The organism is Nostoc sp., assembly GCF_036917195.1.
Lineage (GTDB): Bacteria > Cyanobacteriota > Cyanobacteriia > Cyanobacteriales > Nostocaceae > Nostoc.
Genome location: NZ_JBALDG010000094.1, coordinates 1 through 57,671, shown reverse-complemented (window position 1 = coordinate 57,671; position 57,671 = coordinate 1). Strand labels below are relative to the sequence as shown.

At 38.7% G+C, this 57,671-nt stretch carries 34 protein-coding genes and 3 pseudogenes (1 of these 37 running past the window's edge); 24 read left to right on the top strand and 13 right to left on the bottom strand.

The window, feature by feature from the left end; translation table 11 throughout:
* Both V7K40_RS31990 and V7K40_RS31985 read left to right on the top strand, forming a co-directional pair.
* On the top strand, positions 1–687 hold the 3' portion of the coding sequence (locus V7K40_RS31990; protein WP_334966903.1) for a 2-isopropylmalate synthase. Its footprint begins 492 nt before the window's first position; only the last 687 of its 1,179 coding nucleotides appear in the window; the start codon falls outside the window, past its left edge; it ends in the stop codon at positions 685–687.
* 161 nt (positions 688–848) lie between these two features.
* Entirely contained in the window at positions 849–2,861 is a 2,013-nt protein-coding gene (locus V7K40_RS31985) for an ATP-binding cassette domain-containing protein (protein ID WP_334966902.1), read from the top strand.
* Positions 2,862–3,211: 350 nt separating this feature from the next.
* Here V7K40_RS31985 and V7K40_RS31980 read toward each other — a convergent pair whose 3' ends face one another.
* From V7K40_RS31980 to V7K40_RS31940, 9 genes are all read right to left on the bottom strand, one after another.
* Entirely contained in the window at positions 3,212–3,625 is a 414-nt protein-coding gene (locus V7K40_RS31980) for a hypothetical protein (protein WP_334966901.1), read from the bottom strand.
* 284 nt (positions 3,626–3,909) lie between these two features.
* Entirely contained in the window at positions 3,910–5,619 is a 1,710-nt protein-coding gene (locus V7K40_RS31975; RefSeq protein WP_334966900.1) for a GUN4 domain-containing protein, read from the bottom strand.
* Positions 5,604–7,619, bottom strand: a complete 2,016-nt coding sequence (locus V7K40_RS31970) for an ATP-binding cassette domain-containing protein (protein WP_334966899.1) — start codon at positions 7,617–7,619, stop codon at positions 5,604–5,606. Before V7K40_RS31970 ends, V7K40_RS31975 begins: the two co-directional genes overlap by 16 nt.
* Before the next feature lie 46 nt (positions 7,620–7,665).
* The gene (locus V7K40_RS31965; RefSeq protein ID WP_334966898.1) at positions 7,666–8,748 is read right to left on the bottom strand and encodes an IS701 family transposase; all 1,083 of its coding nucleotides are present in this window, start codon (positions 8,746–8,748) and stop codon (positions 7,666–7,668) included.
* 209 nt (positions 8,749–8,957) lie between these two features.
* Positions 8,958–9,362, bottom strand: coding sequence for a hypothetical protein (locus tag V7K40_RS31960; protein ID WP_334966897.1), 405 nt, complete (start codon positions 9,360–9,362; stop codon positions 8,958–8,960).
* 132 nt (positions 9,363–9,494) lie between these two features.
* Positions 9,495–11,585 carry a patatin-like phospholipase family protein gene (locus tag V7K40_RS31955; protein WP_334966896.1) on the bottom strand — a complete coding sequence of 697 codons (2,091 nt, stop codon included), beginning with the start codon at positions 11,583–11,585 and terminating at the stop codon, positions 9,495–9,497.
* 212 nt (positions 11,586–11,797) lie between these two features.
* Entirely contained in the window at positions 11,798–12,775 is a 978-nt protein-coding gene (locus tag V7K40_RS31950; RefSeq protein ID WP_334966895.1) for an MvdD family ATP-grasp ribosomal peptide maturase, read from the bottom strand.
* An 80-nt stretch (positions 12,776–12,855) separates the two neighbouring features.
* Entirely contained in the window at positions 12,856–13,857 is a 1,002-nt protein-coding gene (locus tag V7K40_RS31945) for an MvdC family ATP-grasp ribosomal peptide maturase (protein ID WP_334966894.1), read from the bottom strand.
* A 664-nt stretch (positions 13,858–14,521) separates the two neighbouring features.
* The gene (locus tag V7K40_RS31940) at positions 14,522–14,680 is read right to left on the bottom strand and encodes a microviridin/marinostatin family tricyclic proteinase inhibitor (RefSeq protein ID WP_334966893.1); all 159 of its coding nucleotides are present in this window, start codon (positions 14,678–14,680) and stop codon (positions 14,522–14,524) included.
* Positions 14,681–15,327: 647 nt separating this feature from the next.
* Between V7K40_RS31940 and V7K40_RS31935 the strand changes: the two genes are divergently transcribed.
* The 18 genes from V7K40_RS31935 (at position 15,328) to V7K40_RS31850 (ending at position 52,581) form a co-directional block, all read left to right on the top strand.
* Complete coding sequence (locus V7K40_RS31935; RefSeq protein WP_334966892.1) at positions 15,328–20,922, top strand: SDR family NAD(P)-dependent oxidoreductase; 5,595 nt, start codon at positions 15,328–15,330, stop codon at positions 20,920–20,922.
* On the top strand, positions 20,923–25,773 hold the full coding sequence (locus V7K40_RS31930; RefSeq protein WP_334966891.1) for an amino acid adenylation domain-containing protein: 4,851 nt from the start codon (positions 20,923–20,925) through the stop codon (positions 25,771–25,773).
* Between the two features lie 142 nt (positions 25,774–25,915).
* Complete coding sequence (locus V7K40_RS31925) at positions 25,916–26,524, top strand: LysR family transcriptional regulator (RefSeq protein WP_334966890.1); 609 nt, start codon at positions 25,916–25,918, stop codon at positions 26,522–26,524.
* Positions 26,517–27,203, top strand: a complete 687-nt coding sequence (locus V7K40_RS31920; protein WP_334966889.1) for a cupin domain-containing protein — start codon at positions 26,517–26,519, stop codon at positions 27,201–27,203. The genes V7K40_RS31925 and V7K40_RS31920 overlap by 8 nt, the downstream gene beginning before the upstream one ends.
* Positions 27,204–27,216: 13 nt before the next feature.
* Positions 27,217–28,011, top strand: a complete 795-nt coding sequence (locus V7K40_RS31915) for an SDR family oxidoreductase (RefSeq protein ID WP_334966888.1) — start codon at positions 27,217–27,219, stop codon at positions 28,009–28,011.
* Between the two features lie 152 nt (positions 28,012–28,163).
* Complete coding sequence (locus V7K40_RS31910) at positions 28,164–33,017, top strand: amino acid adenylation domain-containing protein (RefSeq protein ID WP_334966887.1); 4,854 nt, start codon at positions 28,164–28,166, stop codon at positions 33,015–33,017.
* A 52-nt stretch (positions 33,018–33,069) separates the two neighbouring features.
* Complete coding sequence (locus V7K40_RS31905) at positions 33,070–34,086, top strand: fatty acid desaturase (RefSeq protein WP_334966886.1); 1,017 nt, start codon at positions 33,070–33,072, stop codon at positions 34,084–34,086.
* Between the two features lie 29 nt (positions 34,087–34,115).
* On the top strand, positions 34,116–35,285 hold the full coding sequence (locus V7K40_RS31900; protein ID WP_334966911.1) for an aldo/keto reductase: 1,170 nt from the start codon (positions 34,116–34,118) through the stop codon (positions 35,283–35,285).
* Between the two features lie 19 nt (positions 35,286–35,304).
* Positions 35,305–37,107, top strand: coding sequence for an ABC transporter substrate-binding protein (locus V7K40_RS31895; RefSeq protein ID WP_334966885.1), 1,803 nt, complete (start codon positions 35,305–35,307; stop codon positions 37,105–37,107).
* 16 nt (positions 37,108–37,123) lie between these two features.
* Complete coding sequence (locus V7K40_RS31890) at positions 37,124–38,059, top strand: 2-oxoglutarate and iron-dependent oxygenase domain-containing protein (protein WP_334966884.1); 936 nt, start codon at positions 37,124–37,126, stop codon at positions 38,057–38,059.
* A 20-nt stretch (positions 38,060–38,079) separates the two neighbouring features.
* Positions 38,080–39,717, top strand: a complete 1,638-nt coding sequence (locus tag V7K40_RS31885) for a glycosyltransferase family 39 protein (protein ID WP_334966883.1) — start codon at positions 38,080–38,082, stop codon at positions 39,715–39,717.
* Between the two features lie 15 nt (positions 39,718–39,732).
* Positions 39,733–40,227: a GtrA family protein gene (locus V7K40_RS31880; protein ID WP_334966882.1), complete on the top strand. Its 495-nt coding sequence runs from the start codon at positions 39,733–39,735 to the stop codon at positions 40,225–40,227.
* A gap of 9 nt (positions 40,228–40,236) precedes the next feature.
* Positions 40,237–41,370 carry a hypothetical protein gene (locus V7K40_RS31875; protein WP_334966881.1) on the top strand — a complete coding sequence of 378 codons (1,134 nt, stop codon included), beginning with the start codon at positions 40,237–40,239 and terminating at the stop codon, positions 41,368–41,370.
* 205 nt (positions 41,371–41,575) lie between these two features.
* Positions 41,576–42,943 (top strand): MBOAT family O-acyltransferase, encoded by a 1,368-nt coding sequence (locus V7K40_RS31870; RefSeq protein WP_334966880.1) that lies wholly within the window; start codon positions 41,576–41,578, stop codon positions 42,941–42,943.
* Positions 42,944–43,006: 63 nt separating this feature from the next.
* Positions 43,007–43,978: a hypothetical protein gene (locus V7K40_RS31865; protein WP_334966879.1), complete on the top strand. Its 972-nt coding sequence runs from the start codon at positions 43,007–43,009 to the stop codon at positions 43,976–43,978.
* Between the two features lie 231 nt (positions 43,979–44,209).
* Complete coding sequence (locus V7K40_RS31860) at positions 44,210–48,880, top strand: amino acid adenylation domain-containing protein (RefSeq protein WP_334966878.1); 4,671 nt, start codon at positions 44,210–44,212, stop codon at positions 48,878–48,880.
* Between the two features lie 69 nt (positions 48,881–48,949).
* On the top strand, positions 48,950–50,341 hold the full coding sequence (locus tag V7K40_RS31855; RefSeq protein WP_334966877.1) for an MFS transporter: 1,392 nt from the start codon (positions 48,950–48,952) through the stop codon (positions 50,339–50,341).
* A 215-nt stretch (positions 50,342–50,556) separates the two neighbouring features.
* Positions 50,557–52,581 carry an ATP-binding cassette domain-containing protein gene (locus V7K40_RS31850; protein WP_334966876.1) on the top strand — a complete coding sequence of 675 codons (2,025 nt, stop codon included), beginning with the start codon at positions 50,557–50,559 and terminating at the stop codon, positions 52,579–52,581.
* 834 nt (positions 52,582–53,415) lie between these two features.
* Here the strand turns inward: V7K40_RS31850 and V7K40_RS31845 are convergent.
* A complete protein-coding gene (locus V7K40_RS31845; RefSeq protein WP_334966875.1) occupies positions 53,416–53,742 on the bottom strand; it encodes an NAD-dependent epimerase/dehydratase family protein in 327 nt (108 codons plus the stop codon).
* Between the two features lie 174 nt (positions 53,743–53,916).
* On the opposite strand from V7K40_RS31845, the gene V7K40_RS31840 reads away from it, so the two are divergent.
* From V7K40_RS31840 to V7K40_RS31830, 3 genes are all read left to right on the top strand, one after another.
* Complete coding sequence (locus V7K40_RS31840; RefSeq protein ID WP_334966874.1) at positions 53,917–54,126, top strand: hypothetical protein; 210 nt, start codon at positions 53,917–53,919, stop codon at positions 54,124–54,126.
* Positions 54,127–54,155: 29 nt separating this feature from the next.
* Positions 54,156–54,884, top strand: coding sequence for an AraC family transcriptional regulator (locus tag V7K40_RS31835; protein WP_334966873.1), 729 nt, complete (start codon positions 54,156–54,158; stop codon positions 54,882–54,884).
* A 552-nt stretch (positions 54,885–55,436) separates the two neighbouring features.
* Positions 55,437–55,751, top strand: a complete 315-nt coding sequence (locus tag V7K40_RS31830; RefSeq protein WP_334966872.1) for a MarR family transcriptional regulator — start codon at positions 55,437–55,439, stop codon at positions 55,749–55,751.
* A gap of 412 nt (positions 55,752–56,163) precedes the next feature.
* Here V7K40_RS31830 and V7K40_RS31825 read toward each other — a convergent pair.
* A pseudogene (locus tag V7K40_RS31825) lies at positions 56,164–56,909 on the bottom strand (IS1 family transposase).
* Between the two features lie 36 nt (positions 56,910–56,945).
* Positions 56,946–57,179 (bottom strand): annotated as a pseudogene (locus V7K40_RS31820) (IS1634 family transposase); the annotation flags it as partial.
* 64 nt (positions 57,180–57,243) lie between these two features.
* Here V7K40_RS31820 and V7K40_RS31815 point away from each other — a divergent pair.
* The gene (locus tag V7K40_RS31815) at positions 57,244–57,561 is read left to right on the top strand and encodes a hypothetical protein (protein ID WP_334966871.1); all 318 of its coding nucleotides are present in this window, start codon (positions 57,244–57,246) and stop codon (positions 57,559–57,561) included.
* Here V7K40_RS31815 and V7K40_RS31810 read toward each other — a convergent pair.
* A pseudogene (locus tag V7K40_RS31810) lies at positions 57,517–57,671 on the bottom strand (DDE-type integrase/transposase/recombinase); the annotation flags it as partial. The gene V7K40_RS31815 and the pseudogene V7K40_RS31810 sit on opposite strands and share 45 nt — an antisense overlap.

The window sequence follows — 57,671 nt, the reverse complement described above, 5'->3', positions numbered from 1 at the left end:
AGAGCCGATTTTGACTATTTAGTGCAATGTATTCGCTCATGCAGTCCTTATATAGAACACTTCCTACTATGTGATACTGTAGGGGTTTTCAGTCCAGAAAAGAGTTATATCTGGGTTAACGACTTGCTCCAATCTACCGCAAATGTAGCATTGGGAGTACATTATCACAACGATATGGGCTTGGCTTTAGAAAATACTCTCCAGTCTCTTATGGCGGGAGCAACTTTAGTATCGGGGACATTTTGTGGTTTAGGGGAGCGAGCCGGAAATGTGGCGATCGAGCAAGTTTTAAATGGGTTGCGAGTCCGTTTCGGTATTGAAGTTGAGGGGATTAACTATGATGCGATTGTGGCAGTGACTAATTACATCGAGCAAATGGGAATTCGCCCCGCAGCCCCTTACTCTCAAACTGCACAACGTCACGAATCAGGTATCCATGTCAATTCTTTGTTGCATGACCCCAAAAGCTATGCGATATTTCCTTATAACAAGATAGATGTTGTATTTGGCAAATGGAGTGGAGTTAGTAATTTTCAATATCTATTTGAAAAGCAACTACACAATCCTCAATCCAGAAAGCAGTATGAAAGGATGCGTTCTGTTATCAAATCACTTGCCACTGAAAAAGAACGTTATTTTACTGCTCAAGAAGTCTTAGAATTATGGGAAGATGGTATCTTTGAATAAGAAATTGTAAATTTTCACAATTTCCTATTCAAGCAAGTTAAAGACTCAAAAGAACATTTTCTCAATTCATAAGGGATAACAATCAATTATGACTTGTTTCTCCTAGTCTTGAATTATGACTACCCATCGGGTTCAAGAGATTACAATAATTTTTTTTACAGATGCAAACTACAACTTTTATTGGTAAATCCTCAAAGAATGATTCTTCACCTGCTAAGAATTTTTGGGGCAATGTCAGAGCGATCGTCGGGCCTTTTTTGTATCCTACCGAGGCAAACGCCAGAGCATTTTCAGATGTAATTCGTACATGGGGGATGCTCGCTATCCTAGTATTATTAATAATAATGCTCGTTGGTGTAACTGCGTTTAATAGCTTTGTTAACCGCTTTTTGCTAGATATCATTACTGAAGAGCAAGATTTAAATAAATTTACTAATACATTATGGCTTTATGGTACTGCTCTTGTCTGCGTAACGCTCCTAGTAGGATTTACTAGATTTGTTAGAAAACAAATCGCTCTTGATTGGTATCAATGGTTAAACGACCGAATTTTAGATAGATATTTGAGTAATCGTGCCTATTATAAAATCAACTTTAAATCCGATATTGATAATCCAGATCAACGAATAACCCAAGAAATAGAACCTTTAACAAGAGATGCTCTTTCTTTTTCAGCTACTTTATTAGAAAAAGTACTAGAAATGATAAGTTTTTTAGTAATTCTCTGGTTTCTTTCCCCTTTTGTGGCAGTTCTATTAGTAGCTTATACAGTTATAGGTAATTTTATTGCTGTTTATTTAGGTCAAGAATTAAATAAAATTAAACAAGAAGAATTAGAACATCAAGGGAACTATAATTATAGCGTCAATCATGTTCGTAATCACGCTGAATCAATAGCTTTCTTTCGAGGAGAAAAACAAGAATTAAATATAATAATACGCAGATTAAATAATATTATTAAAAGTGCTAAACGCAAGATGAATTGGGAAGTAACTCAAGATATTTTTAATAGAGGATATCAAGCGATTATTCAAATATTTCCATTTATAGTATTTGGGCCTTTACAGATTAAAGGCGAAATTGAATTTGGAGAAATTGCCCAAGCCAGTTTAGCTTGTAATCTGTTTGCTACAGCTATGGCTGAAGTAATTAGAGAATTTGCTACTTCAGGACGATTTTCGAGTTATGTTGAGCGTTTAGTTGAACTGTCGAATGCGCTACAAGCAGTGACTAAACAACCGGAAAATGTCAGTACGATTAAAACAATAGAAGAAAGGCAACTAGCTTTTGAGCATGTTACCTTACAAACACCTAATTATGAGCAGGTGATTGTCGAAGATTTGTCACTTTCTGTTCAGCCGGGAGAAGGTTTATTAATTGTCGGGCCTAGTGGTCGAGGTAAAAGTTCTTTGTTAAGAGCGATCGCTGGTTTGTGGAATGCTGGTACTGGTCGTTTGGTACGTCCTCCATTAGAAGAAGTATTATTTTTACCCCAACGTCCTTACATTATCTTGGGAACTTTACGTGAACAGTTGCTTTATCCTAATACAAATCGTCAAATGACCGACGCAGAACTCAAAAATGTTTTGCAACAAGTAAACTTACAAAACTTACTAAGTCGAGTTGAAGGTTTTGATACAGAAGTTCCTTGGGAAAACATACTATCGCTAGGAGAACAACAACGTTTGGCTTTCGCACGCTTATTAGTGACTCATCCAAGGTTCACCATATTAGATGAAGCAACAAGTGCTTTGGATTTGAAAAATGAAGGAAATTTATATCAACAATTACAAGAAACAAAAACAACGTTTATTAGTGTTGGGCATAGGGAAAGTCTATTTGATTATCATCAATGGGTTTTGGAACTCTCACAAGATTCTAGTTGGCAACTTGTGAGCATTCAAGATTACCGAGATGAAAAAAAGATAGTCAATAATTCTCCAGAAAATGCTCAAATCTCGTCTAATAACAAATTTCAAAATAAATTAGCTATCTTAACTCAAAAAGCTACAACTGAAGGACTCTCTCATAAAGAAATGAGCGAATTAACATACTATTCCATCAATACTATTAGAAGTAAGGGCAGCAAAGGGGAGCCTATAACTACAAGAGACGGCCTTACCTACCGATATGATAAAGATCCTGAAGTGTTGAAATGGGTGAGAGTTGAGTAGCTACTACCCATGAGTCTTAAAGATAAATCACCTTTTACCAAACATTTCAAGATTTTATTTATTTTATGTAACGGTTAATCTTGCTAAAAAATTTAACTCTGCTTCATCAACTGACGATACATCACCAGAAAAACTTGCTCAAGAAGATATCTCCCCTCCAGAAGATCCAGCTTCAGTAACCATTAAAGTAACTGCTATTAAAATTCTCGAATTAACTGACCAAGAGCAACGCGATCGCCTTTCATGCCTTAGCAACTTGAGGTGGCACAAACACTCATTGAAACATAGGGTATGGCAATGTATTATCAAATAAATATGCCATCAAATCTACTCACGCTTGCCAACATTCTCTAGGACTTCCTAGTATTATTTATTTTTGTTCCAATAATTGATTCATCTTTATCTTTTATGAGAAATTTAGAACTGTTAATTCTAATAACTTCATAACTTTCCGTTGTAAAAATTGAACCGATAGTAGCTACTATATCTGCAATAGAAATCTGAAAAAATAGTGGAATTTTTAAGTTAAAAAATGATTTTGGCATAGTTTTAACACTTAAATACAATTTTTTTTGGCTAACATACCATACTCCGGTAAATTTATTACCTGTTATGAGTTCTTTAGGTTTAGAGAAAAAAAGCGTTTGAACCCTAGTTTGCTCATAAGTCATATCATCTTTAAATTCAATAGTTATTTTTTCCGAATAAGTATTGAAACGCCATTTTCCCAAAAGCAAAATTTCTATTTCTATATCAGAATTCATACTGTTATTCATATCTACTTTTGAAATTGATTAGGTTACTACAATGAAAGAAGTATTAACGATAAAGTTTTAATAAATGTAATTAAAAAAGTTATTTTATAATATTGCACGTACAGCGAGATAGTTGCTTACGATTATACCTTTAACTTAGATTAACAGTTAAGTGTATCAAAATTGCTCAAATTTTCTTACACTTCATATCTTTCAATAGATTTTGTCTAAAAAATTCTGAATATCATCAATAGAAGCTTCTACATTCTTAATCAGAACTCAGAAGTCAAAATTCAATTACACATTTTTGCTCGAGAAAAGAATAAATGCATCTGCCAAACTAACCATGACCCCACTCGCCATGCTCCCATTGAAAGGGGTTCCGCAGATAATTTTGGTGATATGTCAAAAATATCTTGGTCGTAGTGTAGCCATTTGACTGGTAGGTGTCCCATCGGTGTCGTTGGGGATAATTTAAAAGTTAGTTGGTCGTAATTTAACCAGTTTCCTTCTTTTCGCCAACCCAAGCGATCGCCAAGTCTCTTTTCTGTTTCATAATCTACTTGAGCACCTATTTCGTTCCAGATGTTTTGCTGTACGCTAAAGCCGAAATAACCATGACTGTATTGTTGCCAAAGTCCATCGATATTATAAAAAGCCTGACAAGAAAAGTTAAGAATATCTTCCTTATAAACTTCATTCCAATAATTCTTTCCCATGACTTGTAGCATTAATTTAGCGGTTTCAATATCAGCTTCTTTCCACTTGAATTGTGCGAGTAGAGTTTTGAGTTCACTATAATCAATATTTTTACTATTTTTAAATTCTTTTACAGAGTTACTATAGTTATTAATTGGCTCTAATAATTCTGTTTTTTCAATAGAAAGTGCAGAATTTTTAGAAACGACATCTGTCTCTAATATACCTAGCACTTTTCTTTGATCGACAAGTTGAGTAGATATATAATTAGATATTAAGTAAATTGTTTGTTCTAAAACTATTCCATCATTATTTAACTCAAAATTACTAATTTGTTCATTTAATAATTTAGACTCAACTAATGCATCTTTTAATCTATCTCCTTTTTCATAACTTGCGACCAATAAATTGAGAATATTTTCAGAAATTGTATCAGTATCTTGTATGGTTAATAAGCTTGACTGGAAATTTAAACTACTAGTTGATAAATTTTTAATTTCTCCTACAATTGCGTAAAAGTTTACATCTAGTTTTACTACTTCGTCTATTAAGGATTGAAATGGACTAAAGTAATCTTGTAAATAATCTTCAAACTTTGTTACTATCTCAGCTATTTTTGCTATTTCTTGACGAATTTTTCTTGCTTTCATTTGATATTCGTAAATTTCTTGATATACCCTTAACTCTTGAGCTATTTGCTGGACAGTTTGCTTTTGATTCTTAGTATCTTCTCCTAAAATTTTAATTCCTTGAGTTAACAATTTAATTTTTTCTAACATCAAAAAGTTAGTATTACTCAAAAGCAAAATTGATTTGAGGTTTTCTTGTTTTTCCCGTTTTAGTTTCTCAATGAGTTGGGGATTATTGTGATTTTTTATTTCTAGTTTATTTATTTCTGCATTTATATTTTTAATTTCTAGGTATTTTTGAGTAAATAACTTTTTCCAGTTATCAGTAAATTTTAATAAAAAATCTTGATAATTATCTTTATATTTTTCTAAAAAATCAATTAGTTGAGTATAGTCTTTAATTAATAATTTAGTTTGAGCAAAAATTTCTTGTTGGCTAATTTCCTGTTTTCGTTTTATTATTCCCCACAAATAAAAATGATACTTAGTACCTTGTTTAATTAATAGTTGAGATTTTGTAATTCTTTTTTGAACTTTTTTTAATTTTGAATTGTTTACAATAGGTAATTGATAACTTATTTCATAAATTGTAATAAATTTATAATTAATTAATTGTCTTTGGTTTTTAGTTAACATCACATCAGTTCTCACAACAGCCGCTAAACTCTCACCCATTTTAAAACTTTTGAATTTTTGTCATAGCGGTAAGTTGCGCCATCTTTAGTAGTGATAGGCTTCCCTTGGCTTCCTCTGCTTCTAATAGTGCTAAGAGAATAGTCTGTTAATGTTTTAATTTCTTGATGAGTGAGCTTTTCGATTGTGTCTATTACTACTGATATTTGCGGTTTTATTTGGAGTTCAGAGGAGCTATCTATTATAATTTGAGGGTTCTCAGATGGAGCAGTGACAATTGCTTTTTGGCACTGATAATCCTGTACAGAAATAAATTGCCAGTGGGAATCTTGTTTTAGCTCTAGAACCCATTGATGATAGTTAAATAAACTTTCTCTATGTCCAACACTGATAAAAGTTGTTTTAGTTTCTTTTAACTGTTGATATAAATTATCTTCGTTAGTTAAATCCAAAGCACTTGTTGCTTCATCTAATATGGTGAAACTAGGATGAGTAATTAATAGTCGTGCGAAAGCTAGACGTTGTTGTTCTCCTAAAGACAATATATTTTCCCAAGGAACTTCTGTATCAAAGCCTTTTACACGGGTAAGTAAGTGTTGTAAATTAACTTGTTGCAAAATTTGTTCGAGTTCTTTGTCGCTCATCTTTCGGTCTGTATGCGGATAGAGTAATTGTTCGCGCAAAGTACCTAAAATGATATAAGGTCGTTGGGGTAAGAATAAGACTTCTTTTAGAGGAGGACGCACTAGACGACCAGTTCCTGCGTTCCACAAACCAGCGATCGCTCTTAATAAAGAACTTTTACCCCCACCACTAGGGCCAACAATCAATAACCCTCCGCTTGACGGAACAGAAAGTGATAATTCTTCAACAATCGTCTGCTCATAATTTGGCGTTTGTAAAGTGACATTTTCAAAAGCTAAATGTTCTTCTTCTGTGACTTTGATAGTATTTACATTATCTGGTTGTTTACTAACAGCTTCTAAAGCATCTGAGAATTCAGCTAAACGGTTAACATAACTAGAAAATCGCCCGGAAATACTAAATTCACCTATTAACTCTCCCAGAGCATTAGAAAACATAAAGCAAGCAAAACTAACTTGGTTAATTTCCCCATAATCAATTTGGTTCTGAATAAATAAAGGCGTGAGAATAAACATAGAAAATACACTGATGGCAGACTGATATGCTCTGCCAAAAGCGTCTTGACCTTTCTCCAAACTCAGCCTACGTTCAGTAGTTTCTAAAACATTATTAAATCGCCGCTGAATTATATTTAACTCTTCCTTTTCTCCCTGAAAAAAAGCAATTGATTCAGCGTGATTGCGAACATGAGTTAAGCAATAAGCAAAGTCTGCTTTAAACGCAAGTTCTTGTTGATTAACTATATTTATTGCTTGATTCAAGTAAACAGCTATTAAATTACCAACAACTGTATAAATAATTAGATAAATTGCGATTGGTGGAGAAACTGTCCAGAGAATTATCAAAGCACTTCCCATTTCTAAAACTTTTTCTAGTAAAGCACTTGAAAATCTTAAAGCACTATTAGTGATAGGTTCTATTTCTTGAGATAGACGTTGATCTGGATTATCTATATCAGATTGAAAATTGATTTTATAATAAGCTTGGTTGCTCAAATATTTGTCTAAAATATGATTATTTAACCATTTGTACCAGTCAAGAGTGATTTTTTTTCTGACATATCTCAAAAAAGTTATCAAGATGACCATCACTAAAACAATGAGAGAGGACAGCCATAAAGTACTATTATATTTATCAAGGTTTCTCTCTTCGATAACAATATCAATTACATAGCGATTCAAGTAGCTATTTGCAGCACTTATACCTATAACTGAAACTATTAATAATACTAAAAGAATGAGCATTCCCCATGAACAAATCACATCTGCAAATGCTCTTCCTTCTGCTTTTGTTGGATACCAATAAGGTTGAGCAACTACTTTCACATCTCCCCAAAATTGAGTTAACGCTGAAAAAGGATTTGTTGTGTTTTGCTCACGTGCATATGGAGTTTGCATATTTTAAAGATGTAGCCCTTATTGATTAGCGGGACTTAGACAAAAATTAAGCCCAAATAAAGCCTAAACTGGCTTTATAAGCGGTAAACACGTCACGGTTGAGGGTCAACCAATCGAAGAATCGATAAGACATAGCCGTTCTAAATGCTTCCAAAGCTTCAGTAAAGGTGTTCAAAGATTTATTTGCCCACCTGCGTCTCAAGCCTCCTGTCATCTGATGCCAAAGAATAAAATAGTCAATATCAGTAGCTTGTGAGAAAGTCGCAGCGTTCATGACGATAGCAATATTACGCTTTCTACTTAGACCAGATATCTCTACTTCTTTAGTTACCACCCATAATGTTTCGGTTTTATCTAAGTTGAGTTGAATTTCTGTAAAAGCCTCTTTGGGTAAAGCTTCCGTTAATTCATCTAGCCTAATTATTTGTTGACTATTATCTTCTAAATTGAGAATTACTTTGCGATTTTTAGCTAATCCTCCTAAATACTTTAATTGCCGATTTTCTAATTTTAATAAAAAGGACGTGTTGTTGCCGTAGCCAGCATCTACAATTACTATTCCTGGTTGATAACCACGGTTTAAAGTCTGGTCTATTAATTTAATTGCTAATTCCGGTTTCTTCTCAAATTCTGAGTCTTGTTTCCCTTCAGGTAATGAATCAGCGTGCTGATATAGCTCTATATCTAACGGTAAGCTTTTTTTTCCATCATATAAATGTGTTGTTACCACTACTATTCCATTATCCGTTTTGCCAATTTCTCCGATATACTGTCTCCCCACGCCAGCAGTGAAATTACCGCTCTTTCTATGACCAGAATCATCAATTATTAAGTTAAAACCCCTACTAATTCTCGTCTGGCTACACTTGTTCATAATCTTTAACCGACGCTCATTCACCTGATCACTAGACCACGGTGCTTCGGTTAAAAAGTGGTGTAATCGGTGGTAAGTCACGCCTACAGCATTCTCTGAGATTTGAAACAGGTTCTTTCTTTCACTTTCACCTAATAATCCCCCTATATAGTGTCTAAACTCTCTTTTTTGAGCTTTATGAGTAAACACATCATCAAATCGCTGACACCATCTTTCAAAGCATGGAGGCATGGCTGCGGGGGTAGTTTCTTTCATCAGCTTTTTTCAACGTGAAACTTATGTTGAGATAGCATTATACTCTTTTTCACTCTTAACTTTTGTTTAAGTCCTGTTAGACTATTAATTTTGAAATGGCCTTTGAGAATTAAATTAGACTCAGAGACCATTTTTAGCTTTAGAAAGTGATGATTTTTATATCCCTCTAAACCTTAAAAAGGGGGCTATGAGGGATCAAATCAAATGCACTAGATTACTGGTTCATCATCAACAATTTCGACTGTTCTCGGAGTAGGCCCTTGTTCAGGCTCAGTAATGACTACTGGGCTAATATGATGTTTCAGTTTGAGTTTGAGGTCATCTGTAATCGGTAATTCTTGAATTTCTTTGAGAAGAAATCTCACAGATTCGGTTTTGCTACGTTCTGTATAAATGAACTTGAGAATGGTTTCAATCCCAAATGCTCCTATATATTCCCCTAGAATGCCTACCAAACCAAGCAGTCCTAAACCTCCTAACAAGCCTAAAGGCCCGCCCAGCGATGAAAGCATAGCGACAACTGCGGCGACACTGCCCCCTGATGCAGATGTTGCAATCACGAAAAGTATACCAGGAAGGCCCAAACCAGCAATTTTTTTGACGAGTTCATCCATTGTACTTACCTACAATCCTTATAAGGTGAAAACATGACGAATCAAGTGATTACTAATTTCTTCAAAAAAGAAATTAAAAATCTTTCTTATATTTTGCACCAGGGAAACGGTGCAAGATATAAGAAAGTTGATCTAGCCCAATAAAAGACTACACAGTTCATCAATTTGCTGACTTTTTTCAGAAATCAGTCGATGGGCTATAACTTGTAGCTGACGAGTATTTTGTAGTTTGGTATTGTCTATCTCTTCAAGTTCCTCATCTAAAAATGTTTGAAAGCGATAATAAAAACTTTTGCCTTCTTTATCGCTAAGTTCAAACAACTGTTCTAATTGTCCAGATACTACTTCACTACCACCGTCAAACGCAATACTTAAAAGCGGTCTTCCCCATTGTAAGAGTCCCCAATTTTTGACTTCTTTATAAAGGTAGGCACTAGTCAACGAACCTGTACCTAAAGAAACTACTAAAATATCTTCTGTACTGAGGACTTTTTTTTCTTGCCGTTTACTATTAATTTGTGCTTCTAAAATAGCTAAATGGGTTGGATTATTAGCAAATACTCCACCATCGATTAAAGTATAGACGCTGGCACTATTGTAGGGATTTACAATACGATGGGGAGCAAAATAAGTCGGAGTTGCAGTAGTTGCCAATGCTGCATCTAGGAGTGATAAACCTCCAGATAACTTCCGAAATTTTTGAGATTTTATCTCTTCTTTTTCTGATTTGTTTGTAAAAAATATTGGAATTCGCTGCTCGATATCATAACTAGTTACAAAAACTTCTTTGAGATTATTTTCTAGAAGGGTGTGACCAAAATATTGCCTGAAAATTTCTTCTTTGCTTTCGGAGGGATATTTGGGTTGGAGAAATATATCCTCTATTGGCCCAAGTATTCTTTCAAAGAATGGCTCATAAAATATTTCTACTCCATACTCAAGAAATAGTTGTACGAGATCCTCAGCAGTATATTCAGCTAGTGGCAAATCATCAGATGAACTTAATCGGGGTTTAGTTAGTCCCAGTGCCAAAATTCCGCCGCTGGAAGTGCCAGAAATTAAATCAAACAAACTAAATATAGGTTTTTGTGTCCGCTTTTCAATTTCTGCTAGGATAAATGCAGGAATAATACCCCGAATACCGCCTCCATCAATGGAAAGTATTTTATATTTGGGCTGGGCTTTTTTATTCATAGTTTCTGGCGGTTCCTCCTGAGTTAATGTTTGTGCTTGTTGGACATTAACGGAATCTTCAGTTTGGTCTGTTTTAGTTTCTTCGTCATATAACTGGAGAGTTACCAAGGTTGGGATAACCTCGGATTCTTCACTGCTGATTTGTGTTTGTTGAATTTCGTTTGGTTCGTTTTCCTTGTCGCTTACTAACGGTACTGTTGCTGCTAATAGAGTTGTGGTTAGTGTTGAAATATTTTCTTCGGAAATAACTGGTGTCTCAATTTGGATCTCTTCTTGGATATCCTCTTGATTGGATGATGGCTCTGCAAATGGAACTGGATTGGATGATTGTGTTGCAAATGGAATTTTTGCTAACTCCCAAGTAGGATTACCACGGAAATTTCCTTGATAAGACTTTCCAATTTGGTTTTTGACTGTTGTTCCTTGTCCGTCATCTAATTTCCAGTAAGCCACTAATCCTTCTTCATCCCCGGCTATTAGCCCACAACGATGGGTCTGGATTTGTTCCTGAGTACATGGATAATTCCAAACGCTAATATTTGCTAATTGTCCTTTAAAATAAACCTGTTTGTGTAAAGTTGCGCCCAGGGTTACAGAACTTGTTGCTTTATTTAAAGATGAACCTGTAAGAGAATCGTTATATTCATTCTTATCAAGATATGCTTTTATTTGACCGCTATTAAAAATAATCGCAAAAAAGTGCCACTTTCCTATAGTTAATTCTGAATTACCAAAGGTTCTAATAACCCTGCTAACACCTTCATCAATGAAGATATCTAGGTTCCCTGCTTCACTGATCCCGAATTCAAAATTATCGCTGTATCGCTCTGAAGAACGAGCAAAAAATACATTCCGCGTTCCATAGGCAGTGGCTTTATCTGTTAATTGATCAGGATTTACCCATCCTGAAATAGTAAAAGCTGAACTCCCTTGAGCGAAAACGCCGCCAATATCGTTTCTGCCAAAATCTATATAATCATCTACTCCATCAAATGTCAAAACTATTTGTGTATCTGCTATATTTGTCATAACTATTTTATCTCCGAATATAAATGATTCATAATTTAAAAATAAGGTAGTAGATATTAAAGAATTTAATCTGAAAATTCACTATTAAATTTTAAAATTCTTGGAAATGTAAATATGCAGTTACTTGAATCTAGAGAATGCTACTGCAAAAATATCTTTTAAATTAAATACCTTTAAAGTAGAGGATAAAAAAATAAACAATACTCAATACTCTAACTTTTATTAGTTAGTAATACTTCTGCGATCGCTTGTGAAATCGGATAGTGTGGTGAATATATCTCCATCCAAAAAAATTCCCCTACTGGATTAACTTCGAGAAACACGTGCCGACCATCGGGGGTAACAATAATATCAATCGCTCCATACTTCAAACCAAACTCAGCCATTAGTTTGAGTAGCTTTTTCTCAATATCTTCTGGCAAATCATAAGGTTGCCAATTCTTAACCAGAGCTAGTCCCTCTTTGCGCCAGTCGTAAGTAGATCCTGACAAGCTTTGCGAGTCTACTGCGGCAGTAAATACGCGGTGTCCGACGATAGTTGTCCGCAACTCCAGGGCTTTGGGCACGTTTTCTTGAAATGTCATCGGGCAAAAACGCAGTCCTTCCATATTCTCCAGATCATCAGCTGTAACTGGAGTGGTAAACACAACGTTTTCTCGTCCTTGATCGTCATAGATAGCAAAGGAAGAAAGCATCTTGGTTATTATACCTTGTTGACATTCTTGAGCAAATTGCTTGACTGCTTCGGGATTGTTTGAAGTCAGGGTACGTGGAGTTAGAAGTTCAAGTTTTCGTGCGACTTGTAACTGTAGTTGTTTATTATTAGCCCGCTCCACATTGGATATTTTATCAAAGTGGAATCCTTGGAGGCTGGCAATCATCCCTCTGGCAGTAGCGCGACATTCGTTAATTGACGCATCTCTATATTGCTTGTCCATTGAGTCAGGAATTTTCTGCCCGTAGCGCATCCGCCGATACCAAACTGAAGAAACTTCGCTCAAATCGAGCTTTTGTTCGCCATCAGTAATAATTACCCGTTCTGTATCACTAGAGTAAATATCTAGCTTGACTTCGGTGGGATATCTATCCGTATCAAACCGAAATGCTTTTTCTCCTCTAGCCTCAATTTCTTTGATTACTAGCGGAATGCTTTCGTTGTCTTGGCTAAACGTAACTATTAATACAGTCATAAAGAATTGTTAACTAAAGCACTTCTTTTTATAATTTGTAGTCAAGACTTTACTGTTTAAGCTTGGAGCTAAAGTCCTGACTAAAAGCTATATCCGGTTTTCTCAGAAATAAGAGCATCTGCGATCACACTTGCAATAGGCAAGTCTAAATCTTTCTCTAGCATTCCCCATTCCCCCACAGGGTTGATTTCCAAAAAGACGTATTCGCCTGATGGTGTAAGGATGAAATCTAAGGCTCCAAATAACAAACCAAATCTCCCCATAAAGGCTTTGAGACGACGAACTATTGCATCAGGAAGCTGGTGGTGTTGCCATGCGCCAACCTCAACACCTGGTTTACGCCAATCAACTTTGGCTGCTGCATAAACATCAGCACTTAGCGCCCCCACAAATACATTACCATCCACATACACCACTCGTAATTCCTGTTGCTTAGGAATTTGTTCTTGAAAAACCATTGGGCAATAGCGCAGTGACTCGGCATCTTCTAAGTCTTCTTCTTTGACGATGCTGGTGTAAAGAAAGAATGAGGAGTTAGCTTCCATACTGTGGGAAAGAGGAGTTAGTAATTTGCTCACCATTTTTCCCTTGACTTCTTGGAAAAACTCTCGTGCTGACTCAGCTTTGTTGGTTACAAGAGTTTGGGGAATGACAAAACCTATTTCAGATGCAATCCGTAGTTGCCGCAGCTTATTATTTGCATAATTTATCGGCTCTAGATCGTCTACCCAATGAGCCTCTTTAAGACTGTCCCAAAAACTATCTAAGGTGGCTTTTGATTCTCTAACACAAGCTTCTCGGAATTTTGAAGCTAATTGTGCACTTAGTTCTGGTTCCCAAATGCGCCGCATCCATACAGCTTGAACCTGCTCTGTGCTGATAGAGTAATTGCCATATTCTATAGTATGATAGTTTTTTGATTCGTTAAAGTGTGCTATGAATTGCACTTGTTGGGGAAACTTATCGGTGTCAAGGCGAATCGGTTTTACCCCTTTTTTTGACAAGGCTTGTGCCACTCTATCTATTGTGAAGAAATCACCACTGTGAGTGATTAATAAAACAACGTCACGCGACAGGTGCATAAATAGTTTTCTGCCTTCGTTTTTAGCAGGTAGATATTAAGGAATAAGCTAATCGGCGTTTAACTGGCATCATCAGGGCGCTGATGTTGCCCATCCCACAAGATATTGATAAAATTTTAATCTGCAAATTAAATGTGTTTTAACTTACCTAAAGAAGTTTTTGTCTTGATATTTAAGTTCTTAAAAAGGTAGGTAATCTAAAAACTAAAGGCGATAGCTTATATATTATCAATACTATAATATGTAAGCAATGTGGAAGCGATCGCACTCCCAGAAGTAATTTTCAGTTACTTGATAACTGCAACTTGCGCTATCCGTAGACACCAAGAGGATAGCTTGCCGTAAGCATCTGAACTTAAAAGAAGCCAGTCGTGTGGTAAGGCAGTTCGGTATTGGGTGTTTTCCCCAGAAGGAACTGCCGAAAGGGTTTCCGACGCCAGTTAGCACAACGAGGGGATCCGGGTCTTCGTTTGGGGACTAGGCGTAAAAAGCAAGTCGGAGAAGCTTTGAAAGCGGCTCGCTCTTCAAGTCGAGCGAGCCGCTTGGAAGGGTTTCCCGTGAGCATTAGCACAGCACGATGCAGGAGCCTCACTGGCAGAGGAGTTGCGACTGCACTGTGTACCCTGCTTACATCTATGTAAAATATTTTTTAGTTGTCAACCCCTTAACGGTCTTCCAAATCAGAAGGAAACTTGAAAGTGAAAGGAGGAGGAGGAGGAGGGGTAGTAGTATCTGGCTTTTCAGTTACAGATTGCTCTTGCAAGAAGCGCGCGAAGAATGGCAATACTTGGATATCTGAGCCTTTGAGTGTATTTGTATACATTGTTATTTTTCCTTTGGGAAAATTTGTCAGGACTAAAGCTACGTTTAGTAAATTTCTAGTTGAGTTGAGGTTGTCAATGGTCAATAGTCAATTCTGAACCGTCAAGAAATCTGTATTCTGGACTTTTGACAACTTTTACCTTGAGTTAATCTACTAGTTGGGTAAGTCCTATTATTTTAACCATTAAATATATACCATTAATTAAGTGTGTGTGCAAGGAAATTTAAGATATTTAAGAAATTAATCAGAAGATAGTTAAAACCCACATTCCGCAAGTTAATTTGAAGCCCTTAGTATTTCCTATAAAACAATTGTGGCAAGCTTTTGAGGAATTGAGTTTATATTATGCGACGCCCGCCAGTAATTATTATTCATTAAATTTTAAACATTTTTAACTTTCCGCTTAAGTGTCTTAACTGTCTTAAATTTTCGTTTAAGTTTCTTAACTGTCTTAACTGTCCACTGAAAATGTTTTAACTGTCCACTGAAAATGTTTTAACTGCTATTCATTTTCTGTATAAAGCTGATATTATCTATGCTATATTTGAACAATTGCAGAAAAATAGTAAATTAAATATAGATTTTAGTTTTAATTAACACTAATTTCCATTCCTAAATAGCGGAATTTAAGAAGGATATAGAAACTAATGCAGTTAAATAATAGCCAATTTTTAGCAAATTCAAGTAATAATAATTTTATATATAAGGAAATAGAAGTTGCTATCCGATCAAGCTTAACTGTAGATGATTGTGTAGTCATAGAGAGACAAACTCAAAAGCGAAAGCACGAGCTAGTAGCCTATGTAGTTCCATCCGGTTTATTTGCACCAGAACAATTGTTGTTTCACCTGCAAACAATTCTGCCTAGCGAATTGATGCCTACAGCACTTGTACCAGTTTCCACTATCCCTCTAACAGGTACAGGACAGTTAGACAAAGCTGCTCTAGCTAATTTAGAAGTTATTGAGTTTAACTTAATGCGTCGAATAGAGGAGCAATTAGAGTCATTGTCAGAAATTGAGCGCGTTAAAGTGGTTGTTGAACCGTTTGTTAGAAGTGTTCCTCCTGTGCATTTGGAGGATTTGCTAGACGAGACTCAAGCCATGCCTCCGGTAACATCTTTGAAGATTGCTCCTGAACATAGTCAGCAAAATATACAAGCGAACACATTTAGCCAAAAAATAGAAAACAAGAACCCATCTTTGTCAAAAAAGCTAGCCATTAGTCACGGCGAACCTCTGCAATACTCCAAAGAGGCTTCTAAAACTTTACAAGAAGTGCTGCAACGAACTGCTCAAAATTCAACTAAAGGTATCATCTACATTCAGTCTGATGGTAGTAAGAAAGTTCAGTCTTATAGGGAATTATGGCAGGATGCTCAAAGAATTTTAGCGGGGTTGAGAAAGCTGGGACTCAAGCCCCAAGATAAAGTAATTTTTCAACTAGAAGATAATCAAGATTTCATCTGTGCTTTTTGGGGTTGTGTGCTAGGGGGCTTTGTGCCAGTGCCAGTGTCTATCGCACCTAGCTACGAACCAGTCAACAGTACCGCAAGCAAACTCCAAAATGCTTGGCAAATGCTGGTAAAACCGATTGTACTGACGAGTGCTTCTTTAGCTCCCAACATTGATGGTTTTTTCCGGCTTTTAAATTTAGAAAACTTTCAAATTGCAACTATCGATCACTTGCGTGAGTGTGAACCGGATTTCAAATTGCATCAAAGTCAGCCAGAGGATTTAGCAATTTTGTTGTTAACTTGTGGAAGCACTGGTATACCCAAGTGTGTGATGCTAAATCATCACAATATATTGAGTATGACGGTTCGCTTAGTTTCAATGGCCTATTTCTCCAGCCAGGAAAGCGTTTTAAACTGGATGCCTCTGGATCGCGTCGATGCATTGGTATCTCTCAGTATCATGGCTGTTAGTCTGGGTTGCCAACAAATCCATGTAACCACTGACTTAATTGTGCAAAATCCGCTCAAGTGGCTGGATTTGATTGATAAACATCAAGCTACGATTAGTTGCGCCCCTAACTTTGCTTTTTCCCTGATATGCGATGCCCTTGGCGATGTTTTCTACGGAACGCTGCGCGAACGGTATCAGGCTTTTGATATCGAGCGCCAGAAATGGGATTTCTCCTCAATGAAGTTTATAATCAACGCTGGAGAGCCGATTGTCACTAAAACAGCCGGTGAAGCATTATTACCAAAAGCTTTAGTACCAGTGTCAGGGATACCTTTAACTGCTACAGGAGAGGTAGACGAATTGGCTCTGATGAACATTCCTGTTATTGATGAAAGTTTAATTGGGCGAGTAGAAAAGCAACTTAATTATCATCACGAAATTGAACAGGCAGTGGTAGTGGTACAGGAGTTGAGAAAGAAGATTCTCCCACTTCATTTGTCAGATTTGATCCCAGGTTGGCAACACCAGAACGCGAGCGCTAACCTTACCCCACTTCCCAAAGACTCCCAATCAAATACACAACAACATTTCTCAGAATCGAAGCCACTGGCCATCAGCCACGGCGATATTCTCCGTAGCGATCGCAATGCACCTATTACCTTGCCCGAAGTTTTACAAAAAGCTGCGCAACAAGTTGCAAGTGGAGAAATTATTTACCTGTTGCCTGATGGAACAGAACTACGCCAATCTTATGCTAAGTTACTTGAAATTGCAGAGCGAATTCTTACTGGTTTGAGAAAGTTGGGACTCAAGCCAAAAAACAAAGTTATATTGCAGATAGAACTTAGCTGTGACATTATTCCAGCTTTTTGGGGCTGCCTATTGGGAGGCTTTGTACCCGTTATTATGGAAGTACCACCGACTTATAGAGAATTAAACAATGTGGTGGATAAGCTTTGTCATATTTGGCAGTTCTTAGATAGTCCAGTCATCTTAACTACGGAAGCTCTCAAACAAGAAGTAGAATTACTATCGCAATGGCTACCAACAGAACGCCTAAATATAGGCACAATTGAAGTATTAAAATGCAATCCTGTCAGCAAACAATATCACCATAGTCAACCAGATGAGGTAGCTCTTTTCAACCTCACTTCTGGCAGTACAGGAATCCCAAAATGTGTTCAATTGACTCATAAAAATCTCATTGTTCGCACCAGAGGAGCTAACCAACTCAATCAACACGAGCGAGAAGATGTAATTTTGAATTGGCTGCCGTTCGATCACATTGGTAGCATTTCCGACTGGCATATCCGTGGTGTTGTATTGGGTTGCACCCTGGTTTATGCACAAAAAGAATATATCTTGGGTCGCATCTTCAACTGGTTGGATTTGATTCATAAATACCGCATTACTCATAGTTGGGCCCCTAACTTTGCCTATGCAATAGTTAATGACTCCCTCAAACAAGAACCAGAACAGACTTGGAACTTATCGTGCGTGAAATTCCTACTTACAGCTGGCGAAGCAGTATCTAGTAAAGCTGTGGAGGATTTTCGAGAAAATTTAGTTGTTTATGGACTCAAAGCAACGGCAATTAGACCAGCTTTTGGGATGGCAGAGATGGGTTCGGGGATTACATATTATCAGCCGATTAAGGAAGCACCTTTGTTGTTTCACAAAGTAGAAAAATCTATATTTCAAGGTACTATTAAGCGAGTAGAAATAGACTATCCAAATCATCATGTTTTTACCGATTTAGGCTCAGTCATTCCAGGAATTATCATTCGCATAGTAGACGAGCAAAACTCTATATTAAGAGAAGACACCATAGGGCATTTGCAAGTCAAAGGTGATGCAGTTTCTCCCGGATATTACAACAACCACGATGCCAATAGTCAATCCTTTTTAAAATATGGCTGGTTTGATACTGGAGATTTAGGATTTATTGCTAACAGACAATTGGTGGTTACTGGTCGCGCAAAAGAAACTATCATCATCAATGGAGCTAACTACTATAGTCATGAAATTGAAGCAATAGTTGAAGAAATTACAGAAATTGAAGTTTCCTACACCGCCGCTTGTGCAGTCTGTAATGCTGATGGTGCAACAGAGAAACTAGCCATCTTCTTTAGTTCGCCGATTACAGAAGAACCAAAACTGTTAGAGCTACTGAAGAAAATTCGGCAGACAGTGGTGAATAAAATCGGCTTAAATCCTGATTATTTAATTTTATTAGCTAAAGAAGATATTCCCAAAACCGTGATTGGTAAAATCCAGCGATCGCAACTTCGCGATCGCTTTCATGCAGGTGAGTTTAACTTAATTCTCAAGCAATTCGACATCTTACTAGGCAATACCAACACTATTCCTGATTGGTTCTACCAAAAAGTCTGGCGAGGTAAGCAAGCCAAGGTTTTGAAGACTTTATCCCCAAGTGGTCTGACTATAGTATTCCTTGACGAGTTAGGATTAGGGACATTTATTTGTCAGCAACTGGAACAGCAAAACCTACTTTATGTGTGTGTCTCACCCGGTTATAGTTTTGCTAAAAAAAGTCTCAGTCACTTCTGTTTAACTCCTGGCAACGCAGACCATTATCAGCTATTACTTGAGACCATAAAGGCAGATAACCTGACTATCGGTCAGATTATCCATCTGTGGAATTATCAGGAGTATAGCGGGGAAATCAAAAGCATAGAAGCTCTTGAAAAAGCCCAAGAGCAGGGAATTTATAGTTTATTGTTTCTTGTCCAATGCCTAGCAAAAACTCAGATTCAAGATATACAGTTATTGTTTGTTTCTAGCTACACCCAGTCTACACAAACAACAGACAAGATAGCTTATGAAAAATCTCCAGTTCTCGGTGTAATTAAAAGTATTCCCCAGGAAATACCTTGGTTAAATTGTCGTCACATCGATTTGACACCAAATTCGATACAGGTGGATGGAAACTATCTTTTACAAGAACTCCAGGTTTTATCAAAAGATCAAGAGGTAGCTTACCGCAACGGACAGCGTTTTGTTGCAGGTTTAGAAAAAGTTAATCTGCAAGGCAAACCAAAGCAAGAACTTCCCTTGAAATCAGGGGGAATGTATCTGATAAGTGGCGGCCTTGGGGGTGTTGCAGTTGAAATTGCTAAATATCTGATTAAGTTTTTTAATACCAAATTATTATTAGTAGGTCGTACTCCTCTATCAACCACAGATGTTGCATCCAATAACTCTGCAACAATGTCAGACATGATTAAAGCTTATCAAGAATTAAAGCAGCTTGGAGCGGTGGTTTATCAGACAGTAGATATCTGCGAGTTTCAAGCTGTTCAACAAGTAGTGGAAAAAGCAAAGGCTAACTGGGGAAGTCAGCTGGATGGGGTGATTCATCTAGCGGGAACTTATCACGAACAAATGTTAGTGGATGAAACATCACAGAGTTTAGCTGCAATTTTACGTCCTAAAGTGTTAGGTGCTTGGGTACTGCATCAGGTGTTGAACAAGCAAGGGCAGGGGGTTTTCATTAGCTTTTCGTCTTTAGCGAGTTTCTTTGGTGGAGCCACCATTTCTGCTTATGCTGCTGCTAACAACTTTTTGGAAAGTTTTAATCAATACCAGCGCTCTGCTGGTGGGTTGCAGAGCTATTGCTTTGCTTGGACAATTTGGCGTGACACAGGGATCAACAAAGGTTATCAGAGGCAAGAAATCACCCATGCTCAAGGCTATTATGAAATGAGCCTGCAACAAGGGTTATATTCCTTTTTGACTGGTTTATATTATGACCAAGCACAGCTGATAGTCGGTTTAGATGGCAGCAATCCCAAAATTCGGCGTTTTACCTCTGAGTTTCCAGGGTTACAGAAATTAACTGCCTATTTCACTACAAATAACGGTTCTACTGTCCCGGAGTTATCAGATTTTACAGTGTGCGATCGCTTCACAACAACCGTTAACTGTGACTTCGTGCAACTATCACAAATGCCTCTCACCGCTAGTGGTGAAATCAATCGAGATTTACTGGCTAGAGGGATGACTAGTAGAGCGATCGCTCCCCGAAACGAAATGGAACGACAAATAGCTCAAACCTGGCAAGAAGTTTTAAAAATACCCCAAATCGGTATTCACGACAACTTCTTTCAACTAGGAGGAAATTCTTTGCTAGCCTTCCAAGTCATTTCTCGGTTGCGCGAGGCTTTTTCTGTTGAATTGTCGCCCAATCGTTTTTTTGCATCCCCGACTGTAGCTGGTTTGGGAGAAAGCTTTGAGGCGCTACAAACTGTTGTCACTAAGTGGAATGTAGCTATGGATGACGCAGAAAAAGAATATGAGGGAGGGGTATTATAAATGACAATAATAGAATTTGTATCTTATTTAAATAGTTTAGGCATAAAAATTTGGCTGGAAGGCGATCAGTTAAACTATCGCGCTCCCAAGGGAGTAATGAACTCAGACCTCAAAAACAAACTGCTAGGGCGCAAATCAGAAATCCTGGCTTTTCTAGAAGAAGCTAAGAGTGCAACAGATTCCTCCTTTGAGCCAATACCATTTATAGAGCGTTCTGGAGAGTTGCCTTTATCCTTTGCCCAACAGAGGATGTGGTTTCTCTATCAATTAGAGAGCCAAAGCCCATTTTATAACGAGGGTTTCCAGCTGCGCGTTCAAGGCGTACTCAACGTTGCAGTTCTTGGGCAAAGTATCAACGAAATCATTCAACGCCACGAGATTTTACGGACAACATTTCCAGCAGTAGATGGAAAACCCTTGCAGGTAATTTCTCCTAGCTTGGCGTTGGCAATACCAGTTCTGGATTTGCAAGGTTTAAAAGAATCAGAAGTACAACAGATTGTCACAAAGGAAGCTCGCCAACCTTTTGATTTGAATAATGGCCCTTTGTTGCGGGTCACTTTACTGCGGCTGGGGTCAGAATCCCATCTGCTGGTGTTGATTATGCACCATATCATCACGGATGGCTGGTCAATGGGGATATTTATCCAAGAGTTGTCTCTTCTCTACCGAGCTTTTACTCTTAATTCCCCTTTGCTCCTCCCTGAGTTGCCTATCCAGTATGCTAATTTTGCAGTTTGGCAGCGACAATGGTTAACCGAAGAAATTCAAAAACACCAACTCAATTACTGGAAGCAACAGTTAGCTGGTGCTACACCCTTATTAGAACTACCCACAGACAAACCACGTCCCGCCGTTCAGACTTTCTGTGGTGCTACCCAGGAATTTCAAATTGACCGGAATTTGAGCGAGCAAATCAAAATCTTCAGCCAACAGTCAGGAGCTACCTTATTCCATACACTACTGGCAGCTTTCGTCGTTTTAATGTTTCGCTACAGTGGTCAAGATGATATCTGCATTGGTAGCCCCATTGCCAATCGCAACCGCAAAGAAATAGAATCATTGATTGGCTTTTTCGTCAATACATTGGTACTGCGTCACCAAATCGAGGGAAATCCGAGTTTTAGTGAGTTTCTCTCTCAAGTGCGACAAGTTGCAACATCCGCTTACACTCACCAAGATGTCCCCTTTGAACAAGTGGTAGAAGCGTTGCAACCAGAACGTTCTCTCAGCTACAATCCCCTATTCCAAGTGGTGTTTGTCTTAGAGAATTTCTTGTTGGATACATTAGAATTACCTGATGTGACCATGACTCCTCAATTTATAGAACGTGGAACATCTCAATTTGATTTGACCTTAGCAGTTTGGGACACAAAAGAGGGGCTGATGGGTTCGTGGGAATATAACAACGACCTATTTGAGCCAGATACGATTGCGAGGATGACAAGTCATTTCCAGACTTTGTTAGCAGCGATTATTGTTAATCCGAATCAACCCATTGGTGAATTACCACTGTTGAATCAGCAAGAGCGGCATCAGTTGCTAGTGGAATGGAATGATACTTATACGCCTTATCCTAAGAGCAAATGCATCCATGAGTTGTTTGAAGAGCAAGTAGAAAAAACACCAAATGCAGTGGCTGTGATCTATGAGGATAAGTCCCTTACATACCAACAGTTGAACGATCGCGCAAATCAGTTGGCGCATTATCTGCAAACTTTAGGTGTAGGTGCAGAGGTATTAGTGGGAATTTGCGTCGAGCGTTCTCCTCTAATGCTAGTAGGATTGCTGGGCATTCTCAAGGCTGGTGGGGCTTATGTACCCCTTGACCCCGCATATCCCCAAGAGCGTTTGGCCTTCATGCTAGAAGATGCTCAGGTATCGGTGCTGTTGACCCAGGAAAATTTGGTTCCAAGGCTACCGCCACATCAAGCGCAGGTGGTTTGTCTGGATAGCAACAGAGCAAACTTCAGCACCAGCAAAGAGAATTTACCTCACACAGCGACAACTGGCAATCTAGCTTATGTGATTTACACCTCTGGCTCCACCGGCAGACCGAAAGGAGTTCAAATTGAACATCAAGGATTGTTAAATCTCGTCTTTTGGCATCAACAAGCTTTTGCAGTGTCGTCCCTTGACCGAGTAACACAAGTTGCTGGAGTAGCGTTTGACGCTTGTGGTTGGGAAATCTGGCCTTATCTGACAACGGGAGCTAGCATTCACTTTCCCGATGATGAAACCCGGCTTTACCCTGAGCAATTGCGAGACTGGATGTTATCAAAGGCAATCACCATTAGCTTCTTACCAACGCCAATAGCCGAGAAAATGCTGTCATTAAATTGGCCACCGAATGCTGCTTTGCGAACTTTGCTCACAGGCGGAGATCAACTTCATCAATATCCTTCGACTTCCCATCCCTTTGAGGTGGTGAATAATTACGGGCCAACAGAAAATACTGTAGTTACAACCTCTGGGACTGTTCCGAAAAGACAACAAGCCTGTTTATCACCTGCGATCGGGCGGGCGATCGCAAATACCCAAGTTTATGTACTGGATTCCCGATTACAGCCTGTACCCATTGGTGTAACTGGAGAATTGTACATCAGTGGTGAAAGCTTGGCACGGGGCTATCTCCATCGTCCCGACCTGACAGTAGAACGCTTCATTCGTAATCCTTTTAAAAGAAGCAGGGGGCAGGGAGCAGCTTTCAAAGGGGAAACAGAAGACCAATCCACTAATTGCGATCGCTTGTATAAGACAGGCGATTTGGTTCGCTACCAAGCCGATGGCAATATAGAATTCTTGGGCCGGATTGATAACCAAGTTAAGATTCGCGGCTTCCGCATTGAACTTTCCGAAATTGAGGCTATTTTGACTCAACACCCCCAGGTACGCGATGCTGTGGCGATCGCCAGAGAAGATATACGCGGTGTAAAGAGTTTGGCAGCATATATCATCCCAGAATTGACACAGCCTACCAGTAATGAGCTACGCCAGTTTCTCAAGTCAAAGCTCCCCAGTTACATGGTTCCCGCATCCTTCACAATTCTAGAAGTTTTGCCGATTACTCCCAACGGCAAGGTAGACCGTCGGGCATTACCAGTACCGGAGTTCGAGTTTGATGAATCTACTGGCTTTGTCTCCCCGCACACCCACACTCAAGAAGTCTTAGCAAAAATTTGGCAGGATGTTTTAGTCCTAAAAAAAGTTGGTATCCACGACAATTTCTTTGAATTGGGCGGAGATTCTATTATTAGTATGCAAATTATCGCTAAAGCTAATCAATCTGGACTAAAGCTTACTCCCAAACAATTATTTCAACACCAAACAATTGCTGAATTAGCTGCTGTTGCTGGTATAATTAATTCGGTTAAATCAGAACAAGGTTTAGTTACAGGGCTTGTCCCTTTAACACCAATTTCGCACTGGCTCTTTGAGCAAAATCTGCCGGAACCCGATCACTTTAACCAATCCTTCCTGCTAGAAGTTCCTGCAAATTTGCAACCGGAATTATTAGAGCAGGCACTACAAAAGTTACTACGCCATCACGATGCTTTACGCCTGCGGTTTGTGCAGCAGGAGGGGCAATGGCAGCAGTACAACAGCGATGCCAGCGATGAAGTATTGTTGGGTATTGCAGATTTATCATATTTGCCCCCAGCAGAACAGTTAAAGGCGATTGCACAGAGGGCAGAGGAAGCACAAAGAACGCTGAACTTAGCAGATGGGCCGCTGATGCGGGTTGTTCTGTTTAACTTAGGCAATTCTCCCGGACGTTTACTCATTATCATCCATCACTTGGCTGTCGATGGGATTTCGTGGCGGATTTTGCTAGAAGACTTATCTAAAGCATACAAACAATTAGAAGTTGGCAAAAGTATCCAACTACCTGCAAAAACAACTTCCTTTAAAGATTGGGCAATGCGATTGCAGAATTATGCCCGCAGTCAAGAACTCCACTCACAGCTAAATTATTGGCTGGACTCAATGCGGTTCCCAATTGCTCCTTTACCGTTAAATTATGGTGCTGTTGCCCAAGATAACACTGTCGCTTCTAGTCGGATTGTATCTGTATACCTGAGTGTAGAACAGACTCGCGCTTTGTTACAGGATGTCCCTGGAGCCTACAACACCCAAATTAACGACGTGCTGTTGACAGCGTTGGTGCAGACATTCACTCATTGGACGGGTTCTCACTCCCTACTGATTGACTTAGAAGGTCATGGACGAGAGGACTTGTTTGAGGATGTGGATTTGTCCCGCACGGTAGGCTGGTTTACTAGTATATTCCCCGTTCTGTTAAAACTTGAGGATCGCAACGATCCCGGAGAGGTTCTCAAGTCGGTAAAAGAGCAACTGCGACGGATTCCCAACCGGGGTATTGATTATGGCATCTTGCGCTATCTTAGCCCGGATGAGAGCGATCGCGGAGTGTCTCGTAGAGAAGCGCTGCTGCCAAGCGCAGAACGCCATCAATTAGAAGCCCTCCCCCAAGCTGAGGTAAGCTTTAACTACTTTGGTCAATTCGATCAAACACAATTAGCAACCCTGGGATGGAAATATGCCCAAGAGTCTAGCGGTTCCATTCACAGCCCCAAAGGACAGCGCCGCCATTTGTTAACTGTAAATGGATTAGTTGTTGAAGGGAGGCTGAAATTAGAGTGGCAATATAGCGAGCATTTCCATAGCTGGGCCACTGTAGAAAATCTGGCTAATGAATATATAGAAGCTTTAGAAACTATTATTACCCACTGCTTATCCCCTGAAGCAGGTGGCTATACTCCCTCTGATTTCCCGGAAGTTAAATTTAGCCAAGAAGCTTTGGACGAACTACTAGCAGAAATTAATTAAATAAAGTCGTCCACATCTAGAAACACAGTTTCTCTTTTAACAAAGTTTTCTGCAAACAAACTAAATTTTAGGAGGCTATCTATAACCAAGCTATCAATGACTTGCCAGAAAAAAATATCATGATGATTACTTAGAAAAAACTATGCTGGAATTTCAGATTGAATTTCAACCCCGTATCCCTCCTTCAAAAAATTTAGTTATAGGTACTTTGGGGCCTACGGCTACTAGTAGTGACTACGCTGCCAAGCATATAACCAATCATCTGCTCTCCGAAGAATTTAGTGTATCAACTCAGTTGTTTGATAGTTTTATAGATGTTAAAGAAGCTTTGCTGCAAGACAAGGTAGATTTGGCTTTAGTTCCTCATGCTTACGATAGAATTAATGAGTTTTACATGGAGCCAAGTATCGATCTAGGCTTTATTTTTATATATCCTACTCCAGTTTATGGATTGGCTAAGAAAAAAAATACAGAGGTAGTTTTCAATGGCTCTAGAATTGTTACCCATCCTGCTCCTCTACCTCTGTTAACACAACTATTGCCAGATTATCAAGATCAAACACAAATACAAGTAGATTTGTCTCCTTCTACCAGCGATTCAGCAATTCAGGTAATGGAGGGTTTAGCCGACTTCGCTATTACTAATGAGAATGCTGTTAAAGCCTACGATTTAGAATTTATTTCCATCTATGGAAACATCGAGATGAGTTGGTCAATTTTTCACAAAAAAAAAGCAGAGAACCATGTCTAAATATTTTCCTCAGCCAAAAACCATAAAAATTAATTCTGATGTAGAGTTAATAGCATTTCAATGTCAAGACACAGTTGTTCAATTAGCTTCTATTCCACCAGGGGCTACTTTTGAATTGCATCGACATCCTGAAAGTCAAATTGGAATGCAAATTGCCGGACGTTTGGAAATAAACATTAATGGTACTAAAGAAATTCTCGAACCCCTGAAGCAAGTTTATGTGGCTGGCTCCAATGTTCTTCATGGTTCCATAAACCCTTTTCAGGAAACAGCACTAGCATTTGATGTGAAACGCATCACTAATTCTAAAGAAGCTGAGGAAGCTATTTTAGAAGTCTTACCCACTCAATATAAATTTACAGGTTTCGATTGTCAATCTGTAGTTGGTCCATGGTTTGATATTTTCATTACCAAAATTCCTCCAAAAGGGATAATACCAATTCGCCAATCTGCTAGTGAAACAATGGGAATAGTCCTGAATGGTAAATTGGCGATCGCAGTAGCAGAGCAACAGCAAAAGTTAGAATATGGTAGTGTTTATTATGCTCCTACTGATGTTTTTTATGGAGGATATAATTTTTCTGACGAAATAGTATCTTTAATTGAAATTTTGATTAAAAATCGCTCTGTTTTATCTGCCAAAGATACTTTGTATAATACAGCATTCACTGCTTCCTAAAGGAATATTCATCATGGATTTAGGATTAACGAAAAAAGTAGCTTTAGTGACAGGAGCAAGTGCTGGCATAGGTTATAGCGTTGTCCAAAAGCTAGCATCAGAAGGTTGTCAGTTAATAATTTGTGGAAGAAATTCCGAACGATTAGAACAAGCTTATCAAAGTTTGGTTGATTCACAATTAAAACTTATTCCTATTTGTGCTGATGTTCAAAATTCAAGTGATTCTCAAAAATTAGTTGAAGAAGCTCTCACTCAATTTGGCAAAATTGATATCTTGGTCAATAATTCAGAAGGGGCTACATTTTCTAATGAACCAGTAGAAAATCTATCTGATGAAGATTGGTCAACTGTCTTTGAAGGCAAGTTAATGGGTTATATTCGCATGACTAATTTAGTGCTACCGACGATGAAAAATCAGCAATGGGGGCGCGTTATAAATATTGTTGGAACATCAGGAAAAGAACCTTCTAGTCGTCTGGTTAAATCGGGTGTGGCAAATGCTGCATTAATTAACTTTACTAAAACTGTTGCGACGCAAGTTGCTAAGTGGAATGTTTTAGTTACCTGTGTCAATCCTGGCTTGATCGATACTCCAAGGCATAGAGAATACTTAGAAATATTCGCACAACAGGAAGACCGGACAGTTGATTCAATCATCGAAGGAACGAATAAGATGATTCCTCTTGGTCGTCGTGGTTTATCTAGTGAAGTTGCTAATTTGGTTGCTTTTTTAGCCTCAGAATGTGCTAGCTATATTACGGGTGTTAGTATTCCAGTAGATGGCGGATTGTCAACATCTGCTTTTTAAGGGATTTGGTAAGTTTTAAATTTATAGGTTTTATTTGATTTGTGATAATTACTTTTTTTAAGGAACCGCCAAGTACGCAAAGTACACAAAGCAAAGAAAGAGAATATTTTATAAGTTATTGGAGATGCCCTCTTTTTTAAAGAGATAAAACAATGATAGTTGCACAAAAACAAAGTAATAGTAAAGATATTGAGTCTATCTATCCCCTTTCGCCTACGCAGCAGGGAATACTCTTTCATACTCTCTATGAGCCAGAATCAACAATCTATTTTGAACAGTTTCAATTAACTCTGCATGGCAATTTAGATCCAGGTATATTTAAACAAACTTGGCAGCTTTTGGTAGAGCGACATTCAGCTTTGCGGACTCTTTTTGTTTGGAAGAATCGCAAACAATCAGTTCAGGTGGTGCGAAAAGCAGTGAATTTGCCTTGGTCTAATTTAGACTGGCGGATGTTTCCTCAGCAGGAGCAAGAAATACGTCTCAATTCTTTCTTAGACTCAGATAGAAAACAAGGTTTTGAACTTGACAAAGCTCCATTAATGCGCTTTGCCTTAATTCGAGTAGCTGATGAAACTTATGAGTTTGTTTGGAGCTTTCATCATTTATTAGTTGATGGTTGGAGTTGGCCGATTATTGTTAAAGAATTGTTTGCTTTATATGAGTCAATTCAAAATGGTCAACAGTTATATATAGCCTCCAGTCGCCCTTACCGGGATTATATTAACTGGTTGCAGCAGCAAGATTTGACTGGTGCAAAGGCGTTTTGGCAAAAAAATCTTGAGGGTTTTACTGTACCTACGCCTTTGATAGTTGAGCGAGCAATTGGACAGAGTTCTCACCAACAACAAAATATTGAAGTGCGATCGCAACATTTATCAGCTGAGACGACAACTACCTTAAAATCTTTTGCCCAACAACATCATCTGACACTTGCCACCTTAGTACAAGCTGCTTGGGGGTTGTTACTAAGTCGCTACAGTGGCGAGTCTGACGTGGTTTTTGGCACTACTGTATCTGGTCGGCCTCCTGCTTTATCTGGTGTGGAGTCGATGGTGGGGTTGTTCATTAATACTCTGCCAGCACGGGTAAAAATCACTGATACAACCGATTTGTTAACCTGGTTGCGGTTGTTGCAACAAGAATATATAGAACGGGAGCAGTATTCATACACCCCACTCGTAGATATTCAAGGCGTAAGTAAAATTCCTCGTACTCAACTTTTGTTTGAAAGCCTTGTTGTATTTGAAAACTATCCTGTAAATGTAACGTTGCAGCAACTTCCTGGAAACTTGAGCATCAGGGAGCTACAAGACAGGGGACAAACTAATTATCCTCTCACACTGCTGGCAATTCCTGGCGAGGAAATGACTGTAAAAATTTACTACGATCGTGATCGCTTTGATGCAAAGATTATCGATCGCATGGCTGGTCATTTCCTAACTCTGTTGGAAGGAATTACCGTCAATCCTCATCGCACCCCAGGAGAGTTATCGTTACTAACTCCAGCAGAGCAAGATTTACTTTTAGTCCAGTGGAATGCTACCTCAGCAGCGCATCCCATCAATCGTTGCATCCATCAGTTATTTGAGGAGCAAGTAAAAAAAACACCCCAAGCCTTGGCGGTGGTATATGACAACCAACAATTGACTTATGAAGAGTTGAATCAGCAAGCCAATAAAATTGCCCGCTACTTGCAACGCTTGGGTGTGAAACCAGATGTCCCAGTGGGTATTTGTGTAGAGCGAACGCTAGCCGCGATGATCGCCATCTTAGGAACTCTCAAGGCTGGGGGAGTTTGCGTTCCCCTCGATCCTACCTATCCGCCAGAACGTTTAGCCTTCATGCTCAACGATTCTCAAGCACCAGTCATCTTAACTCAAACACGTTGCAAGTCATTACTTGATGGCAACTTTGCTCATCGTCTGATTGTGTTAGATGAAGATGGGGACGAAATCGCCAAAGAATCTGAGAACAATCCACAAGTTGAAGTAGCAGCTGATAATTTAGCCTACATTATATATACCTCTGGCTCTACCGGCACTCCTAAAGGTACAATTGTTCCCCATCGATCGCTCACTAATTTAATAGAACACCATCAGGCAAAAATGGCCACAGGTATTGGTGTGCTTCAGTTTGCCTCCCTCAGTTTTGATGTCAGCTATCACGAAATATCCGTGGCGTGGGGCTTCGGAGGGACGCTGTATATCATTCCTGAATGCGATCGCAAAGATTTAGATAAGTTAATTCACTTACTTGCTAACAACCCCGTTGGGAAAGTTTTTCTGCCAGTTAGCCTTTGGCAGCAATTAGCAAAAATATACGGAGATCAAGAACATTTATTTAACAATATTCAAGAAGCGATCGCTTGTGGCGAACAACTCCAAATTACTCAGCCGATGATTAAGCTGTTTAAGCGTCTGGAAAATTGTACACTCTACAATTTCTATGGCCCTACGGAAGCAGACTTAGTTACAGCTTATACTTTTAGCCAAAAGCCAGATGAATGGCCGATTTATCCGCCGATTGGTAAAGCTGCTGTCAATGTGCAAGTTTATCTGTTAGACGGCAATTTCCAACCCGTGCCGATTGGTGTGCCTGGGGAACTCTACGTGAGTGGTGATGGTTTGGCTCATGGCTACCTCAACCGTGCAGATTTGACCAATCAAAAATTTCTCCCAAATCCTTTTAGTAACGATGCTAACTCGCGCCTCTATAAAACTGGTGACTTAGCTCAATACTTACCAGATGGGAATATCGAGTTTCTGGGACGGATAGATGATTTGGTAAAAGTCCGGGGCTTTCGTGTTGAACTTGGAGAAGTTGAAGCCGTTCTGAGCAGGCATCCTCAAATTAACCAAGCAGTAGCGAAAGTGCACGGGGAGAGTGCCAGGGAAAAATATTTAGTTGCTTACTTTGTCCCAATTTCGGGAGAGTCAGTAACAGTCGAACAACTACGGACTTTTTTGACTGAGCAACTGCCAGATTATATGATTCCATCGACTTTTGTAGAAATGGAATCGTTCCCCTTAACACCCAATGGTAAGGTAAACCGTCGCGCTCTACCAGAACCGACAACCAGCCGACCGGAGTTAAGTCAGACTTTTGTTGAGCCGCGTACTCCCACCGAAGAAATTTTGGCTGGTATTTGGAGAGATGTTTTAGGGTTAGAACAAGTTGGCATTTATGACAACTTCTTTGATTTGGGGGGACATTCTTTACTGGCAACTCAGGTTATTGCTTTAACGCGTAAAGCGTTTGGGATAGAGTTACCCCTTTTGAGTTTGTTTGAGTCTCCTGCGATCGCACCTTTAGCCCAAAAAATCGCCACAGCGAGCGCACCAGAACGGCAGGAGTTATCTTTAAAACGGTTGCCCTCGCAAGACGAGCCAATACCAATTTCTTTAACACAGCTAGAGTTGTGGTTTTTTGACCAATTCTATCCAGACAGTTCCATTTATAACTTGCCTTTGGTTTATCGCATCACAGGTGCGCTTAACGAGAAAGCATTATCAGAGAGTTTAAGGGAAATTGTCTGGCGACATGAGACATTGCGATCGACTTTTCAGGTAAAAAATGGACAAGTCGTTTATGCTGTTGTCAACGAGCCTGTCTTTGACTTTTCCGTAATTGATCTCCGACACCTCCCCGCAACTGAACGCGAAACTCAAGCCATACAAGAGGCTGAAAAGGAAATTAAGCATCCTTTCAATTTGGCACGAGGCCCTTTATTGCGAAGCAAGCTTTGGCGCTTAGACGAACATGAGTATTTGTTCGTTGCTGTCACACACCATATTGTAGCTGATGGTTGGTCTTTTAGTGTCCTAACCCAAGAACTGGCAGCCCTTTACGAAGCCTTCTGTGAAGGTAAGCCGTCTCCTCTGACTGAGTTACCGATCAAATACACCGACTTTGCTCAATGGCAGAGGCAGTGGTTACAAGGAGAAGTTTTAGAATCTCAGCTTCAGTTTTGGCAAAAGCACTTAGGTATTAGTCCACCGATATTGCAGCTACCAACTGATTATCCCCGCCCACCAGCGCGAACCTTTAAAAGTGCAGGTCAATCGGTAGTTCTCTCCAAAAAATTAACCGATGCGCTCAAGGTACTGAGTCAACAGGAAGGCGTAACCTTATTTATGACCTTGTTGGCAGCATTCCAGACATTACTCTTCTCTTATACAAGACAGGAAGAGATTATTGTCAGCAGCGCCCTTGCCAATCGCACCAGAGTAGAAACTGAGGGACTGATTGGTTTCTTTGTCAATTTACTGCCATTTTGTACCAACTTAGGAGAAAATCCCAGTTTTCGGGAACTACTTGGGCGAGTGCGTGAGGTAGCTTTGGGTGTTTATGCTCATCAAGAAATGCCCCTGATCAAGCTAATAGAAAAACTCCAGCCAGTCAGAGATCCCAGTTACACATTACTAAATCAAGTAATGTTTGTCTTTCAAAATACTCCAGAGGATAATTTAGAATTTTCAAATCTCATTTTGAAGGAGCAGTTTATTGCCAGAGATACAAAGGATACCGCAGAGTTTGATTTAGAGTTAACACTCGAAGAAACATCAACAGGTATTGAAGGTTTGCTCGTATACAGAACCAATTTATTTGAACCTGCCACTATTACCCAGATGGTCGAGAATTTTCAGACCTTGCTGGAAAAAATAACGACCAATTATAACCAACGTCTGGCTGAACTTATCTTAATATCTGAACCACCAAGTTTGCCCACTCAAACTGTTGCACTCCCAATATCGAAGGACTTTCTTACTCCACAAAATCCTATCGAAGAAGTTGTGTTAACTCTCTGGAAAGAAATTTTAGGACTAGAGCAGATTAGCACTCAAGATAACTTTTTTGAACTGGGAGGACATTCTTCTCAAACTCTTGAAGTTATATGCAAACTACAGTCAAATTTGCAAGTCGAACTGCCGTTGATCTACCTGTTTGAGAAACCTACTGTAGTTCAGCTAGCAGAAGCCATCCAATATCAATTAAACAGTTAATAGGTTGATATCTAGTTTTTCAATTGTTATTGTCAACGTAGAGGTGAACAACATGGAAATTACAAAGAATAATCAAATAATTGAGAATGCCAGATATAGTATTAGTGAAGTTACTCAAATATCTAACGAAGAACTTCGTATATTGCATGAGATTCCTACATTTAGACCGATTGTTCAAACATTTGTTGTCATTAGTACATATTTCATCCTTGTAGCTACTGGGTTCTGGTTGAATAACTGGGCAGTGTGGTTATTAATCTGGTTTGTTCAAGGATTTTTATTTGTCTGTTTTTTTGCGGCAATACATTATTGCTCTCACTATAGTTTGTATAAGTCAAAAAATACTAACCGATTCGTGGGGACTTTCTTATCATTAGTATTATTGATGAACTTTTCATTTCACAAATATATCCATATTGGACATCATCGAGAAGCAAAAATAAAAAGTAAAATCGTAGGAGATACCTCAGCATGGCAAACCTTTCCTAATATTAAGACCTATCTTCTTGCTTTGACATATTTTTATCCTCTTGCAGTATGCAAGAATTGGTGGTTAGTGACCAAAGATTTATATTTAGACTCTTTAAAAACACATATACAAGAGGAATCATCCTTACCAACTAGCTTTTATTTAAGCTATTTTAAAACACCAGAACAACGCCAATTTGTCTTACAAAATAATTGGCTACTATTGGGTTGGGTTGTATTAATGGGAGGATTGACCGTAATTTTTCCTGGGATTTTGTTCTTTGGTTACTGGATACCATTAATATCTTTTGCTTCTCCATTCGGTTTTATTTTCAGCATTACAGATCACTATGGCTGTGAGTCTGACTTAAATCACAACCTATGGAATGATACACGAACAATGATTTCTAACCCGGTCGTTAGGTTTTATTACTGGAATAATAATTACCATGTAGAGCATCATCTCTACCCAAGTATGCCACCGTGTAACTACTCCAAGATACATGAGTTAATTCAACATCACCTTCAGCATCTTGAAAAATCATACTTGATGTTTCATCTAAAAATAATGCGGGGCTTGATTTCGGCAAAAAGTCATTAATGAATCGCTCTAATCAAAATACATTTATGATGCAGTATCGTAGATTTGGGCGTACAGAATTGCCAATGCCAATATTTTCCTGCGGCGGAATGCGCTACGCCTATACTGAATATGAGGAACTTACTCAAGAAAAAATTCCCAATGAAAATCAACAGAATCTAGAAACCACTATTCGCCGTTCTTTAGAAGTTGGCATCAATCACATCGAAACGGCTCGAATGTATGGAACTTCTGAGATGCAATTAGGAGCGATTTTACCTAAGTTACCTAGAGAAAAACTTATTGTGCAGACTAAGGTTACTCCGACATCGGACTCTGAAGACTTCCGCAGTTTGTGTGAGAAATCTTTAGCTTTATTAAAGCTAGATTACATTGAATTATTAACACTACATGGCATTAATAATTACCAACACCTTGAGGATAGCATTCGTCCTAATGGTTGTCTTGATGTAGCGCGGCAATTGCAAGCTGAGGGTAAGGTAAAGTTTATTGGCTTTTCTACTCACGCTGCGACAGACTTAATTATTAAAATCATTCAAACCAATCAATTTGACTATATAAATTTACATTGGTACTACATTAATCAATTCAATTGGCCCGCCATTGAAGCAGCCACACATCATGACATGGGAGTGTTTATTATTAGCCCATCAGACAAAGGTGGTATGCTCTATAAGCCTCCACAAAAGTTATTAGACTTGTGCCATCCTCTCAGTCCGATGGTGTTTAACGATCTGTTTTGTTTGAGCCATCCTCAAGTACATACTCTCAGCTTAGGCGCATCTAGACCATCAGATTTTGACGAACACTTGAAGGTTATAGAACTTTTAGATAAAGCGGATGAAATTTTACCGCCAATTTTAAACCGTTTAGAAAAAGCAGCGATCGCTACACTCGGAAAAGATTGGTATTCTAGCTGGCACACTGGTTTACCTGCCTATAAAGAAACTCCTGGCGAGATTAATATTCCAGTTATTTTGTGGTTGCGAAATTTAGCGATCGCTTTTGATATGTTTGAATATGCCACAAGGCGTTACAACCACTTAAATAATGCTGATCCTTGGTTCCCTGGCGTGACAGCAGAAAAAGTTAGACAATTTGATCTAAGTGATTGTCTGCGTCATAGCCCCCATACTGACAAAATACCAGCTTTATTAGAAGATGCCCATAGGTTGTTATCTCAACCTAGTCAAGAATAAATTGCGGAGTGGTTTTACGATGTTGAATTATAAGTTATTAAAAAATAATAAAAAGTATACTTTAATTCGCCATCACTGGCTAGTAATTTTGCTGGCTTTTGTAACTGCGATCACAATAATTATCTATCATCAAACTAACTTAAAAATCAAAGCAACATCAATATCTCAAGTTATTTTCTCTTTCCCAATTGAACCTACAACTTTTAATCCAGCTTTAATCGTAGAATCAGCTTATACTTTAAACTATACTTATGAGGGACTAGTAAAAGAAAATCGACGGGGAGAAATTGAACCTAGTCTAGCTGAATCTTGGCAAACTTCTCCAGATAAAAAACAAATAATTTACATCCTCAGAAAAGGGTTAAAATGGTCAGATGGAAAGCCACTAACTGCTGAAGATGTGGTTTTTACTTACAATGAAATTTATAAGAATCCAGCCATTCCTACTTATGCTAAAGACTTCTTCCTAATTGGCAAGAATCGTACCTTTCCTACTGTGCGGAAACTTGATGATTTGCGAGTTGAATTTACATTACCTGAACCATTTGCTCCATTTATTCGGGCTACAAAACTGGAAATTTTACCAGCCCATGTTTTTCGGGAAACAGTCAAAATAAAAGACCAGGAAGGTAGACCTAAATTTATGTCTACTTGGGGGATTGATACTCCACCAGAAAATATTATTGTCAACGGCCCTTATACAATAGAATCTTATACTCCCAGCCAGCGAATAATTTTCCGAAAAAATCCTTATTACTGGCGTAAAGATGCTCAAGGCAATTCGCAACCTTATATCGAGCGTGTGATTGGGCAAATTATTCCTAGTCAAGATACTTCTTTAATCCAATTCCGTTCTGGAGGATTGGATTACATCAACGTTAATACCAATTATTTTTCATTATTAAAACATGAAGAAACTAGAGGAAACTTTACTATTTATAATGGCGGTCTTTTTATAGGATCAACTGCCATTACTTTTAATCTCAATAAAGGTAGTAGAAATGGTCAACCACTGGTAGATCCCATCAAGTCTAGTTGGTTTAATACAGTGGAATTTAGGCAAGCAGTTGCCTATGTAATTAATCGCCAACAAATACTCAACAATATCTATAAGGGATTGGGTCAACTGCAAAATTCGCCGATTGCTGTACAGAGCAAGTATTATTTACCCGTCCAAGCAGGTTTAAAGGTCTATGAATACAATCTTAAAAAAGCAAAAGAATTACTGCTAAAAACAGGGTTTAAATACAATAATCAAGGTCAGTTATTAGACAAGCAAGGAAACCTTGTGCGCTTTAGCCTCATGACGAATGCTAACAATAATATATTGCAGGCAATGGGAGTACTCATCAAACAAAATTTGAGTGATCTTGGCATAACTGTTGATTTCAATCCTGTTGCTACTAGCATTTTTATCAACAAACTAACTCAAACTTTCGATTGGGAGTGTCAAGTACTTGAAGTTGCTGTCGGTCAAGAACCGAATGATTGGGCTAATGTTTGGTTGCCTGAAACTAGTTGGCACTTTTTTAATCAACAATCCCAAACAGGACAAATGCCGATAATAGGGCGACAGGTTGCAGATTGGGAACGAAAAATTGGTAATTTATACATTCAGGCAGCCTCCGAAGTGGATGAAGCAAAGCGTAAAGCTATGTACGTAGAAACTCAACAAATTACTCAGGAGTATCTGCCATTTATTTATCTAGTTAACCCTTTCTCAATGGTGGCAGTACGAAATCGTATCCAAGGTATTGAACACTCTGCTCTAATAGGAACATTTTGGAACTCTTACGACCTGAAACTGACTGAAATTAACTAAAGAGGATATCGTTTGTATGCAAATTCCTATCATTGATTTCAATGCTTTTATTATAGGTGACTCAACCGCAAAAGAAGCTGTCGCTGCACAAATTTCTCTTGCTATTCATAAGGTCGGATGTTTCTATCTCAAAAATTATGGTATTCCTAATACTCTAATCGCTCAAGTCTTTTCACAAACCGAGTGCTTTTTTGCACTACCGGAGCATGAAAAAGAACAAGTATCTTTCTTTCCAGACCGTAATCTTCGCGGATATCATAATTTTAAAAAAAGTGAAGATAAACACAACGCCAATGAACTAATGACTGAAGGGTTTCATTTTGGCAAAGAAATTACTTCCGATGAAGTTTGTGGGATTGAAGATCCTTTCTTTGAACCGAATAAATGGCCTAAAAATCCCACTCAGTTTCATGAAGTGATGATGGAAGTTTTCGCTGGTTGTCACGAAACTGCTTTGAGAGTATTCCAAGCTTTGGCTATTTCTCTGAGAATTCCAGAAGATTATTTTACAAATTTATATTCAGAGCAAAACCACGGCATAGTTTTGCATCACTACCCATCTATATATCAGCCTCCAGAACTAGGAAAAGTTTATCTTGTAGAACATACTGACATAGGTACTCTCACATTTTTATTTCAAGATTCTGAAGGGTTAGAAGTATATACAAATGCTGGAGAATGGGTTGTAGCGCCCTTCATTCCTGACGCAATTATAGTATTGGTTGCAGATTTAATGCAGCGATGGACAAACGATAAATTTTGCGCCACACGACATCGAGTTATAGTCCCAACTCAATCTCACAGTGCTAAACAAAGGTACTCATGCGCCTTTTTTACAGGCCCCAATTATGATGCTCTAATTAATTCCATTCAGACTTGCTTAGATATAGATGAAGTACCCAAGTATCCACCAATTCTTGCCCATGAATATTTCAAGCAGCCAAAAGGATAGCTACGGACTAGAGATAATAAATGGACAAATTACAATTGCTAGCAAAGTCAAAACCTCCAACTTGGTTAAAAATTTTGGTAATTAGCCTGATTGGGTTAGGTATTTTCTTTCGCTTTACCCATTTGGGACAAAAAGTGTATTGGTATGACGAATTTGCGACATCGCTGGCAATATCTGGTCATACGCTAGCCGAGGTTAAGCAAGAAATTTTTAGCAATTGGAGCAATAATGAAGGCGTAATTCCTGTTATCACTTTAGACAAATATCAACACATTAACCCAGATCGAACTGTGGCTGATACAGTTCGCTACTTAATAACTTCAGACCCACAACATCCACCTTTATATTATGTGATGGTGAGATTATGGGCGCAAGTCTTTGGGGATTTCCCTGCGGCAGTTAGGAGTTTATCAGCAGTAATTAGTCTGTTGGTGTTTCCTAGTGTGTATTGGCTGTGTTTAGAGTTGTTTGAATCAGCACTAGTTGGGTGGGTGGGAATGGCTGTAATGGCGATTTCTCCGTTGCAGATTTTCTTTGCCCAAGATGCACGAGAATACGGTTTATGGATGGTGACGATTCTAGTATCAAGTGCTGCTTTATTACGAGCTATTCGCCGAGAAAGTTACTTGAGTTGGGCTGTATATACTCTCACTCTAGCCTTGGGATTTTACACCCATCTATTAACAGCAATGGTTGTGATCGCTCATTGCATATATGTGGTTATTAGGCAACAGTTTCGCTTCAACAAAACTCTGCGTAATTATTTACTGAGTTCCATAGCAGCTTGCTTGATGTTTTTACCCTGGTTAATGGTAATCATTACCCAGATTCATACAGCAACAAATCTCTTGTCATGGATCGCATTTAAAACAGATAGTCCTTTCGACTTAATTGGGATTTGGCTCAGTCGGATTAGCAGAATATTTTTTGATTTTAATTTGGCTTCTGATGATGCTTGGGTCAAAAATTTACCTGCGGAAAGCTCTTTACTTTATAGTATTCCTACGATAATAACTAGTTTAGTTTTAATAATTTATATTATTAATTATTTTATAAATTATCTCTCAAATAATACTAGTTTATTTATTGCTTTATTAGGGGGATTTCCAGGGTTAACGTTGCTTTTTTACGACCTAATTTTTGGCGGAATTCGCTCTATTCATTTTCGCTATCAGTTACCGTTATACCTCAGCATCCAAATTGCTGTAGCATATATTTTAGCTTTCCATCTTTTCTTGGCGAAAAACTGGCAGAAAAACCTTTGGCAAGTCATTGTGGTAGGTTTACTCATCTCTGGGCTAGTTTCTGATGTTAGATTTTTTCAGTCTGAAACTTGGTGGCCACAAATAGGTGGCAAGAATTTGCTAGCAATGAGTCAACGTATTAATCAATCTAATAATAATATTTTATTGATAAGTAATAAAAATGATTATAACTTGGGAGTTATCCTCACCTTAAGTCATAAGTTAGAGCCAAACGTTAGCTTAGTTACAATCCAAAATGACCAGTTACCAATAATGGCTAAAGATTATAAATCTATTTTTTTTGTTGACGATCTGGGAAATAGTTTAGCTCATCAACTTGAAAAGGATAAGACTAATTCACTGAAGTTAGTCTACCCACTTGAAGGGTTTTGGCAACTCGATAAAAAACATTAAGAGAGTAGAAACTGAATGAAGCAGTATCTTGACTATTTTAATATTATTATTCTGACAGATAAAGTCTACTTTTATCTTCATTCGGCGCTTTTTAGTCGGTTTATTCGCTTTGCGGTAGTTGGTTTGAGTGGAGTATTTGTAGACTTGGGGGCATTCTATTTTTTACATAGCTCATTATGTTTGGCGTTAACTATGAGTGCAATGCTTTCCACAGAAATAGCAATTATTAATAATTTTATATTGAATGATTTATGGACATTTGGTGATGTGTCTTTCCAACAAAAAATCAGTCAAAAGTTACAACGTTTTGTCAAATTTAATCTCATTTGTTTAGTTGGGCTTATTTTCAATAGCTTAATTGTAAATTGGCTATTTTATCAATTCCAAGTGAATGAATACATAGCTAAATTGGTAGCGATCGCTTGTGTGACACTTTGGAATTTCTGGCTCAACCTGAAGATGAACTGGCAATTAACAAAGACAGATATAGATGTAGTTGTAGATATTTAAGAAAAAATTATGTTAAAATCACTTGTAATGTTTAGGTATAGTTTAATTTTTCTAATTACTATATTTTTTTCTTCGGGATTATTAAATACAGTTCTACCCTATTCTAAGACTATCCAAAATCTTGGTGAAATTAGCGTTAAATGGCAATATTTTACTGAACATAAAAATGATTACAACGCTATCTTTCTGGGACCAAGTACTACTTACTTTGGCGTAGTCCCGAAAGTATTTGATGAATACATGACAAAAGAGGGTAAGACTGTCAAATCTTTCAACTTTGGTATCGCAGGCGCAAACGTATCAGAACTAGATTTTTACTTACAAAAAATTCTAGATTTAAAGCCAGCAAACTTAAAGTGGATATTTCTAGACTGTTCAGTTGACTTATTTACCAACTTTGGTTCTACTTCTGCTCAGGAGATATACTGGCATACTCCTCGTAAAACCGTAGAAAATTTTCAATTAATTTGGGAATCATCAATCGATAACTGGCAAGTAAAAGTTCCATATATATACGCTAACTTTCAAAGCTTTATCTATCGATGGCTAGGTCTTGGTCAGCTTTCTACTTTCTGGCAAGAAAGAATATTAAATTTAGATTTATCAAATGCAGATCCATTAGCAAAAGTATCCGAGGATAGACTATTACAAGAATCTGGATATTACGCAATAGATTGGCAAAATAAAGCTGAAAAATGGCAAACTCTATTCCGAACAAATGGTTTGGATACTTATCTAAAAAATCTCAAAAGTGAACAAACAAAATTAGCAAATTTAAATTCAGAAAACACATTTAAGAAGACATCCACAATATATGGAGTGAAAATGATGGAAAATATTTCTTCCCAAATTGAAAAACAGCAGCAAATTAATAACAATAAACTTGAAGCTATATTTTTTATTCCTCCAATTCTAGAGGCTGATTCTAACTACTCTGCTCTTTACAAAGCATACGATTTAGGATATATAGATACTTTACTTGCTTTTAATGATGTCAATAGTTTTACTAATTTGTATGAATTAAATCGTAGAATTGATAGCGCACATCTCAATCACCAAGGCGCTCAAGAATTCACACTTTTACTGGCATCAAGATTTACTGAGTATTTAAATAATTCCGGGCAGAAAGTTGCAACTAGGTAGAATTTTAATAGCTAGTTTATATCACATAATCATTAGCTCAATGTAAATAAAGATGGTATTCACAGAGTTTCGGTTTGTATTTTTCTTCCTGATTGTTTTCTGCATCTATTGGGCTTTGCAGAAACACAATCATCGTAAGTTGTGGTTGCTAATCTGTAGTTATATCTTTTATAGTGCTTGGGATTGGCGCTTCCTTTTTTTGCTCTTGTTATCGACAGTTATTGATTACTTTGTCGGTTTAATGCTATCTAGACCACAGGTTAGTGATTTACTAGGACAGGAAATTCCCACCAAAGAGGTAGTAGAACAAGCAAGAACTCCAAATTCTTGGAATTGGGATGCCTTGCTGAATAAGCCACAGAATCAGCAGCAGCGTCAAGCATGGTTGATACTTAGTTTAGTAGCAAATTTAGGAATATTAGGGTTTTTTAAGTACTATAACTTTTTCACTGAGTCTGCTGCAAACTTATTAAGTTTTTTGGGTTTACCTATAAGCCTGACAACCCTTAACATTATTCTGCCAGCAGGTATTAGTTTTTACACGTTTCAAACTCTGAGTTATTCCCTTGATATCTATTTAGGTAAACTCAAACCTGTGAGAAATTTTTGGGATTTTTCTCTATTTGTAACTTTTTTCCCTCAACTGGTTGCGGGGCCTATCGTCCGTGCATCTACTTTTTTGCCCCAACTACTAACCCCAAAAAGCTTAAGCGAGGTTGATTTTCGGGGGTGTTTAATGCTTTTTTTCGTAGGGTATTTCAAGAAAGCTTGCATTTCGGATAATCTTTCTCCTTTAATAGAACAGTATTTCACAAATCCAGAAAATTATACTTTCTTGAGTTGTTGGATTGCTGTTATTTCTTTCGTCATCCAGATATACTGCGACTTTTCTGGTTATTCAGATATGGCGATCGCTTCTGCCGATTTACTTGGATACAAACTACCTCTGAACTTTAATTTCCCCTACCTTTCCAGTAATATCACTGAGTTGTGGCAACGCTGGCATATTACCCTCTACAGTTGGTTGCGAGACTATGTTTATATTCCTTTAATGAGAAAGCGACCAAAGGCTGAACGCACAGAACTATTTGGGTATAAAAATCTTCTCATTTTGATGCTTCTATCAGGACTTTGGCATGGAGCTGCTTGGCATTTTGTAATTTGGGGTGGATTAAATGGAATCGCCTTAGTTGTTAACAAGGAATGGTTATCTCGGATTGCTCTCTATAAAGGATTGCTACCATTGAGAAAGATACTAAGTATCCCCTTAACAATGTATTGGTTTTGTGCCTCTGCCATCTTCTTTCGGAGTAACGATCTTAGCAGCGCTATACAAATAGAAAAATCATTTTTATTCTTGACTTCTCTTGGCTCTGAAAACCTAAATCTCCAAATTGCATGGACTTTTGTACCTTTAATTATGCTCCACTGGGCGGCTTATAAGGGTTGGTTTGCTGATTGGTGGCGTAAAATTCCTAGTTGGAGTTTTGCTGTTTGCTTTGGGGTGTTAGTTTCAGCAATATTTCGGCTGACAGCAATCAATCCTCAACCTTTTGTCTACTTTCAGTTTTAATGTGCGATCGCTTACTTTTTACCAAAAAATACTTTTTAAATTACTGCCATTTATTAAAGAGATATGACAACAATTTACTTACACATTGGAATGCCCAAGACTGGAACAACTTGCTTACAAAAAGCATTGTTTAATAATAGAGATAAATTTTTAGAAAACGGTTACTTGTATCCTACGTCTGGTATAAAACATAATGCTAAAGAAATAGTTAACCGTTACTGCCATAATACTTTAGCCCATTGTTTAATGAGTTTGGAAGACAAGGATAATATACTTTCAATGTCAATTTGGAAAGAACTGAAAACAGAAATAGACTCTATTAACCCTAAAAATGTGATAATTTCCACAGAAGCTCTTACTTCTTTTAAAATCTTTTATCAACCTGAAACGCTTGCAAAAATAAAAAATTTGTTAAAAGAATACGAAATTAAGGTAGTAATATATCTAAGAAAGCAAGATGAATTTTTAGAATCCTCTTACTGTTATATGGTTAAACTAGGAGCATGTAGCGTAGGAATTAAAGAGTTTTTTAATGAATATCAATATATCTTTAACTATTATCAAATATTAGAGAATTGGGCAGATATATTTGGATATGACAATATGATTGTTCGACGTTTTGCAAAATCAAATACCAAAGATCATATTTTTGCTGATTTTTTAAGAGTCATTAATCAATTCAACAATAAAAGTGATTATCAAGTTGACTATAGTGCAAAAATAAATGTGTCTCCTTCAGGAAAAATAATCAAGATACTTTTGCTTATAAATAATTTGAATGAAACAATTTTAGCTAAGTTTATAAAGTTAGATGATAGTTATTGGTCAAAATATCAAGATTTCTTGAGCTTCTTATCCAATAACAAAACAATATGTAAATTAGTATCAAGGCTGCCAAAATTTTTAATTGATAATGTGCTTCTCTCACCTGAAGAAAAAGAAGATATTATGAAAAAATTTAAAGAATTAAATAGTCAGATAGCTTACAAGTATTTAGGACAAAAAGATGGAGTATTATTTGGCGATTATTCCTAGTTATAGGAATCGGATTTGATTCGGAGAATCACTCGTAGACAGAGAGAATAGGGAACAAAAAAGAAAGAATAAAGTTGTACTGAGTTTTGTTCAAAAGTTAAGTATTAGTCATAACATATAAATAAATTTTATTTCATAATTTTAATGTATAAAATAATACTTTAGATAAAGAATAATAAAAATTTAGAAAGACCTTTACCTATCTTTTCAAAAATCAAATAATAATTTTATATGAGCAAACTGCAAATAATTAAAAATAAAAATATTGAATCTATTTACCCTCTTTCTCCTATGCAACAGGGTATGCTTTTTCATACTCTGCAGGAGCCAAAATCAGGAGTATATCTTGAGCAGTTCTGTCTCACGCTCTCTGGCAATTTAGATATTACACTGCTTCAGCAGGCTTGTGTGCGAGTATTGAAGCGTCACCCAGTTTTGCGTACCCTTGTGGTTTGGGAAAAGCAAGAAAAGCCTCTCCAAGTAGTATGTAAGCAAGTAGAGTTGCCTTGGCAGAACTATGATTGGCGTTCCTTATCTGCAAAAGAACAACAAGAGCGCCTAGAAGCTTTCTTACAAACAGATCGAGTTCAAGGCTTTGTTCTTGACAAAGCTCCACTCATGCGGTTTACCTTAATTCGAGTTGCTGATGATACTTACGAATTTGTCTGGAGCTTTCATCACTTGCTAATTGATGGCTGGAGTTGGCCAATTCTCTGCAAAGAAGTCTTTGCTTTTTATAATGCTTTAGTTAAAGGCGAATACTTATATTTAAATACTCCCCGTCCTTACCGAGATTATATTAATTGGTTACAGCAACAAGATTTAAAAGCAGCAGAAACATTTTGGCAGCAACAACTTCATGGCTTTACTAGCCCTACCCGTTTGCAACTAAATCGGGGTGAGGTGAAACATTCTCTCCAGTTAAAAACTTACCACGAACACCAGCGCTGTTTATCAGCAACGATAACTGCTACTTTACAATCCCAGGCACAGCAGTATCATCTGACACTTTCAACTTTCGTCCAAGCAGCTTGGGCAATTTTACTTAGTCGCTACATCGATGAGTCTGAGCTAGTATTTGGCGTAACTGTGTCTGGTCGTCCTCCCACATTCTCGGGGGTAGAATCTATGGTGGGACTATTCATTAATACTCTACCAGTCAGGGTGAAAGTACCAACAGCAACTCCTTTATGGCAATGGCTGAGGGAATTGCAGACTCAACAGGTAGAGCGATCGCAGTATTCTTGGTGTCCGTTAGTAGAAATTCAGGCTATTAGTGAAATTCCCCTAGAATTACCTTTGTTTGAAAGTATTGTGGTGTTTGAGAACTACCCACAAGATACGTCTTTATCAAATCCAGGTAGCAGCATCCAAATTACTAAACGGCGAGTCATTGAACAAACAAATTATTCGCTCACAGTCATCGCTGTACCAGGACAAGAATTATCTCTACGCATTCTTTATGATGGTAGCCGCTTTTACGGGGAAACGATTAACCGGATGATGGGGCATCTTGTAACTTTGTTAGAGGGTATGGTCACTAATATCGAGCAGAGAGTAGGAGAGATACCCATGCTAACTGCTAGCGAGCAGCGCCAACTCTTAGTATGGAATGATACCCAAACAGATTATCCCAATAAATGTATCGCTCAGTTGTTTGAAGAACAGGTGGAACGAACACCGGATGCAGTAGCAGTCTCGTTCCAGTCTCAACAACTGACTTACCAGCAGTTAAATTGTCAGGCTAATAAGTTAGCACACCATCTCCAAAAACTTGGTGTAAAACCAGAAGTGCGTATAGGGATTTGCGTTGAGCGTTCTTTATCGATGGTTGTAGGACTTTTGGCAATCCTCAAAGCTGGTGGTACTTACCTACCCTTAGATCCGCGATCGCCCCAAGAACGCTTGACTTATATTTTGAGCGATTCTCAAGCATCGGTATTGCTGACAGATTCATCAACTAAGAGGCAGGGGGAAATGACCTGCTGTGGAGCAGAGCAGAACATGGATCTAAATCCCCATTACAAAATTCTACTTCCGACTTCTTTAACAGTAGTTTGCTTAAATACATCGGAGATTTTCTACCAAAACAGTCAGGAAAATCCTGTTAGTGGAGTGACACCAGAGAACTTGGCTTATGTCATTTATACTTCCGGCTCAATCGGCAAACCCAAAGGTGTAGCCATGAGTCACCGTTCTCTAGCGAACCTTTTATATTGGCAAATCAACGAAAGTGCTTTAAGCTGTGCCAAAACTTTGCAATTTGCTTCTATCAGTTTCGATGTCTCTTTTCAAGAAATCTTCTCTACCTGGTGTAGCGGCGGAACCTTAGTTTTAATTCCCGAAGAAGTACAGAAGGATGGATTCGTATTATTACAATTAATTGCCCAAGAAAAGGTAGAAAGACTGTTTTTGCCCTTCGTCGCCCTTCAGCAGTTAGCCAATGCTGCCTCTATTTCTAAATCCTATCCTGCATCTTTACGCCAGATTATGACGGCAGGAGAACAGTTGCATATTACTCCTGATTTAGTCAACTTTTTTAGGGAGCTTCCTGGTTGTACGCTGCAAAATCAGTATGGGCCAACAGAGAGCCATGTAGTAACAAGTTTTACATTAAAAGATGCTGCCAGCAGTTGGTCGCCACTTCCACCCATTGGTCGCCCGATCGCAAATACGCAAATCTACATCCTTGACCGCTGTCTGCAACCATTACCAATTGGAGTTCCCGGAGAACTGTATATTGGCGGCGTTGCGATCGCCAGAAGTTACATTAATTCCCCAGATTTAACAGCTGAGAAATTCATTGTTAAGGATGGAAATCGTTTGTATAAAACAGGCGATCGGGCTCGATATTTAGCTGATGGCAACATCGAATTTCTCGGTAGAATTGACAATCAAGTGAAGGTGCGGGGTTTTCGCATTGAACTGGGAGAAATTGAAACCGTACTCGTCGCACACCCGCAGATAAAAGAAGCAGTAGCGATCGCAAGAGTTGACCAACCAGGAAGCAAGCGCCTAGTCGCTTACATTGTCCCCAAACAGCACCTAGACACCAGTGAACTGCTTTGTTATCTCAAACAAAAGCTACCCGAATATATGCTACCTTCTGCTTTTGTAAAGTTGCTGGATGCTCTACCTCTAACCAGCAGTGGCAAAACAGACCGCCGCGCTTTACCAGCACCTACGACTAGGGAAACACGTAACATCTCTACAGACTTGATCCCACCCCGTACTGCAACTGAAGAGGTTCTGGCAGAAATCTGGAGCGATGTTTTAGGGCTGGAACAAGTTGGTATCCATGACAACTTTTTTGCATTAGGAGGGCATTCTTTATCAGCAATGCAAGTCATTGCTCGGTTGCGAGAAACCTTCAAATTGGAGTTACCTATAAGCTGTCTGTTTGATTACCCGACAGTAGTCGAGCTAGATCGGCAAATTTCGGAATACCGCCAAAACGATTTGGTACTCATAACTCCATCTCTCAAACCAGTATCTCGAAACACAAAAGAGTTGCCAATCTCTTTGACTCAACTTGAGTTTTGGATATTAGCTCAATTGCATCCGGGTATTCCCGTCTACAATATTCCCCTGGCTTATCGCCTGACAGGTTTACTCAACGTAAATGCCCTGGTGCAAAGCCTCGTGGAAATTGTCCGTCGTCACGAAGCTTTGCGAACTACTTTTGCAATCGCTTCCAGCGAGGCGTTTGCGGAGCATTTCGGAGAGAAGCCCATCGCCGATAGGGAAGTGGTTCAGAAAATTGCTCAACAGCCCATATTGCCATTTTCGGTGGTAGACTTGCGAAAACTTTCTGAATCTAAAACTGAGCGCAAGGCTCTGGCTCAAAGATTTGTGAATGAGGAAAAAAACCAGCCTTTCGATCTAGAACAAAGCCCGTTGTTACGCATCAAGCTGCTGCGGCTATCTGATGCCGAGCATTTACTCATAGTAACTATCCATCATTTAGTTTTTGATGGTTGGTCTGTAAATGTGTTTTTACAGGAGCTAACAAAATTATATGAAGCATTTTGTCACGGTCAGCCCTCACCACTTCCCGATTTGCCCATCAAATATGCTGACTTTGCCGATTGGCAACAGCAGTGGATTGCTCGTCCTGCTTTCGTGTCTAACCTTAACTACTGGAAGCAGCAACTAGGTAATAGCACACTTTTATTAGAGCTACCTACGGATCGCCCGCGCTTACCAGTCCGAACTTTTAAAGGTGCAAGTCAAACTTTCATCATCCCTAAAAGCCTAACGTATGCTCTTAAAAATTTGAGCCAACAGCACAATGTAACTCTATTTGTGACTCTGCTAACAGCCTTCAAAATACTGCTGTTCTATTACACCGGACAGTCCGATATTATCGTGGGAACTCCTTTTGCTAATCGCCAGCAAATGGAAACTAAAGGACTTATTGGATGCTTTATTAACACGCTTCCAATACGTACATATATTAGGGGCAATCCAAGTTTGAGCGAGTTGCTGTATCAGGTGCGTGGATGTTTTTTAGCAGCTAGCGATCGCCAACAAATCCCCTTCGTGAAGTTAGTAGAAGCACTACAGCCGAAAGGAGAACCAAACCACTCTTTGCTATATCAAGTGATGTTTAACTTTTTGCCTCCATCAGATTTAAAACTGACAAATTTGACTGTTCGTTCCTGGTCAATTGAAACTAATACAGCAGAATTTGATTGGGATATTTATCTTCAACAAACAACATTAGGAAGCATTAAAGGGAAATGGTGTTACAAAATCGATTTATTTGATGCTAGTACTGTTAGCCGTGCAGTAACTCAGTTTTTAATATTGCTTGAACTGCTAATTAATAATCCTGAATGCCGCCTGAATGACCTTTCCTTACTATTTCAGCGGCATAATTATCAATGCCGTGCGATGTAGGTATACATAACAGTTAATTATTCAAAGATCCGATTGGGACAGCAAAAAGCTAGAAAATAGCAGATTATTATGTCAGACGTACAGATTATGGAAAAAACAAGACTGACTGTTTTGCGGGAAATGCAACTGTTTATGATTGTGTGGATAGGACAGTTGATCGCCTTGATTGGTTATAGTACTACTGCATTTGCCTTAGATATCTGGGTTTACAACCGCACTGGTTCAGTGACCCAGTTTGCTTTAGTCTCCCTGTTCAATACTCTACCGCTAATCTTAATTTCCCCGATCGCTGGGCCTCTGGTAGATAGGTGGGATCGCCGAAAGACAATGATTATAGCTGATGTCTTGGCGTGTTTGGGAACGATCGCGATCGGCGTTTTATTTGTCATAGGTCAGTTGGAAGTATGGCACATTTACCTAGCTAATACCTTCACTGCTATTTTCATGGCTTTTCACACACCTGCTTATACAGCATCCACAGTCTTACTAGTGCCAAAACAGCACCTCAATCGTGCTAACGGTCTGATGAGTCTGATGTTTGGGATTTCCATAATCATTGCACCAACTCTTGGAGGTGTTCTACTAAGCATTATCAATTTCCAAGGGATTATTTTGTTTCACGTAATGGCTGTGTTTATTGCTGTTGTCTCCTTGATGCTCGTGAGATTCCCCCAAGTCAACATGAGTAATGTTGCAACTGCAAAAAGTTCATTTCTGAGTGAAGCAACTTATGGATTTAAATATTTGACCACTCGACCAGGACTACTGGGACTAGTCTTATTCTCAGCTTCCAGCCTTTATTTTGTGGGAGGTATTAATGTTATCACCATACCTTTAGTGTTAAATTTCGCTTCAATAAGCGTTCTGGGAACTATTCTTTCCCTATTTGGCATTGCTCTTTTAGTAGGCGGCTTGCTCATGAGCATCTGGGGAGGACTAGAACGCAACATTTATCCGATATACGGATGTATGCTTTTGAATGGTGTATTTCTTCTCGTCGCCGGTTTGCAACCCTCTCTTGTCATCTTCACTGTTAGCATCTTTTTATTCTCCCTGACACAACCGATCGTTTCCAGTTCTACGCAAGCTGTCATGCAAAATAAAGTAGAACCTAGTATACAAGGTAGAGTTTTTGCAATCAAAGGAGCGATTGAAGCAGCCGCTTTACCTCTAGGCTACATCACAATTGGGCCTTTAGCCGAGAAGGTTTTTGAACCCTTAATGGCTACTGATGGTTTTTTGGCACGAAGCATCGGACAAATCATCGGTGTTGGATCGGGTCGTGGGATGGGACTTCTACTAATGATTATGGGAGTCTTGACCATTTTAGAAACCTCTATTGCCTACTTGTACCCTCGCCTACGGTTTGTAGAAGATGAACTCCCTAATGTTAATAATGCAGTTGCGATGGCTGCTGATACACCTTCTAGCAAGAATGACGCAGTTTCTTTGGTATCCTAAATTTGGCGTTGCATAGTGATGGTTGATTTAAAAGCTCTACTATTTTCCAAATATTATTTGATTTTTTTAAATAGGTAATTATTAATTGAGTTCATAAATTGCAAAATTTTTGTGTCTAGATTCAATGTTTATGATATATGTCAAATTGTGTATTCGTTAATAGTTTAATTTTTCTGTGTTTTACTCAAAAAAAGATGTTTAGTTTGTTTTAGAATATGCCAACTAAAGTTTCTCATGATCGCTCCTTAAAAAACAATCCTTCTCCATCCACTTTTAATAAATTTTGGGATAATGTAAGAGCGATCGTTCAGCCTTACTGGTATCCAACAGAGTCTGGGGAAAGAGTATTTTCAGACGTGATTCGTATATGGGGGATGCTCATTCTCCTGATTTTATTAATAATCGCGCTGGTGGGTGTAACTGCCTTTAATAGCTTCGTTACTCGCTACATAACAGATGTTATTGAAGAGAAAGATTATCCTAACTTTATTAAGACGATAGTAGTTTTCGGCGCTGCTCTTGTCTGCGTAACACTTTTAAGCGGATTTTCTAAATTTGTCAGAAAAAAAATTGCTCTTGATTGGTACAAATGGTTAAATAATCACACATTATCAAAATATTTGAGCAATCGTGCCTATTATAGAATCAACTTTAGATCTGATGTTGATAACCCAGATCAACGAATATCCCAAGAAATCGAACCCATTACCAGTAATGCTCTGAGTTTTTCAGCTACTTTTCTAGAGAAAGTCCTGGAAATGACAACTTTTTTAGTTATTCTTTGGTCAATTTCCCAATTTATTGCGATTGTTCTGGTTATTTATACGATTGTAGGTAATTTGATTGCTATTTACTTAGGTCAACAATTGAGTAAAATTAATCAAGAGGAATTAGAACTGAAGGCAGAATACAATTATTGTCTGACTCATGTTCGTAATCACGCTGAATCAATAGCTTTTTTTCAAGGAGAAAACCAAGAATCCAATATAATTCAACGAAGATTTAGTAATCTCTTGAGAAATGTCGAACGCAAGATTAATTGGGAGAACAATCAGGAACTTTTTGACGGAGCATATAAGTCTGCTATTCAAATATTCCCATATCTGGTACTCGCACCTTTATATATGAGCGGTCAAGCTGATTTCGGAGAAGTTGTCCAAGCTAGTATAGCTTGTAATCAGTTTGCCTCAGCTATGGCAACATTAATTAGAGAATTTGGGAATTCAGGACGATTTTCCAGTTATGTTGAACGTTTATCTGAGTTTTCAGATGCTTTAGAAGAAGTAACTAAACAACCCGAAAATGTCAGTATTATTAAAACAATAGAAGAAAATCATCTCGCTTTTGAGAATGTCACTTTACAAACGCCCAACTATGAACAGGTGATTGTTGAAGATTTGTCACTGTCTGTTCAACCAGGAGAAGGTTTATTGATTGTTGGGCCTAGTGGTCGAGGTAAAAGTTCTCTATTGAGAGCGATCGCTGGTTTGTGGAATGCGGGAACGGGTCGTCTAGTGCGACCTCCTCTAGAAGAAGTCTTATTTTTGCCCCAACGTCCTTACATCATTTTGGGAACTTTGCGGCAACAGTTACTCTATCCTAAAACTAATCGTCAAATGACCGACGCAGAACTCAAAAATGTTTTACAACAAGTAAACCTGCAAAACTTGTTAAGTCGAGTTGAAGGTTTTGATACTGAAGTTCCTTGGGAAAACATATTATCGCTGGGAGAGCAACAACGCCTCGCTTTCGCACGCCTGTTAGTAACTCATCCAAGGTTCACCATATTAGATGAAGCAACAAGTGCTTTGGATTTGAAAAATGAAGGAAGTTTATATCAGCAGTTACAAGAGACGAAAACAACATTTATCAGTGTTGGGCATAGGGAAAGTTTATTTAATTATCATCAATGGGTTCTGGAACTTTCACAAGATTCCAGTTGGCAACTTTTGACCGTGCAAGATTATCAAAATCAAAAAACAATTACCCATAACTCTACTGAAAATACTCGCATTACTATAGACACTTTGCCTAATAATGAATCCGAAAATCAATCAGAAATATTGACTAAAAAAACTACAATTGAAGGACTTTCTCATAAAGAAATGACTGAATTAACTTCTTATTCTATTAAAACTATTAGAAGTAAAGCAAGTAAAGATGAGTCTCTCACTACTAGGGACGGCTTTACCTACCGCTATGATAAAGACCCAAAAGTGTTGAAATGGGTTAGATTCTAGCAGGCACTTATTCTTTTTGCCCTCGTTTCATTACAAATGTTCACACGACGCTATCCACTGTTACTGATGAGAAGGCAGTCCTAGCGTGGAAAAACTTACTAGAGAAGACGACTCTCTAAATTAGCCAAGTAACCCTTGGAGTTTCTGCGAAATCGATACTGTTCAATTCTGGCTTTGTGGTGTTTTTGCAATTAAGAGCGTAATTCGATCCAAGTATCAATATCAACTTGTGCCAAATCAGATGTGGTAAAAGAATGAAGCTTAGTAGTGATCGCATTAATACAGGATTTACGCAACTGTCACAAGCAATGGCGCGGCTACACCGCGCCGAGCGCCAAGCAACTATGCGATAAACATGGGAACAGTAGGACGTTTTAGTTGCTCAACTAAATAATTTGATAACAACCCATGCTTAATTTGATAGATTGTTTGACCAGTTTATTAACCCAATCCCTTGAATGACTCTATGTTCGTTACCACTATATTGTCGTTTACTTGTCTCTATTTCTGTGGCGGTTCTTTTATCAATTACTGTATCATCAAAAACTAGATATGCTTGAGCATTTACTTCAATGATATCTTTGAGATTATCCCAAAGCAAACGTGGCGTTAATTTTTCATTCTTGAGATAACGGTTAATTTGATCGTGACTAATCTGTTCTAAATGCTTTGCTAAAAAAGTTAACAGTGTAATTAATTTGACTACTCAACAAGTATTGGCAATAGTTAAGTTTCCTAAATCTCATACAGGCAGTGCATTTAATTGGCAGCATCCTCTACTGATATTCTCATAATTTGAACAACAATTTACACAGTTGATTACTATTACTCATTTCACCAATCTCCTCTGGATACGCTACTTTCTATATAGTACGTAAATACTATAAAATGGCGATCGCACTGTGCCAGTTGCGTAAGTCCTAGCCAGTTACGTAAGTCCTGTAACTGATAAGCCACTTCTATTGTTTGCTTAATCTGTACCGGATCGGTTAATTCAAGTTTAAGCAGATGCAGGCTGTTGGCATCGCCACTGAGATTTGTTTTGCCGTTGCGCGTCGTGCCAATCACGATGTCACCTCGATCTAGCACCGCTCGGGCAAGCGCCTTGCCAAGACCACGGGAAACTCCAGTAATCAACCAAATTTTCTTGTCATTTGTCATGACCTTATCCTCTTATTGACGTATTTGGATAGTTTCATCCTATGAGCAAGAACCAGGGTTTTAAATGCACAAACCTTGCAGATGATTGCCTAATCTTCTCAAGTCAGAGCTTGGCAACAAGAAATTTTTCCTATAATGAGTGCAGGAGAACGGTACATTAGGCAGAAATTCAGCATGACGATTAAGACACAGAATCACAAAGTAGCGGTCTGCGCTTCTCCTCACACAGAGGCTTCGTCAACGCAGCAGCGCTTTGCTATCGAGAAATGTGAAGAACTGGCGGCACTGGTCGCTCGGTACACAGACAGCAGAGGTAATGGTGCCTATGCTACAGCGATCAATCCTTTAATCTTCATGCGAGAATGTGACCTACTGCTGTGGTAAGCGGTGTCAGCGAACCGCTGCTCGCCATTATGGTGCAGGGCACAAAAGAAGTGTTATTGAATGAGGAAACCTATCAGTACACCGTCGCTCAGTATCTGCTTGTATCAGTAGACTTGCCGCTGAGTGGATGTGTGATCGGGGCAACACCCGATAAGCCTTTTCTTGGATTTAAGCTGAAGCTAGATCCCGCTCAACTCTGTGAGATTATTGCTCAAACAAATTTGCACAAATGTAAGAAAGAATCAGTAAAAGGCTGGTTCATCAGTGATGCTGATCCATTGTTGATCGATTGCGCGATTCGACTAACAAAGCTGCTAGATACACCACAGGATATTCCGTTTCTCGCCCCGATGATCGTCCGCGAGATTTATTACCGTTTGCTCACAGGGGAACAATGCGAAGCGGTGCGTCAGATTGCCACTGCTGGCAGCAATATGCAGCGGATTGCTGAAGTCGTCAAACAACTCAGAATAAACTTTACTGAGCCACTGGAGATTGAAAAGTTGGCAGAGCAAGCAAATATCTCTGCTGCATCGTTCCATCGCCACTTCAAGGCTGTCACCTCCATGAGTCCGCTCCAATATCAAAAACAATTAAGACTCCTGGCAGCGCGGCAGATGATGCTTGCTGAAAACGCTGATGCAGCTCAAGCTGCTTATCAAGTCGGGTATGAAAGTACTTCACAGTTCAGCCGCGAATATTCCCGAATGTTTGGTGCCCCACCCATGAGATATATTGAGCGTTTACGTACAGCCTGAGCAACACGGCAATCCTTAAATCAGCAGCTCTTCAAGTCAGGCTTTAAAGTATACCTCAGTCAAGGGGACTTAAACAAAAAATAAAGAATGAAAAGACGTGAGTTCGACGAACCTAAAAAGCCGCCGCAGGCAAAGCAGGTAAACCTTTAGGTGTAGCGAACCGCAATCATAATTACTCCGACCCGCAATCAAGACAATTTTGAGACCAGATTAATTGCAACCAAAGCGGCGCTTGGAACCACATTAAATACAACTGAGACCGCATTAGCTGCAACCAGACCTCAATCATCCAACTGGGGCCACATTAATTGCAACTAGCCGGATGAAGATGATTTGACGTAACCGATGCATGAATCAACTGTCCCAAAAACGACCTTTTTTGCGACAGCACGAGAGAGAGCGGCCCAGGATGTCAACTTCCGCTTGACATTAGTTCGTTGGCGAACTAATGTAGTTAGGTGCCGAACGACATGGAGGATTTACTTGGATCACTTGAAGCACAACTCTGCCGCGGCATGGGTTAAGAGGTACTACCTCGCCAGTCGCGCCGTCATGGAAGCAACCTTGCGTCCGCACGACCTCGGATCGACGCAGTGGTATGTCCTTTGGCAGTTGGCCAATAACGGGCCGACGGTGCAGCGCGACTTCTTGAACATGTTGCAAGTGGAGAAGCCGACGCTAAGCGAAGTCGTGAGCGCCCTGGTCCGCAAAGGCTTCATAGAGCAAACGCCAGCCGCCGACGATCAGCGCCAAAGGCTGCTAACGATCACCCCTACCGGGCTAAAGCTGTGGCAGGGATTGCCAGATCCGATTGCTTATCAAATGGCATGGTCAATCTGGTACTTTTTTTCCTTTTATCAGCATTGACCATCTGGTGGTCAGTTCAACATGGCTGACCACTTTTTCTTTTGAAGGAAGTTTCTACTTCCGCTCTTGTGCGTATTTTTTTTGACTCACAATTTTGTAAGTGTTATTCTCCGAGCGATCGCATGACCGTCATTAAGAAATATTGCAATCTGGAAAAATCTGAGAAGAAGGCTAATAGCCCACATTCTGCAGGTTAATCAGCAAAGGAGATAATATTTACGACTTGGAGCACCAAAAAAACTGTAGAATCGAACATCGTTCCTCATTAAGTACAGCCCACCATAAATGAGGTACGGAATTCGTTTTTTGAATTAAACGTGTCTAGTAGCATCACAGTTTTTATTTCTGACCCCTTTTTGCGGTGACGTGTACTAAGATTGGAAATCTGGGCGTTGCTGAACCAAAATATGAATCAAGCGATCGCCTCAAGCTTACGGGTGCTATGCGCCCGTAGCGCCATTGAGCCATACTTGAGATAATGTATTACTAAATGAATTGAATGTTTAAGCATTTCCTCGGATTTAGAGTCACAAAAAGTTTTCCGATGTAGTCGAGCCAGATAATGCGGAGCCGGAGACGCTCCGCCTTTGGTCTTAAGCGACTATTCTCTCCCTCAACTCAAGTCATATATGTTTGACTAACGATGTGATCTTCATTGCTGATAAAACAAGGATAAACAGGATAACCATCAGTAACGTAAAAATCAGACTGCCAACATCTTATTATCAACCACAAATGTTTAAAAGTTTCCGAACTCCTGTCGCCTAAAACCCAAGCTATAATTCCTGGAATACTGTGATTTACAGCTGTCCACAGCCAATGAGTGTTTTTTTTGAGCCAACAAAAGTTTCTAGTTCATCGATTTGTGTTACTTCCAGTATTTCACTTCTGTAAGGTGTATTTGCTAAAGTGCTAGCCGCTTGCCTCACCCAATTTATAACAGTAGTATGATGTACTTTTTTAACTCTTTCTATCGCCCGGAACCCAGAACCATTGACATACATTTCTAGGCATTCACTTTTAATATCTTCCGTGTATCCTTTGGGATCATAAGATTTGCTCAACTGACGTTTACAGTTGACACATATGTGATGCGTGTTTACCACGTTGACGCCCATTCCTACGAATGTGAGTTGATTCACACCTTGGACATTTCATAGCGATCGCCCTAATTCATATTTCTATTCTGCAACGCCGTAATTCCTGTATCTGCTGCAAATTATCTTCAGTGTCAAGAGCTGCATCCGCAACAAATAAAGCGTTGATTTGCCATTGTTTGTGGAAATCGGCGAGCAGTGTGCGGAACATAGCAGAATCGACTTCGTTCCCATCTGCAACTCTTTGATATAAGGGAATATCTCCATCTCCACTACACATCAAGTCGAGAATAAATTGTTTCAAATCTGGTCAGCGATCTCTAGAATAACCATATCTAATTGTAATTAATCCTGATTCTGCCTCGCCTTCATCGCCTGTCGCAGAAAAAGGCGGTGTGGGCAAAACTTCGCTAAGTATCCATCTTGAGGTTGCCGCAGCCATCAAAGGTAAGGAAACTGTACTTGTGGATTTAGATCCACAAGCGTCCGCCAGTAAGTGGGGAGATTCAAGAGAAGCAGAATCTCCCGTTGTAATTTCGTGCGGTTGTGTTGCAAAAATCTGCAAAGGACGAAAGCTCTGTATAAATCAGAACCAGTTATCAAGCTACTCCGAAAATTTGAGCAGCAAATTTCACTTGAGCAGCGATGTCTGTTTTTTCAACTCCTTTAACTTGTCCTTTGCGAATCATGTTCATTGTTTCATATCCCCTTAGAGAACGCCAAAGCCATATTGAACGATGCAAATCCCATTCCTGGTTTGACCAACCTTTTGATAAATCGATGATCTTGTTCGGTGATTATTATTTAGATATTTAACTTGTCG

Excerpts from the sequence above, each read along its gene's own strand:
- V7K40_RS31835 (WP_334966873.1), top strand. The coding sequence starts at position 54,156 with ATGGTGCAGGGCACAAAAGAAGTGTTATTGAATGAGGAAACCTATCAG.
- V7K40_RS31940 (WP_334966893.1), bottom strand. The coding sequence starts at position 14,680 with ATGTATACAAATACACTCAAAGGCTCAGATATCCAAGTATTGCCATTC.
- V7K40_RS31865 (WP_334966879.1), top strand. The coding sequence starts at position 43,007 with ATGACAACAATTTACTTACACATTGGAATGCCCAAGACTGGAACAACT.
- V7K40_RS31840 (WP_334966874.1), top strand. The coding sequence starts at position 53,917 with ATGACGATTAAGACACAGAATCACAAAGTAGCGGTCTGCGCTTCTCCT.
- V7K40_RS31975 (WP_334966900.1), bottom strand. The coding sequence starts at position 5,619 with ATGGGTGAGAGTTTAGCGGCTGTTGTGAGAACTGATGTGATGTTAACT.
- V7K40_RS31895 (WP_334966885.1), top strand. The coding sequence starts at position 35,305 with ATGTTGAATTATAAGTTATTAAAAAATAATAAAAAGTATACTTTAATT.
- V7K40_RS31970 (WP_334966899.1), bottom strand. The coding sequence starts at position 7,619 with ATGCAAACTCCATATGCACGTGAGCAAAACACAACAAATCCTTTTTCA.
- V7K40_RS31985 (WP_334966902.1), top strand. The coding sequence starts at position 849 with ATGCAAACTACAACTTTTATTGGTAAATCCTCAAAGAATGATTCTTCA.
- V7K40_RS31960 (WP_334966897.1), bottom strand. The coding sequence starts at position 9,362 with ATGGATGAACTCGTCAAAAAAATTGCTGGTTTGGGCCTTCCTGGTATA.
- V7K40_RS31920 (WP_334966889.1), top strand. The coding sequence starts at position 26,517 with ATGTCTAAATATTTTCCTCAGCCAAAAACCATAAAAATTAATTCTGAT.
- V7K40_RS31830 (WP_334966872.1), top strand. The coding sequence starts at position 55,437 with ATGGAAGCAACCTTGCGTCCGCACGACCTCGGATCGACGCAGTGGTAT.
- V7K40_RS31845 (WP_334966875.1), bottom strand. The coding sequence starts at position 53,742 with ATGACAAATGACAAGAAAATTTGGTTGATTACTGGAGTTTCCCGTGGT.
- V7K40_RS31875 (WP_334966881.1), top strand. The coding sequence starts at position 40,237 with ATGTTAAAATCACTTGTAATGTTTAGGTATAGTTTAATTTTTCTAATT.
- V7K40_RS31965 (WP_334966898.1), bottom strand. The coding sequence starts at position 8,748 with ATGAAAGAAACTACCCCCGCAGCCATGCCTCCATGCTTTGAAAGATGG.
- V7K40_RS31945 (WP_334966894.1), bottom strand. The coding sequence starts at position 13,857 with ATGCACCTGTCGCGTGACGTTGTTTTATTAATCACTCACAGTGGTGAT.
- V7K40_RS31885 (WP_334966883.1), top strand. The coding sequence starts at position 38,080 with ATGGACAAATTACAATTGCTAGCAAAGTCAAAACCTCCAACTTGGTTA.
- V7K40_RS31935 (WP_334966892.1), top strand. The coding sequence starts at position 15,328 with ATGCAGTTAAATAATAGCCAATTTTTAGCAAATTCAAGTAATAATAAT.
- V7K40_RS31950 (WP_334966895.1), bottom strand. The coding sequence starts at position 12,775 with ATGACTGTATTAATAGTTACGTTTAGCCAAGACAACGAAAGCATTCCG.
- V7K40_RS31880 (WP_334966882.1), top strand. The coding sequence starts at position 39,733 with ATGAAGCAGTATCTTGACTATTTTAATATTATTATTCTGACAGATAAA.
- V7K40_RS31860 (WP_334966878.1), top strand. The coding sequence starts at position 44,210 with ATGAGCAAACTGCAAATAATTAAAAATAAAAATATTGAATCTATTTAC.
- V7K40_RS31890 (WP_334966884.1), top strand. The coding sequence starts at position 37,124 with ATGCAAATTCCTATCATTGATTTCAATGCTTTTATTATAGGTGACTCA.
- V7K40_RS31930 (WP_334966891.1), top strand. The coding sequence starts at position 20,923 with ATGACAATAATAGAATTTGTATCTTATTTAAATAGTTTAGGCATAAAA.
- V7K40_RS31855 (WP_334966877.1), top strand. The coding sequence starts at position 48,950 with ATGTCAGACGTACAGATTATGGAAAAAACAAGACTGACTGTTTTGCGG.
- V7K40_RS31900 (WP_334966911.1), top strand. The coding sequence starts at position 34,116 with ATGCAGTATCGTAGATTTGGGCGTACAGAATTGCCAATGCCAATATTT.
- V7K40_RS31850 (WP_334966876.1), top strand. The coding sequence starts at position 50,557 with ATGCCAACTAAAGTTTCTCATGATCGCTCCTTAAAAAACAATCCTTCT.
- V7K40_RS31905 (WP_334966886.1), top strand. The coding sequence starts at position 33,070 with ATGGAAATTACAAAGAATAATCAAATAATTGAGAATGCCAGATATAGT.
- V7K40_RS31915 (WP_334966888.1), top strand. The coding sequence starts at position 27,217 with ATGGATTTAGGATTAACGAAAAAAGTAGCTTTAGTGACAGGAGCAAGT.
- V7K40_RS31910 (WP_334966887.1), top strand. The coding sequence starts at position 28,164 with ATGATAGTTGCACAAAAACAAAGTAATAGTAAAGATATTGAGTCTATC.
- V7K40_RS31925 (WP_334966890.1), top strand. The coding sequence starts at position 25,916 with ATGCTGGAATTTCAGATTGAATTTCAACCCCGTATCCCTCCTTCAAAA.
- V7K40_RS31980 (WP_334966901.1), bottom strand. The coding sequence starts at position 3,625 with ATGAATTCTGATATAGAAATAGAAATTTTGCTTTTGGGAAAATGGCGT.
- V7K40_RS31955 (WP_334966896.1), bottom strand. The coding sequence starts at position 11,585 with ATGACAAATATAGCAGATACACAAATAGTTTTGACATTTGATGGAGTA.